At 71.7% G+C, this 52,647-nt stretch carries 46 protein-coding genes and 1 pseudogene; 22 read left to right on the top strand and 25 right to left on the bottom strand.

The window, feature by feature from the left end:
- Positions 1–181: 181 nt before the first annotated feature.
- From era to ACIQFU_RS00420, 10 genes and pseudogenes are all read right to left on the bottom strand, one after another.
- On the bottom strand, positions 182–1,135 hold the full coding sequence (gene era / locus ACIQFU_RS00465) for a GTPase Era (protein WP_402547867.1): 954 nt from the start codon (positions 1,133–1,135) through the stop codon (positions 182–184).
- A gap of 65 nt (positions 1,136–1,200) precedes the next feature.
- Complete coding sequence (locus ACIQFU_RS00460) at positions 1,201–1,557, bottom strand: cytidine deaminase (RefSeq protein WP_402547866.1); 357 nt, start codon at positions 1,555–1,557, stop codon at positions 1,201–1,203.
- A 59-nt stretch (positions 1,558–1,616) separates the two neighbouring features.
- A pseudogene (locus ACIQFU_RS00455) lies at positions 1,617–1,987 on the bottom strand (XRE family transcriptional regulator); the annotation flags it as partial.
- Between the two features lie 66 nt (positions 1,988–2,053).
- Positions 2,054–2,425, bottom strand: a complete 372-nt coding sequence (locus tag ACIQFU_RS00450) for an MmcQ/YjbR family DNA-binding protein (protein WP_402547865.1) — start codon at positions 2,423–2,425, stop codon at positions 2,054–2,056.
- On the bottom strand, positions 2,422–3,726 hold the full coding sequence (locus tag ACIQFU_RS00445) for a hemolysin family protein (protein ID WP_402547863.1): 1,305 nt from the start codon (positions 3,724–3,726) through the stop codon (positions 2,422–2,424). The genes ACIQFU_RS00450 and ACIQFU_RS00445 overlap by 4 nt, the downstream gene beginning before the upstream one ends.
- On the bottom strand, positions 3,723–4,220 hold the full coding sequence (ybeY, locus tag ACIQFU_RS00440) for an rRNA maturation RNase YbeY (protein ID WP_402547862.1): 498 nt from the start codon (positions 4,218–4,220) through the stop codon (positions 3,723–3,725). The genes ACIQFU_RS00445 and ybeY overlap by 4 nt, the downstream gene beginning before the upstream one ends.
- Positions 4,221–4,232: 12 nt before the next feature.
- The gene (locus ACIQFU_RS00435) at positions 4,233–5,312 is read right to left on the bottom strand and encodes a PhoH family protein (RefSeq protein ID WP_402547861.1); all 1,080 of its coding nucleotides are present in this window, start codon (positions 5,310–5,312) and stop codon (positions 4,233–4,235) included.
- A gap of 166 nt (positions 5,313–5,478) precedes the next feature.
- Positions 5,479–6,807 carry a GH1 family beta-glucosidase gene (locus ACIQFU_RS00430; RefSeq protein ID WP_402547859.1) on the bottom strand — a complete coding sequence of 443 codons (1,329 nt, stop codon included), beginning with the start codon at positions 6,805–6,807 and terminating at the stop codon, positions 5,479–5,481.
- 57 nt (positions 6,808–6,864) lie between these two features.
- Positions 6,865–7,131: a protealysin inhibitor emfourin gene (locus ACIQFU_RS00425; protein WP_402547858.1), complete on the bottom strand. Its 267-nt coding sequence runs from the start codon at positions 7,129–7,131 to the stop codon at positions 6,865–6,867.
- 21 nt (positions 7,132–7,152) lie between these two features.
- Positions 7,153–8,223, bottom strand: a complete 1,071-nt coding sequence (locus ACIQFU_RS00420; RefSeq protein WP_402547856.1) for a M4 family metallopeptidase — start codon at positions 8,221–8,223, stop codon at positions 7,153–7,155.
- A 361-nt stretch (positions 8,224–8,584) separates the two neighbouring features.
- Here ACIQFU_RS00420 and leuA point away from each other — a divergent pair, with 361 nt between their 5' ends.
- Together leuA and ACIQFU_RS00410 are read left to right on the top strand one after the other, a co-directional pair.
- Entirely contained in the window at positions 8,585–10,306 is a 1,722-nt protein-coding gene (gene leuA, locus ACIQFU_RS00415) for a 2-isopropylmalate synthase (RefSeq protein WP_402547855.1), read from the top strand.
- Positions 10,307–10,490: 184 nt separating this feature from the next.
- Positions 10,491–11,186: a TerB family tellurite resistance protein gene (locus ACIQFU_RS00410; RefSeq protein WP_402547853.1), complete on the top strand. Its 696-nt coding sequence runs from the start codon at positions 10,491–10,493 to the stop codon at positions 11,184–11,186.
- Between the two features lie 43 nt (positions 11,187–11,229).
- On the opposite strand, the gene ACIQFU_RS00405 is transcribed toward ACIQFU_RS00410, so the two are convergent.
- Positions 11,230–11,718, bottom strand: a complete 489-nt coding sequence (locus ACIQFU_RS00405) for a GNAT family N-acetyltransferase (RefSeq protein WP_402547852.1) — start codon at positions 11,716–11,718, stop codon at positions 11,230–11,232.
- 127 nt (positions 11,719–11,845) lie between these two features.
- Here ACIQFU_RS00405 and ACIQFU_RS00400 point away from each other — a divergent pair, with 127 nt between their 5' ends.
- The 9 genes from ACIQFU_RS00400 to ACIQFU_RS00360 all read left to right on the top strand — a co-directional run bounded on the left by ACIQFU_RS00400 (position 11,846) and on the right by ACIQFU_RS00360 (position 22,709).
- A complete protein-coding gene (locus ACIQFU_RS00400) occupies positions 11,846–12,634 on the top strand; it encodes an SCO2525 family SAM-dependent methyltransferase (RefSeq protein ID WP_402547850.1) in 789 nt (262 codons plus the stop codon).
- Between the two features lie 55 nt (positions 12,635–12,689).
- Complete coding sequence (locus ACIQFU_RS00395) at positions 12,690–14,546, top strand: SCO2524 family protein (RefSeq protein ID WP_402547849.1); 1,857 nt, start codon at positions 12,690–12,692, stop codon at positions 14,544–14,546.
- Positions 14,547–14,548: 2 nt separating this feature from the next.
- Positions 14,549–15,469 (top strand): SCO2523 family variant P-loop protein, encoded by a 921-nt coding sequence (locus tag ACIQFU_RS00390; RefSeq protein WP_402547847.1) that lies wholly within the window; start codon positions 14,549–14,551, stop codon positions 15,467–15,469.
- Positions 15,466–16,452 carry an SCO2522 family protein gene (locus ACIQFU_RS00385; protein ID WP_402547846.1) on the top strand — a complete coding sequence of 329 codons (987 nt, stop codon included), beginning with the start codon at positions 15,466–15,468 and terminating at the stop codon, positions 16,450–16,452. The genes ACIQFU_RS00390 and ACIQFU_RS00385 overlap by 4 nt, the downstream gene beginning before the upstream one ends.
- Before the next feature lies 1 nt (position 16,453).
- Positions 16,454–17,422 (top strand): SCO2521 family protein, encoded by a 969-nt coding sequence (locus ACIQFU_RS00380; RefSeq protein WP_402547845.1) that lies wholly within the window; start codon positions 16,454–16,456, stop codon positions 17,420–17,422.
- 101 nt (positions 17,423–17,523) lie between these two features.
- Positions 17,524–18,447, top strand: coding sequence for a DUF6879 family protein (locus tag ACIQFU_RS00375; protein WP_402547844.1), 924 nt, complete (start codon positions 17,524–17,526; stop codon positions 18,445–18,447).
- A gap of 174 nt (positions 18,448–18,621) precedes the next feature.
- Positions 18,622–20,700 carry an MMPL family transporter gene (locus ACIQFU_RS00370; protein WP_402547843.1) on the top strand — a complete coding sequence of 693 codons (2,079 nt, stop codon included), beginning with the start codon at positions 18,622–18,624 and terminating at the stop codon, positions 20,698–20,700.
- Between the two features lie 67 nt (positions 20,701–20,767).
- Positions 20,768–22,012 (top strand): sensor histidine kinase, encoded by a 1,245-nt coding sequence (locus tag ACIQFU_RS00365; RefSeq protein WP_402547842.1) that lies wholly within the window; start codon positions 20,768–20,770, stop codon positions 22,010–22,012.
- A gap of 16 nt (positions 22,013–22,028) precedes the next feature.
- A complete protein-coding gene (locus ACIQFU_RS00360) occupies positions 22,029–22,709 on the top strand; it encodes a response regulator (protein WP_402547841.1) in 681 nt (226 codons plus the stop codon).
- Here the strand turns inward: ACIQFU_RS00360 and ACIQFU_RS00355 are convergent.
- From ACIQFU_RS00355 to ACIQFU_RS00335, 5 genes are all read right to left on the bottom strand, one after another.
- Positions 22,697–24,202: an alpha/beta hydrolase gene (locus ACIQFU_RS00355; RefSeq protein ID WP_402547840.1), complete on the bottom strand. Its 1,506-nt coding sequence runs from the start codon at positions 24,200–24,202 to the stop codon at positions 22,697–22,699. The two genes, ACIQFU_RS00360 and ACIQFU_RS00355, sit on opposite strands and share 13 nt — an antisense overlap.
- Before the next feature lie 65 nt (positions 24,203–24,267).
- On the bottom strand, positions 24,268–24,867 hold the full coding sequence (locus tag ACIQFU_RS00350) for an HAD family hydrolase (protein WP_402547839.1): 600 nt from the start codon (positions 24,865–24,867) through the stop codon (positions 24,268–24,270).
- A 13-nt stretch (positions 24,868–24,880) separates the two neighbouring features.
- Entirely contained in the window at positions 24,881–25,516 is a 636-nt protein-coding gene (locus tag ACIQFU_RS00345; protein ID WP_402547838.1) for an HAD family hydrolase, read from the bottom strand.
- Positions 25,513–25,701: a DUF397 domain-containing protein gene (locus tag ACIQFU_RS00340; RefSeq protein WP_402547837.1), complete on the bottom strand. Its 189-nt coding sequence runs from the start codon at positions 25,699–25,701 to the stop codon at positions 25,513–25,515. Before ACIQFU_RS00340 ends, ACIQFU_RS00345 begins: the two co-directional genes overlap by 4 nt.
- Positions 25,683–26,516 (bottom strand): Scr1 family TA system antitoxin-like transcriptional regulator, encoded by an 834-nt coding sequence (locus ACIQFU_RS00335; protein ID WP_402548467.1) that lies wholly within the window; start codon positions 26,514–26,516, stop codon positions 25,683–25,685. The genes ACIQFU_RS00340 and ACIQFU_RS00335 overlap by 19 nt, the downstream gene beginning before the upstream one ends.
- A 114-nt stretch (positions 26,517–26,630) precedes the next feature.
- On the opposite strand from ACIQFU_RS00335, the gene ACIQFU_RS00330 reads away from it, so the two are divergent.
- From ACIQFU_RS00330 to ACIQFU_RS00315, 4 genes are read left to right on the top strand one after another with little or no spacing between them, the layout of a single operon-like run.
- The gene (locus tag ACIQFU_RS00330; RefSeq protein ID WP_229892006.1) at positions 26,631–26,837 is read left to right on the top strand and encodes a hypothetical protein; all 207 of its coding nucleotides are present in this window, start codon (positions 26,631–26,633) and stop codon (positions 26,835–26,837) included.
- Positions 26,834–27,055, top strand: a complete 222-nt coding sequence (locus tag ACIQFU_RS00325; RefSeq protein ID WP_402547836.1) for a hypothetical protein — start codon at positions 26,834–26,836, stop codon at positions 27,053–27,055. The genes ACIQFU_RS00330 and ACIQFU_RS00325 overlap by 4 nt, the downstream gene beginning before the upstream one ends.
- A 22-nt stretch (positions 27,056–27,077) precedes the next feature.
- On the top strand, positions 27,078–27,827 hold the full coding sequence (recO, locus tag ACIQFU_RS00320) for a DNA repair protein RecO (RefSeq protein ID WP_402547835.1): 750 nt from the start codon (positions 27,078–27,080) through the stop codon (positions 27,825–27,827).
- 57 nt (positions 27,828–27,884) lie between these two features.
- A complete protein-coding gene (locus ACIQFU_RS00315) occupies positions 27,885–28,727 on the top strand; it encodes an isoprenyl transferase (RefSeq protein ID WP_402547833.1) in 843 nt (280 codons plus the stop codon).
- 58 nt (positions 28,728–28,785) lie between these two features.
- On the opposite strand, the gene ACIQFU_RS00310 is transcribed toward ACIQFU_RS00315, so the two are convergent.
- The 4 genes from ACIQFU_RS00310 to ACIQFU_RS00295 all read right to left on the bottom strand — a co-directional run bounded on the left by ACIQFU_RS00310 (position 28,786) and on the right by ACIQFU_RS00295 (position 31,989).
- Positions 28,786–29,205 (bottom strand): Fur family transcriptional regulator, encoded by a 420-nt coding sequence (locus tag ACIQFU_RS00310; RefSeq protein ID WP_402547832.1) that lies wholly within the window; start codon positions 29,203–29,205, stop codon positions 28,786–28,788.
- A gap of 62 nt (positions 29,206–29,267) precedes the next feature.
- Positions 29,268–30,170, bottom strand: a complete 903-nt coding sequence (locus ACIQFU_RS00305; protein ID WP_402547831.1) for a metal ABC transporter permease — start codon at positions 30,168–30,170, stop codon at positions 29,268–29,270.
- Between the two features lie 13 nt (positions 30,171–30,183).
- Positions 30,184–30,954: a metal ABC transporter ATP-binding protein gene (locus ACIQFU_RS00300; RefSeq protein ID WP_402547829.1), complete on the bottom strand. Its 771-nt coding sequence runs from the start codon at positions 30,952–30,954 to the stop codon at positions 30,184–30,186.
- Between the two features lie 48 nt (positions 30,955–31,002).
- Positions 31,003–31,989 carry a zinc ABC transporter substrate-binding protein gene (locus ACIQFU_RS00295; RefSeq protein ID WP_402547828.1) on the bottom strand — a complete coding sequence of 329 codons (987 nt, stop codon included), beginning with the start codon at positions 31,987–31,989 and terminating at the stop codon, positions 31,003–31,005.
- A gap of 176 nt (positions 31,990–32,165) precedes the next feature.
- Between ACIQFU_RS00295 and ACIQFU_RS00290 the strand changes: the two genes are divergently transcribed.
- Complete coding sequence (locus ACIQFU_RS00290; protein WP_007449582.1) at positions 32,166–33,548, top strand: glycine--tRNA ligase; 1,383 nt, start codon at positions 32,166–32,168, stop codon at positions 33,546–33,548.
- Positions 33,549–33,715: 167 nt separating this feature from the next.
- Here ACIQFU_RS00290 and ACIQFU_RS00285 read toward each other — a convergent pair whose 3' ends face one another.
- Positions 33,716–34,789: a chitinase gene (locus ACIQFU_RS00285; RefSeq protein ID WP_402547826.1), complete on the bottom strand. Its 1,074-nt coding sequence runs from the start codon at positions 34,787–34,789 to the stop codon at positions 33,716–33,718.
- A gap of 121 nt (positions 34,790–34,910) precedes the next feature.
- Positions 34,911–36,341 (bottom strand): MFS transporter, encoded by a 1,431-nt coding sequence (locus tag ACIQFU_RS00280; RefSeq protein ID WP_402547824.1) that lies wholly within the window; start codon positions 36,339–36,341, stop codon positions 34,911–34,913.
- 111 nt (positions 36,342–36,452) lie between these two features.
- Here ACIQFU_RS00280 and ACIQFU_RS00275 point away from each other — a divergent pair, with 111 nt between their 5' ends.
- From ACIQFU_RS00275 to ACIQFU_RS00265, 3 genes are all read left to right on the top strand, one after another.
- On the top strand, positions 36,453–37,400 hold the full coding sequence (locus ACIQFU_RS00275; RefSeq protein ID WP_402547822.1) for a helix-turn-helix domain-containing protein: 948 nt from the start codon (positions 36,453–36,455) through the stop codon (positions 37,398–37,400).
- A 112-nt stretch (positions 37,401–37,512) separates the two neighbouring features.
- Positions 37,513–38,229 carry a hypothetical protein gene (locus tag ACIQFU_RS00270; RefSeq protein WP_402547821.1) on the top strand — a complete coding sequence of 239 codons (717 nt, stop codon included), beginning with the start codon at positions 37,513–37,515 and terminating at the stop codon, positions 38,227–38,229.
- Between the two features lie 9 nt (positions 38,230–38,238).
- Complete coding sequence (locus tag ACIQFU_RS00265) at positions 38,239–42,666, top strand: HAD-IC family P-type ATPase (protein WP_402547819.1); 4,428 nt, start codon at positions 38,239–38,241, stop codon at positions 42,664–42,666.
- Between the two features lie 187 nt (positions 42,667–42,853).
- On the opposite strand, the gene ACIQFU_RS00260 is transcribed toward ACIQFU_RS00265, so the two are convergent.
- Positions 42,854–44,299 (bottom strand): MFS transporter, encoded by a 1,446-nt coding sequence (locus ACIQFU_RS00260; protein ID WP_402547817.1) that lies wholly within the window; start codon positions 44,297–44,299, stop codon positions 42,854–42,856.
- A gap of 108 nt (positions 44,300–44,407) precedes the next feature.
- On the opposite strand from ACIQFU_RS00260, the gene dusB reads away from it, so the two are divergent.
- Complete coding sequence (gene dusB, locus ACIQFU_RS00255; protein WP_402547815.1) at positions 44,408–45,574, top strand: tRNA dihydrouridine synthase DusB; 1,167 nt, start codon at positions 44,408–44,410, stop codon at positions 45,572–45,574.
- On the opposite strand, the gene ACIQFU_RS00250 is transcribed toward dusB, so the two are convergent.
- On the bottom strand, positions 45,575–47,356 hold the full coding sequence (locus ACIQFU_RS00250) for a CDP-alcohol phosphatidyltransferase (RefSeq protein ID WP_402547814.1): 1,782 nt from the start codon (positions 47,354–47,356) through the stop codon (positions 45,575–45,577). It abuts the gene before it with no gap.
- 483 nt (positions 47,357–47,839) lie between these two features.
- Here ACIQFU_RS00250 and ppdK point away from each other — a divergent pair, with 483 nt between their 5' ends.
- On the top strand, positions 47,840–50,569 hold the full coding sequence (gene ppdK / locus ACIQFU_RS00245) for a pyruvate, phosphate dikinase (RefSeq protein ID WP_402547812.1): 2,730 nt from the start codon (positions 47,840–47,842) through the stop codon (positions 50,567–50,569).
- Between the two features lie 275 nt (positions 50,570–50,844).
- Positions 50,845–52,092, top strand: coding sequence for an acyltransferase family protein (locus ACIQFU_RS00240; protein WP_402547810.1), 1,248 nt, complete (start codon positions 50,845–50,847; stop codon positions 52,090–52,092).
- A gap of 45 nt (positions 52,093–52,137) precedes the next feature.
- Here the strand turns inward: ACIQFU_RS00240 and ACIQFU_RS00235 are convergent, their stop codons facing one another.
- Complete coding sequence (locus ACIQFU_RS00235) at positions 52,138–52,599, bottom strand: LAETG motif-containing sortase-dependent surface protein (protein ID WP_402547808.1); 462 nt, start codon at positions 52,597–52,599, stop codon at positions 52,138–52,140.
- Positions 52,600–52,647: the final 48 nt, after the last annotated feature.

Raw genomic sequence — 52,647 nt, 5'->3', positions numbered from 1 at the left:
CATGCAGGTCCAGGCTGTATCGATGTGCGGCTGCCGCCGCGTGGCGGCGTCCCGGGCGGGGTCAGAACCCGAGCCGTCGGAGCTGCTTGGGGTCGCGTTGCCAGTCCTTCGCCACCTTCACATGCAGGTCCAGGCTGTATCGATGTGCGGCTGCCGCCGCGTGGCGGCGTCCCGGGCGGGGTCAGAACCCGAGCCGTCGGAGCTGCTTGGGGTCGCGCTGCCAGTCCTTCGCCACCTTCACATGCAGATCCAGGAAGACCGGCGTGCCGAGCAGCGCCTCGATCTGCTTGCGGGACTTGATGCCGACGTCCTTCAGGCGCTTGCCCTTGGGGCCGATGATGATGCCCTTCTGGCTGGGGCGCTCGATGTAGACGTTGGCGTGGATGTCCAGCAGGGGCTTGTCCGCGGGGCGGTCCTCGCGCGGGAGCATCTCCTCCACGACCACCGCGATGGAGTGCGGCAGCTCGTCCCGTACGCCCTCCAGTGCCGCCTCGCGGATCAGCTCCGCGACCATGACCTGCTCCGGCTCGTCGGTCAGGTCGCCCTCGGGATACAGCGCGGGACCCTCGGGCAGCAGCGGGGCGAGCAGGTCGGCGAGCAGGTCCACCTGCTGGTTCGCCGTGGCGGACACCGGGACGATCTCCGCCCAGGTGATCCCCAGCTCCTTGCCCAGCTGGTCGACGGCGATCAGCTGCTCGGCCAGGGCCTTGGAGTCCACCAGGTCGGTCTTGGTGACGATCGCGACCTTCGGCGTCTTCTTGATCCCCGCCAGTTCCTTCGCGATGAACCGGTCGCCGGGGCCCAGCTTCTCGTTGGCCGGCAGGCAGAAGCCGATGACGTCCACCTCGGCCCACGTGGTGCGCACCACGTCGTTCAGCCGCTCGCCCAGCAGCGTGCGCGGCTTGTGCAGCCCCGGGGTGTCCACCAGGATCAGCTGGGCGTCCTCGCGGTGCACGATGCCCCGCACGGTGTGCCGCGTGGTCTGCGGACGGTTGGACGTGATCGCCACCTTCTGCCCGACCAGAGCGTTCGTGAGGGTGGACTTGCCCGCGTTGGGACGGCCCACGAAGCAGGCGAAGCCGGCCCGGTGAACAGCCTCGGCCGGTTCTTCGGATGACTGGGTACGAACGCTCATGGCGCCCATTGTCCCTGATCCCCGAAGCCCCGCCGTACCACGGTCGCCCGCCGGGCCCGCGACCGTCAGCCCGCGCTCACCGCGGCCCGCACCGTCCCGTCGGGCGCGGCCACCAGGACCGGCGTCTGCGGGCCGCCCAGATCGCGTACCGCCGCCCGGTCCTCCTCCGACGCCGACTCCGACTCGGTCACCACCGCCGCCGCCTCCAGCGACTTCGCGCCGGACGCCACCGCCATCGCCACCGCCGTGCGCAGGGCGCTGAGCTCCAGGGAGTCCAGGGCGACCGTGCCGGCGACGTAGGTGCGGCCGGTCTCGTCGCGTACGGCCGCGCCCTCGGGCACACCGTTGCGGGCGCGGGCGGAGCGGGCCAGGGTGACGATCTTGCGGTCCTCGGGGTCGAGGTCGGGAGTCTCGGTGGTCATGGGGTGAGCATACGTAGCCCCGCCGGGCCCCGGCCCGCTCGCCCCGTCACCGGCCGCTCTCACCCCGCCACCGGGTACATCGCCCCGCACCGCCCCTCAGGCGAGGCTGGCCACTCCGGCTTCGCCGCGGTGTTCGCCCCGTCCAGCGGCGTGTGCAGCGGCGTGTGCAGCACGATGGTCAGGTCGGGACGTGCGGGGACCTGGAGCGCCGTCGACTCCGGGCTGAGCAGGCCGGCCGGCGGACGGTCCAGCTCCTTGCGGATCTGCCCCGCGTCCTCGATGTCCCGCTCCTCCCACAGCGCCGCGAACGCGGTACCGGCCGCCTTCAGGTCCGCCGGCACCTGCAGTTCCACGCCGTCTCGGGCCGCATGCCCGGCACCATCGCCGCCGCGTCGTTGTACATCACGTCCACACGGTGCCGGTCCGGGACGCGGTGATCGTGCCGGCGGCGGCGGTGCTCGTCGCGGCCGGACTGCGGACCGGCCGGACCACGGGCTCAGGGACGGTCGAGGCGGAGACGGTCGGCACGCGGTAGACCGGCGACCACCAGGTCGTACGAGTCCTCGACGAGCTCCCGGACGACACGGTCCGGGAGCCGGCCATCGGGTCCGCCGGCCACCGTCACCGTGTTCCAGTGCCGCTTGTTCATGTGCCACCCGGGGACGATCAGCCCCGGGTGTTCGCCGCGCAGCCGGATCGCGTCGTCCGGGTCGCACTTGAGGTTGACGGTGAGCGGGCGCCCGTCCAGCGAGGTGAGCGCGAACATCTTCCCCAGCACCTTGAAGACCGAGGTCTCCGGATTGAAGGGGAAGTCCTCCACCACGGCGTTGAAGGACAGGCAGAAGTCGCGCAGTTCCCCGGGGGTCATTCGGACACGGCCTCCTCGGCCGGTTTCGCCGCGGCCACCGGCTCCACCAGCACCGTCACGATCTTGTTCCGGCGGCCCGCGGCGGCCTCCGCCGTCAGCCGCAGCTCACGGCCGTCGGGCAGCTCGACGACGGACGAGGCACCGGCGATCGGGACCCGGCCCAGCGCCTTCGCCAGCAGCCCGCCGACCGTCTCCACGTCCTCGTCGTCGTACTCGTCCAGGCCGTACAGGTCACCCAGGTCGGTGATGTCCAGGCGGGCGGTCACCCGGAAACGGTCCCCGCCCAGCTCCTCCACCGGCGGCAGCTCCCGGTCGTACTCGTCGGTGATCTCGCCGACGATCTCCTCCAGGATGTCCTCGATGGTGACGATGCCGGCCGTACCGCCGTACTCGTCGATGACGACGGCGACGTGGTTGCGTTCCTTCTGCATCTCGCGCAGCAGGTCACCGGCGTTCTTGGTGTCCGGCACGAACGACGCCGGGCGCATCGCGGTGGAGACCAGGTCGCTCTCCGCGTCCCGGCTGATGTGCGTCCGGCGGACCAGGTCCTTCAGGTACACGATGCCGACGATGTCGTCCTCGCTGTCGCCGGTCACCGGTATCCGGGAGAAACCGGAGCGCAGGGCGAGGGTGAGGGCCTGCCGGATGGTCTTGTAGCGCTCGATGACGACGAGGTCGGTGCGCGGCACCATGACCTCCCGCACGAGGGTGTCGCCCAGCTCGAACACCGAGTGCACCATGCGGCGCTCCTCGGCCTCGATCAGCGACTCAGCCTCGGCGTAGTCCACCAGCGCCCGCAGCTCCGCCTCCGAGGCGAAGGGGCCGCGGCGGAAGCCCTTGCCGGGGGTGAGCGCGTTGCCGATGAGGATCAGCAGCGACGGGATCGGGCCCATGATCCGGGCCAGCGGCAGCAGCACGTACGCCGCCGCGGTCGCCGTGTTCAGCGGGTGCTGACGCCCGATGGTGCGCGGGGAGACCCCGACGGCGACGTAGGAGAGCAGCACCATCACCGCGATGGCGATGATCAGCGCCTCGCCGGTGCCGTCGAACTGTCTCAGGCAGGCGTACGTGACCAGCGCGGCGGCCGCCATCTCGCAGGCGACGCGGACCAGCAGCGCCACGTTGAGGTAGCGCGTCGGGTCGGCGGCGACCTGGGCGAGCTTCTCGCCGCCCCGGCGCCCGGACCGTACCGCCTCCTCGGCGCGGAAGCTGGAGACCCTCGCGAGTCCCGCCTCCGCGCACGCGGCCAGCCAGGCGACCACCACCAGGGCGACGGCGCCGGCGACGAGCGGGAGGCTCATGAGACCGTCGGGGCCGGGGACGGGCCGGTCAGGCCCCGCTCCGCACGCCAGCCGTCCACGATGGCGGCCTGCAGACCGAACATCTCGGCCTTCTCGTCCGGCTCCTCGTGGTCGTACCCGAGCAGGTGCAGCACCCCGTGGACGGTAAGGAGCTGGAGCTCCTCGTCCATGGAGTGCTGCGTCGGCGCCTCGGTGCCCTGCCTGGCGGCGACCTCCGGGCAGAGCACGATGTCGCCGAGCAGCCCCTGCGGGGCCTCCTCCTCGTCCTTGGACGGCGGACGCAGCTCGTCCATCGGGAAGGACATCACGTCGGTGGGCCCCGGCAGGTCCATCCACTGGATGTGCAGCTGCTCCATGGCGCCGGCGTCCACGACGATCACCGAGAGCTCGGAGAGCGGGTGGATGCGCATCCGCGCGAGGGCGTAGCGGGCGATGTCGAGGATCGCCTGCTCGTCGACCTCGGTTCCGGACTCGTTGTTGACGTCGATCGACATGGTCGTGCTGGTCTACTTCCCCTTGGTCTTGGCACCGTGTCTCGGTGTCCGGCCGCCGTTGTGGCCGCCGTTCTCGGTGCCGTTCCTGCTGTCGTACTGCTCGTAGGCGTCGACGATACGGCCCACCAGCTTGTGCCGGACCACGTCCTGGGACGTGAGCCGGGAGAAGTGCACGTCCTCGACGCCCTCCAGGATCTCCTGCACCTGCCGCAGACCCGACTTCGTGCCGCCGGGCAGGTCGACCTGGGTGACGTCACCCGTGATCACGATCTTCGAGTCGAAGCCGAGGCGGGTGAGGAACATCTTCATCTGCTCGGGGCTGGTGTTCTGGGCCTCGTCCAGGATGATGAACGCGTCGTTCAGCGTCCGGCCGCGCATGTACGCCAGCGGCGCGACCTCGATCGTCCCCGCCGCCATCAGGCGCGGGATCGAGTCCGGGTCGAGCATGTCGTGCAGCGCGTCGTACAGCGGGCGCAGATACGGGTCGATCTTCTCGTACAGCGTGCCCGGCAGGAAGCCGAGGCGCTCGCCGGCCTCGACCGCCGGACGGGTCAGGATGATGCGGTTGACCTGCTTGGACTGCAGGGCCTGCACCGCCTTGGCCATCGCCAGGTAGGTCTTGCCGGTGCCCGCGGGGCCGATGCCGAAGACGATGGTGTGCTTGTCGATCGCGTCGACGTACCGCTTCTGGTTCAGCGTCTTGGGCCGGATCGTGCGGCCGCGCGAGGACAGGATGTTCTGCGTGAGCACCTCGGCCGGGGTCTCCTGGCCGTCGCTCTCCCCGTTCTCGCTCGCCTTGAGCATGGCGATCGAGCGTTCCACTGCGTCCTCCGTCATCGGCTGCCCCGTGCGCAGCACCAGCATCATCTCGTCGAACACGCGCTGCACGAGGGCGACCTCATGGGTGTCGCCGACCGCGCTGATCTCGTTGCCCCGGACATGGATGTCGGCCGCCGGGAAGGCCTTCTCGATCACGCGCAGGAGGGAATCCCCGGAGCCCAGTACGGTCACCATCGGGTGCTGGGCGGGGACGGTGATCTGTGCTCTCGCCTGCCCCTGCGCGGGGCTCTGGGCTGAGGGTGTCTGAGTCATGGGCCGGCGCTCTAGGCCTGCTCGTCCTCCTCTGCGGCGTGCGCCGCGTGACGGGTGTGTCTGCTGTCTCCAGCGTACGACTCCCCGCCGACAGCACCGAGTCGTTTATCCGACCGGTACCCGCGCCGTCGCCCGTCGCTCACCGTCCGTGGCGCACCTCCGTCGCTCACCGTCCGTGGCGCACCAGGTCCCGGTACCAGCCGTACGACGCCTTGGGCGTGCGTTCGAGCGTCGTGAAGTCCACGTGGACCAGCCCGAAGCGGCGGGCGTACCCCTCGGCCCACTCGAAGTTGTCGAGGAGCGACCACACGAAGTAGCCGCGCACGTCGACGCCCGCTTCCATCGCCCGGTGCAGGGCGCGCACGTGGCCGTCGAGGTAGGCGATGCGGTCCCGGTCGTCGAGACCCTCGTAGGAGCAGCCGTTCTCCGTGATCACGACCGGCGGGAGCCGTTCGCCGTAGCGGTCGCGGAAGCCGGTGAGCAGCTCCGTCAGCCCCTCCGGGACCACGGGCCAGCCGAAGTCGGTCAGCGGCCGGCCCTCGATCTCGCGCACCGAGAAGGGCAGTTCGGCCGGGAGCGTCACTCCGCCGAACTCGATCTCCGCGCCCTGCGGGGCGCCCACCCGCGTCGGCGCGTAGTAGTTCACGCCGTACCAGTCCAGCGGCTCCCCGATGATCTTCAGATCGGCGTCGACCCGTTCGGCGGAGCCGGGCATCAGCTCACCGATGCCCTCCGGGTACCGCCCGGTCAGGACGGGGTCGGCGAACATGCGGTTCAGCAGGAGGTCGTAGAACCGGGCCGCCTCCCGGTCGGCGGCGTCGTCCGAGGCGGGCCAGGTCGGGCCGTGCGAGTTGGCGATGCCGATGTCTTCCGCGCCGGCCGCCCGCAGGGCCCGTACCGCGAGCCCGTGCGCGAGGAGCTGGTGGTGAGCCACCGGCAGCGCGTCGAACAGCAGCTCCCGGCCGGGGGCGTGGACGCCCAGGGCGTGGCCGAGCAGGGTGTGCTCGGCGGGCTCGTTGAGGGTGATCCACTTGCCGACCCGGTCGCCGAGGCGCCCCGCGACGACCGACACGTACTCGGCGAACCGGGCCGCCGTGTCCCGCTCCAGCCAGTCCAGGCCCGCCGGCAGGTCCCAGTGGAAGAGGGTCGGCACCGGCCGCACGCCCGCCGCGCACAGCTCGTCCACCAGGCGGTCGTAGAAGTCGAGGCCGCCGGGGGAGTCCACCCGGGGCCAGGAGACCGAGAAGCGGTACGCGTCCACGCCCAGGCCGGCGAGCAGCGCCACGTCCTCGCGGTAGCGGTGGTAGTGGTCGCAGGCCACCGCCGCCGTCGAGCCGTCCTTCACCCGCCCGGGTCCGGCCGTGAAGGCGTCCCACACGGACGGCCCCCGCAGCCCGGCCGCGCCCTCGATCTGGTGCGCGGACGTGGACACGCCCCACAGGAAGCCCTCCGGGAACCGCGGCATCGGGTGCGCCGGCATCGCGTCAGTCGCCATGCGCGGATCATCCGTACCGGTGGTAAGGGAAGTCAACGCCCGTGCGCATGACCGCTGTTACGCGCCCTCCTTCAGCACCCGCGAGATCAGCGCGCGCTGCTCGTCCGTCAGCCGGGGATCGGCGGCGTACACCGTGTTCCCGTCCACGGTGAGCTGGTAGCTGAACCCGTCCGGCACACCGACCGGCGGGGTGGTCCGGCCGTCGGCGACCGCCCGCTCGGCCAGGGCGTGCCACTCGTCCGCGTCGGGGCGTCCCGCCGTGTCGACCTCCGCGTGGCGTTCGATGCCCGCGAAGCCTCCTGTGCGCCTCACCTGAATCCGCATGGACCCGTGTCTAGTACGGAACTACAGCGTCCGCACCCCGACCTGCTCCCAGGCCTTGCGCACCGCCTCCAGCTCGTCCCCGTCGCCGTACCGCTCCCGGGCGGCCTTCACCGTCAGCGTCGCGAAGTCCGCGAACAGCGCGTCCGCGGCCAGCTCGCCGCCGGTCAGCACGTCGTACCAGATCTGCCCGGCCCGCTCCCAGGCGTGCCCGCCGAGCTCGGTGGCGAGGAGGTAGAAGGCGTGGTTGGGGATGCCGGAGTTGATGTGCACGCCGCCGTTGTCGCGGCCGGTGCGCACGAAGTCGTCCATCGTCGCCGGCTGCGGGTCCTTGCCCAGCACGTCGTCGTCGTACGCCGTGCCCGGCGCCTTCATGGAGCGCAGCGCCTCGCCCGTCACGCGCGGGGCGAGCAGCCCGGCGCCGATCAGCCAGTCGGCCTCGGCGGCGGTCTGGCCCTGCGAGTACTGCTTGATGAGGGAGCCGAAGACGTCGGAGACCGACTCGTTGAGGGCGCCGGGCTGGCCGTAGTAGGTCAGGTTGGCGGTGTGCTGGGTGACGCCGTGGGTCAGCTCGTGGCCGATCACGTCCAGGGCCACGGTGAAGTCGAGGAAGATCTCCCCGTCCCCGTCGCCGAAGACCATCTGCTCGCCGTTCCAGAACGCGTTGTTGTACTCGCGGTCGTAGTGGACGGTGGCGTTCAGGGGCAGTCCCGCGCCGTCGATGGAGTTGCGCCGGTAGACCTTCAGGTAGTGCTCGAAGGTGGCGCCCAGCCCCGCGTAGGCCCGGTTCACCGTGGCGTCCTGGCCGGGTTCGTCGCCCTCGCCGCGCACCTCGCGGCCCGGCAGGTCGGTGCCGTGCCGGGCGTCGTAGATCGTGCGCTGCGGCTGCTCGGGCGCGGCGCCCGCGCGGGGGGCCACGGCGGGGGCGCCGATGACCGTGGTCAGACCGCGGCGGGTGCGCTCCAGGGCGTCGCGCTGGAGGGTGCGCCGGGCGGGGCCGGCGAGCACGGGGTCCGCGTTCTGGGAGAGCCGGTCGAGGACGTGGGGCGGCACGATGGTGCAGAAGACGGGCTGGAAGCCCCCGTATGCAGTCATGTCCGGCACTTTCGCACTGTGTGACCACGCTGTCACTACCTGCAACCACGATCGGTGCACAGGGGTGCGAAGGTGCCGCCGCGGTCCGGCCGGGAGTGGTATACGGCACTCTTTGTCCGCTTTCCCGCCCCGGTCCCGCATACTGATACGGACCCGCGTGACCCGCGTGACTCGGCTAAGGTGCTGGGCATCATGCGATTCGGGCTGCTTCTCCTTAGCTGCCGCGGCGAGGGCCTGTAGAGGCCGACTCCCTCCCCGCGGAGCTTGGTGGTGCCGTCGGCCGTCCTTCCGGACACGCGGACGTCGCCGACACCGCCGTCACCCGCTGACACCGCGGACATCACGAGGAGCCCACGCCATCATGGCCAACCGCCAGCAGCCCAGCCCCATGCCGACCACCAAGTACCGCGGCTACGACCAGGTCGACATCGCCGACCGCACCTGGCCGAACCGGCGGATCACCACCGCCCCCCGCTGGCTCTCCACCGACCTGCGCGACGGCAACCAGGCCCTGATCGACCCCATGTCGCCGGTCCGCAAGCGCGCCATGTTCGATCTGCTGGTCAAGATGGGCTACAAGGAGATCGAGGTCGGCTTCCCGGCCTCCGGCCAGACCGACTTCGACTTCGTACGCTCCATCGTCGAGGACCCGGACGCCATCCCGGACGACGTCACCATCTCCGTGCTGACCCAGGCCCGCGAGGACCTGATCGAGCGCACGGTGGAGTCCCTGAAGGGCGCCAGGCGGGCCACCGTCCACCTGTACAACGCGACCGCACCGGTCTTCCGCCGGGTCGTCTTCCGCGGCTCCAGGGACGACATCAAGCAGATCGCCGTCGACGGCACCCGCCTGGTCATGGAGTACGCCGAGAAACTGCTGGGCCCCGAAACGGAGTTCGGGTACCAGTACAGCCCCGAGATCTTCACCGACACCGAGCTGGACTTCGCCCTGGAGGTCTGCGAGGCGGTGATGGACACCTACCAGCCCGGTCCCGGCCGCGAGATCATCCTCAACCTGCCCGCCACGGTGGAGCGTTCCACGCCGTCCACACACGCCGACCGCTTCGAGTGGATGGGCCGCAACCTGTCCCGCCGCGAGCACGTCGTGCTCTCCGTCCACCCGCACAACGACCGCGGTACGGCGGTGGCGGCGGCCGAGCTGGCGCTGATGGCCGGCGCCGACCGCATCGAGGGCTGCCTGTTCGGTCAGGGCGAGCGCACCGGCAACGTCGACCTGGTCACCCTGGGCATGAACCTGTTCTCCCAGGGGGTCGACCCGCAGATCGACTTCTCCAACATCGACGAGATCCGTCGCACGTGGGAGTACTGCAACCAGATGGAGGTCCACCCGCGCCACCCGTACGTGGGCGACCTGGTCTACACGTCCTTCTCCGGCTCCCACCAGGACGCCATCAAGAAGGGCTTCGACGCGATGGAGGCCGACGCGGCCGCTCGCGGGGTCACCGTCGACGACATCGAGTGGGCCGTCCCGTACCTGCCGATCGACCCCAAGGACGTCGGCCGCTCCTACGAGGCGGTCATCCGCGTCAACTCGCAGTCCGGCAAGGGCGGCATCGCCTACGTCCTGAAGAACGACCACAGCCTGGACCTGCCGCGCCGGATGCAGATCGAGTTCTCGAAGCTCATCCAGGCCAAGACGGACGCCGAGGGTGGCGAGATCACGCCGACCGCGATCTGGGACGTCTTCCAGGACGAGTACCTGCCCAACCCGGACAACCCCTGGGGCCGCATCCAGGTGGCCAACGGGCAGACCACGACCGACCGCGACGGCGTCGACACCCTCACCGTGGACGCCACGGTCGACGGCGCGGAGACCACCCTGGTCGGCACCGGCAACGGCCCGATCTCGGCGTTCTTCCACGCGCTGCAGGGCGTCGGCATCGACGTACGGCTGCTGGACTACCAGGAGCACACGATGAGCGAGGGCGCCTCCGCGCAGGCCGCCTCCTACATCGAGTGCGCCATCGGCGACAAGGTGCTGTGGGGCATCGGAATCGACGCGAACACCACGCGCGCCTCGCTGAAGGCCGTCGTCTCCGCCGTCAACCGCGCGGCTCGCTGACCAGCCGAATCGGTGGTTTGGGGCCCCGCTCGCCGGAAATCGGCGGGCGGGGCCCCGTCATATACCGGCCATATATCTGTGATGGTCACGGAAAGGTCTCGTCCTGGGTACTGACTCCACGTCGCTGATGTGGCTAACATCACGCCAGCGCGACGATGCTGTCGCGCCGTTATGGAGGTGCGACGTGCTGCCTGGACGGGGACGAACCAGCCGAGCTGCCCGGCTGCCACGCATCCTGGGCACCCGCACCGCGTGGACACCCGCCGGCGACGGCGAGTTCTTCTGCCCCGGCTGCGGCGGCGACCGCAACTACACCCGGCTCACCGGCCACCGCCGCTTCACCGTGCTCGGCGTGCCCTTGCTGCCGCGCGGCGAATCCGCGCCGGCCGTCGAGTGCGCGGCCTGCCGCCGCCACTACGGCACCGACGTCCTCGACCACCCGACCACCACCCGCTTCTCCGCGATGCTCCGCGACGCCGTCCACACCGTCGCCCTCGCCGTCCTGACCGCGGGCGGCACCTGCTCCCGCACCTCGCTGGAGACCGCCGCCGTCGCGGTGCGCGCGGCCGGCTTCGAGGACTGCACCGAGGACCAGCTGAACGCGCTCGTCGAGGCGCTGGAGGCGGACACCGGCCGGGTCCACGGCGAACCCTGCGTGCCGGGCCTGGCGATAGAACTGCACGAGGCCCTGGACCCGCTGGCCCCGCACCTCGCCGCCGTCGGCCGAGAGTCGATCCTCCTCCAGGGCGCCCGCATCGCCCTGGCCGACGGCCCCTACACCCCCGCGGAACGCGACGCCCTGGCCACCGTGGGCGCGGCCCTGACCATCTGCTCGGAGGACGTGACGCGCCTGCTGGACTCGGCGGGGACGCCGTCCTGACCGAGGGCCGCTCGATGGCCCGGGCCCCTCAAGACGGGTGCGTCTACGGGGTCGTCGGGAGACGCAGGCGAAGAGTCATGCGGATCCGGTCGGCACCGGGACCGAAGTGGTCCTGGCGAGGCCCATGAGGGTCGGGCACGAAACCGAAGGATTCGTAGAGTGCCGCGGCCGGCTTGTTGTTCGGCTCCACCCAGAGCAGGACAGTGGCAGCGCCCTCGGCATGCAGGTTCTTCAGTGATGCCCGCATCAGCTCGCGGGCCAGCCCGTGTCTGCGCATGCCGGGTGCCACCCCCAGACTGAAGATCCAGCTCTGCCCCCGGTTCGGCGGTGTGGCCAGCAGATAGGCGCACAGCTGGCCGTCGCCGTCTTCAGCCACCAGCAGATGTTCTGCGAACATGTCCACGAACTGGCGCAGGACCGAGTACGGCATCGGGTCGTCGGGAAAGGCCTCCCGGTCCACGCGGAGCAGGTCGGGCATGTCGTGCCCGACGACTGGGCGTACCCGGACGGACGGAGGGTGCGGTGCTGACATCGAACCAGAATTGCCCGGTGCCTGCCACCGTTCAAGTCCCTGGATCGGGTGTCCGGCAACGACGTGCCGCCGTGCGCCCCTCATACGTCCTTTCGCCGAAGCGAATCGGGCGAGAAGAAGTTGGGGAGTGACCGTATTGGTACCGTGGGGCATGCCTTTGGGATCACCTGATGAGCAGCCACAGTTGAACGCGGACGCGCAGTGGGACGACTTCAACCCGGCGCTGTACGTCGAGAAGAACTACAGCAGAGTGCTGTCCGTCGACGAGGCGATCATGTCGCTCGTGCGTACGCACTTCGGTGATCATTTCCGTGAGCTGCCCGGCCAGTCGGTGCATGGGATCGATGTGGGTGCCGGAGCCAATCTCTACCCGGCCCTGTCGATGCTCCCCTGGTGCGACCGGATAACGCTGCTGGACCGCTCGAAGTCCAATCTGGAGTACCTGCGCCAGCAGATCGCCGGCCACGACGACGGGTGGGAGAATTTCTGGCGGAAGCTGTGCCTGGACGACGCCTACGCCGCGATTCCCGGTGGGCCCTGGGCGCGGTTGAGCGAGGTCGCGCAGGTCGCGCAGGGCGACATACTGCAGCCCGGCGACCGGCGGGGCAGGTGGCGGACCGGAACGATGTTCTTCGTCGCCGAGTCCTTCTCCACCTCCACCGACGAGTTCCACCGTGCGGTCAAGAACTTCCTGGAGATGCTCACCCCAGGGGCGCCTTTCGCAGCCGCCTTCATGGAGCACAGCCACGGCTACTGGGTGGGAGACACGTGGTTTCCCGCCTGCAATGTCAGCCAGGCCGATATCAGCGCCAGCATCAAGCGGACCACCGACTCCGTGCGCACCTACCGGATCGGTGAGCCGGGGGAAGTGCGTCCTGGCTACACCTCCATCATCCTCGCTTGCGGTTTCCGGTAAGCGGGTAGGTCTCGAAAGGCTGTTCCAGAAGGCGTGGCCGACAAGGGGGAGACGGGTGCGGATCAAGCCGCGGCAGCATTTGCTGAGCATGTGGCAGGCGCTGGCCCGCCATTCCTTCCACGAGGGGGTGTGGTCCTGGGACGAACCCGGTGGGCACAGCAGCGTGTCGGACGCCGAGCGACTGCTCTGCCTTCTCTACCCCGCCACGGAGATAGCGGCGTTCCGCCTCGATGCTCCGGACACCACGCAACCGGATGTGACAGCGGCGCTGCGCGATGTGGGGGATGCCACTGACATTCCCGTCAAACTCATCGAGGTGCTGAGCGAGTTCATGGAGCGGCATCGCTGCGGGTCGGCTCCCGCCTTCGGCGGAGGCCATCTGTTCGCGTCGGTCGACCCGGCGCGGGAACTCACGGAGAAGCAATGGGAGGTCGACATCGTCGACTCCTACTCCATGTCGGTCAGTTTATGTCTGGCCACCCTCGGCTTTCTCAAGGTGTACCGGGGAAAGGCCGGTCGCCAGGGCGTCCTTGACCGCATCGACGACCTACAGTGCGCCACCGGCGCACGGCTCACCGCCGCCTTGGTGGGCCTCCTGCGCTCCTTCACCGTCCATGTGGTCGACATCTCCTCCGACGAGGGCCGTGCCCTCGGCCGACTGCTGGGCCGGAACCGCTACTCCGACCGGCAGGTAGTCGAGCGCTTCCAACGCCGGTTCAAGTCCCTGCGCGCTCAGATCACCGAGAGTGTCGCCCTTGGTCTCGACGCCGGCGTCCGCGACGAACTGCGCAACACGAACCGCATGTTCGAGTGTGGATGGGCATGGGGTGTGGTGCAGGGCGCCCCGCAGGTCCCGTTGGATCCGGAGTCCGCGCATGCCGTCGGTGTCCAGCCCCCGGGGATCGCCCACCCCGTGCCCTGCCTCCACTCCACGGTCGTCGCCCTCGACGGCATCATCGACCTGTTGTCCGACCACACCCTTGTCCTCGGCCTGCTCAACCCCGAACAACAGAAGTTGGCTGACGGCATCCGGCTGCGCTGGGAGATAACCCAGCAGTACTGGTCGACCGTCGCCCGTTTCGAAGACGAGGCCTGGCCGTTGGAGGACATCCCCTGGCGCACTACCGTTCCGCAGTCGGAGTCCGAGTACTTCTCCCTCACGGTCGTCTCCATCGTCGTCCACGACATGATGCGTCGGCGAACCACCGATCACGACCTGTCACGCCTGGTCAGAGTCATGGAGCGCCTGGCCGAGCGCGGTCGGATCACAGGTGGCATCGGCCGCGACGACCCGGCGATCGGCCTGCACAACCCGGGGGTGACCTTGCGACTGCTGGGCAGTGAGGCGCTCGGGCCCGCCATGGCGTGGGTGATGAGTGACTTCTCGACACAGTTGCTGAAGCGTGCCGTTCAACTGTGTTCCCTGTCTCCGAACACCGCGTCCGAGGAACGACTGCTCAAGCTCGCCGAGAGCGTCCTCGACCACGTGTGGAACCGCCGCATCGAACAGGGCGAAGGCGCCGGCCTCTGGGACGATGTGCAAGCCGTCCACCCCGAGTCGCCGGCTCGAACCAGGAAGCTGTCCTGGAGCATCACGGAACGTGTCGCCGAGTGCATGGTTGCCGCACACGGCCTGTACGCGCAGCCACCGATCCGCAGTGTTCAGCTTTCCGTCCCGGCGAGGGAGGCGATCAGTGAGGCCGCCCACCTGCTGGGCAAGGAGCAGGAGGATCACCCGGCACCCGGCCCCCGGACCTCGCAGGGGCAATGGATCAGTGGCGTCGAGGCGGATCTGCGCCGCGCCCGTGCGCTGGTCGACCGGCAACCCGGCACGGCCCTCGCACTGGCGCTGGACGTCCTGGCCCGGTTGGACACTCTTGCCCGGGCCAGGAGCGCGGACTGGGAGGGTTGAGGATGCTTGTCTTCGCCGCCTCGGACAAGGGCGGGACCGGCCGGTCCGTCACCGGCGCCAATCTCGCCTACCACCATGCCCTGGACGGAGCGAACGTCTGCTTCCTGGACTTCGACTTCGGATCGCCGACCGCCGCGACCGTGTTCGACCTGCCCGATGTCCGGTCCGTGGCGGAAGGGATCGGTCTGCACGCGTATCTGGCAGGCGCGGTCAGTGAGCCGCTGCGCGTCGACGTCTGGTCCCGCACCGAACACCTCGACCTGCGCCACCAGTCCGCCGGCTCCGGCCGTCTCGTCCTCGTGCCCGGTGACCGCTCCGGTGGCGAATTCGTCATCGGCGAGGAGCACCTGCACCGGTGCGTGGACCTCATTCTGCGGTTGAACCGTGAGTTCGACGTCATCGTCGTGGACCTGAGTGCCGGACGCAGTTACGCCGTGGAACTGGCGCTGGCGGCCACCTCACCCCGTGGCGGGCTCGCCGGGCTGAAGCAGCGTTGGCTTGTCTTCCATCGCTGGACGCGTCAGCACGTGTCGGCGGCCGCGGAACTCGCCTTCGGGCCACGCGGCATCGTGCGGGCCGGAGCGGACCGAGGGCATGACCCGGACGTGCTGCGGGCCGCCATCCGATTCGTCCGCGCCGCGGTGCCCGACCTGGAGTCGCCCCCGTGGTCGCACGTGACACCGTCGCAATACGCGTGGATGCGACAGTGTGACCGCGCGCTCGAGACGCTCGCCTCGGACCAGGGCGTCGGCAAGAGCCGGGTGCTGGCGTCGATCCCGCTGGAACCGGTCCTTCAATGGCAGGAGCGCCTCATCACCGTCGAGGACGTGCTCGTCCGCCGCATCGCCCACCAAGCCACCCTGGACGCCTTGATCGGCCTCGTGCAACGGCTGACCGACGACACCCTTTGGGGAGAGTGGTGAAGAAGTCCGTCCCGGTCTTCCGGGAGACCAGTGCCGAGCCGCGTACCGAGTCCCTGCCGTTCTCCCATCTCTCCCTGGAGATCGGCCATTTGTACATGGAGGACTTCCTCGAGGGACCCGATCGCCTCCGACGACACTTCGACACCGTACGACCATGGGTGGACGCGGTCCGGAACGACGTGGGCGCGCATCTCACGGGCGCGCGTCCGCGCATCAGCACCTGCTTCCTGATCGACGACTACTTCTCCCGGCTGTCCACCCCCGACGAGCTCCTGCCGCCGCTCATCGACGCGGCCGCCGAGGCCGGACTTGCCATCGACTACCTGGCACGCGAGTCCGGCTGTGCGACCGCTCCCAACGCCGCCGGTACGGTCATCCGGCCCGCGGAGTCCGTCGTGCGGCGTCTTGTGGAGTCGCCCCCGCCCGGCAGCAGCGGCTTCCGGCCACCCGTCAGCCGCACCGGCTGGCTCAGCAACGGCAGACGTACTCCCGCGCAGCGCTCCTCCGCGGCTCTGGACACCGCCGGAGCGGCCTGGCAGCCGCCGAGTGAGACCGGTGCACGCGGTCACTCCGTCTTCCTGGACATCGAGCTGTGGAGTGAGGCCGAGGACGAACGCACCTGGTCCTGCGCCTTCCTCGCCTCCGTCTGGCAACTGGTCCGGCTCGGTCTGCTCCGTGACGCCGGCCGTGCCGTGCTGTCCCCGGTTCCCTGGAACGACGGGGGGTTCCCCGCGGACTGGGACATGCTGCCGCCCGTGCTGCGCCTGAACCCCCGAGCCGCGCCCTTCACCGCGTACGTCACCTGCAGCGTGCTCCCGCGCCGGTTCCTGCCCGTCGAACACGCCGTACGTGTGGTCCTCGACCAGGTTCATGTCGAGGACGAGCCGCTCCGGCAGGTGGCCGAACGGGCCGAGGCGGAGGGTTTCGCCGTGCCAGCGGGGGTCGCCGACCGCACCTCGTACGTCTTTCCGCTCGGGTTGTGACATGAGCCGGGCCGCCGATGACCTGGATGCATTCGTCGCCTGCGGCGAAGTTCGCACATGTCTGCTGCCCACCCGCGACGCGCTGGACGAGCGGGCCGCCGTGGAGCTGCTACGTCTGCGCCCGGACGAACGGGTCCGGATCTCCCGGCACCCGAACCGCCACGTGGTCTCCCCGGACGTGCTGACCGGTGTCGACTGCCGGCTTCCCACCGACACGGGTGCGCGTGTCCGAGTGGTGGGCACCGTGAGGAGCCGTGCCTCGCTCGTCGAAGGCCGCGTGATCCAGTCCACTGCCTCCTTCGCGCTCCCCGCCGTCGGAGCCGATCGGCGGCAGGCCTGGGGGTACTACCTGGTCCGGCCCGGCCTTCTCGTGCCTCTCGGGCGATTGCCCGAGAGGGCGGTCGTCCGAGGCTTTCTTCAGGGGCATCGCCCGGGCCGGCTGGACGTCGGTTCGATCGCCGAGGGCGTGCTGGCCCACATCTCCCGGCAGAACCGGATCCTGGACCACGACCCCCCGCTCACCGCTGCCGACACCCGCCTGCGCTGGACCGCCGTGCAGGCCACCGCCGACGAGGAGCCGTTCTCCCTGTTGACCAAGGACGAGGACGGACTCCGCACTCTCGAACTGCGGCTGCCGTCCGGTCTGTCCCCCAGCGAGGCGGTCGGGCTGTGTGAGGACCTTGCGTTGCACGACTGGCTCCTGACCACGGTCGCGGACAAGCTCGACGGGCTGCCGACCGCGGCCGCGGACGACCGGGCCGTGCTGAGGGTGCTGCGGCCGCTGGTCGACCACGTGCTGCACCTGTGGATGCCCCGGGCACGCGTCGACCGCGCTCTGCAGACGGTCTGGAACCAGTTGGAGGAGACACCGGGCTTCAGCAGGCAGTGGAACGCCCTTGCGCAGCGTATTCGCGACCAACTCACCCTCCGGGCAGCCCACTTGCCGAACGAGGTGCCGGGCCGGCGCTGACCGGGCACCATCCTGTGGACACCTGACGGGGGGAGAGACAGATGCATGGAGCACCGGGCACACCGGGGACGGGCACGGGAGGGGTGCGGATCGCACCCATCGTGCTCAAGATTCTTGTCACGGTCGTCGTGAGCACGGGCGCCTATTTGTTCACCAACCTGCTGAACCAGTCCGGCGACGAGCTGTGGCAGATCGCCGTCTCCGTCGTCATAGGCGGGTGCGCGCTCATCGTGCAGTACATGATCGACTTCGAGCAGCGGCTGGGCACGGTCGAAACCGGGCACCGCGAGCGCAGCCGGGAGCTCGGGGTCCAGTTCACCCAGCTCAGTGAGGCCGCCGGACTGCTGAGCGAACTGGATGAGGCCGGCATGAGCACCAGCGACGCGAGACGTCTGATCAAGAGCCTGAGCCGGGTGGGGCAGCAGGGCCCGGAGATCGTCAAGGCTTTCGCCCGGTCCGAGGTGGAGAGTCTCGCCTCCGTTGTCACCGACCTGACCGGCATGACCGCCCACTGGCCACGGGACAACAACGAGTGGCTCATCAGGCTCACCGAATGCGCGCGGCGCACCATCGACGCCACGAGCAGCTCCGTGGACCAGCCCTTCTGGAACACCGACTCGGCGGGACCGTACCTGGACGCCCAGGCGGAGGCCATGCGGGCTCGTGGGGTGACGATCCGGAGGCTCTTCATGATCAAAGAGGAGGAGAGAACCAACCCGGACTTCATGCGACGGTTCACGAGACTCTGCCAGGCCCAGCGTGACGTGGGGATCAGCGTGCGGTTCCTTTCCCTGCCGCTTCCGGAGGGGTCGAGTCCGAGGTCGGTGGTGGCCCGCGACGTCGTGATCTTCGACAGCGAACTGTATCTGGAGTTCGAGCCGGACCGGCAGGAGGGAAACGTTCAGACCAGGCTCGATGCGGATGGCCGCCGGGTCGACGGGCAGGTGAGGACGTTCAACGCACTGTGGGCGACCGCCACTGAGCTGACCTCTCGCCCCGCCCCTTCACCGGGGGCCTCCGAGTGAAGACACCCCTTCCCGGCCGGGACCGGCCGTCCGTCGTACTCCCGGGGGAGTAGCGAACCCCCCACGTCACCCCGGGCAGTAGCCGCGGGGTCGGTCTCACGGCCGACGTGGGGGTGTGCGGGTGGCGGGAGGCTGGAGGTCTGTTCGGACGTCCAGGGGAGGGAGGCCCGTCGGATGGGGGCCACAACGACAGGTGGGGGGCGGCGGCGGGCCGTGCCGTGGCTGGTGCTCGGGCTGTGGGTCGCCGTGCTGGCGATCGCCTCGCCGTTCGCGGCGAAGCTCGGGGACGTGCAGCGGGACCGGGCCGTCGACTACCTGCCGGCGAGCGCCGACTCGACCCGGGTCGCCGAGATCCAGGAACGGCTGCCGGGCGGCGCGGCCACCGAGTTGGTCCTCGTCTACCACCGCGACGGCGGGCTGACCGCCGCCGACCGGGCCACCGCCGCCGAGCAGGTCGCCGGGATCGCCGGCGCGCACGAACTCACCGGCCGTCCGGCGGGCATCCCGTCCAAGGACGGCACCACCCTCATGTACCCGGTCGCCTCCACCGAGCCCGGCACGGACGAAAAGGCCCGCGACGCGCTCGTCAACGACGTGCGGGACGTCGCCCGCGGCGGCGACGGGCTCCGTGTCGAGGTCGGCGGCGCGGGTGCGCTCGCCACCGACTCCGCCGAGGTCTACAACTCCCTCGACGGCCCCCTGCTCTACACCACCGCGTCCGTGGTCGCCCTGCTGCTGATCCTCATCTACCGCAGCCCCTTCCTGTGGCTCGTCCCGCTCGCCGTCGCCGGCACGGCCGACTATCTGTCCATGGGCGTCGCCTACGGCCTCAGCCAGGTCTTCGGCACCTCCGTATCCGGCCAGAGCAGCGGCATCATGACGATCCTCGTCTTCGGCGTCGGCACCGACTACGCGCTGCTGCTGGTCTCCCGCTACCGCGAGGAACTGCGCCGCATCGAGCGCCCGTACGACGCCATGCTCGCCGCCCTGCGCGGCTGCGGCCCCGCAGTGCTCGCCTCCTCCGGCACCGTCGCCGCCGGGCTCCTGTGCCTGCTCGCCGCCGACCTCAACTCCAGCCGGGGCATGGGCCCGCTGGGCACCGTCGGCGTGCTGTGCGCGCTGGCCGCCATGCTGACCCTGCTGCCCGCACTGCTCGTCCTGCTCGGCCGCCGCGTCTTCTGGCCGCTCGTGCCCCGCTACGGCACCACGCCCAAGGCCCGCAGGTCGCTGCTGGCCGCGATGGGCAGCTCCGCCGAACGCCGGCCCCGCACCGTCCTGGTGGGCGGCGCCGTCCTGCTCGGCGCGCTCGCGCTCGGCACGTACGCCCTGCCCGGCGGCATCAAGCAGGAGGACTCCTTCACCACCCGCCCCGACGCGATCGCCGCCATGGAGACCCTCGCCGACGCCTTCCCGGAGTCCGGCACCCAGCCGATCACCGTCATCAGCCCCACCGACCGCGCCGGCGCCGCGCTCGCCGGGATCCGCGCCACGAAGGGCGTCGAGAGCGCCGGGACCGGCCGTAGCGGCGGCGGCTGGACCGAGCTGACCGTACTGGCCTCCGCCCCGCCCCAGTCGGCCGCCGAGACCGCCGTCATCGAGGAGCTGCGCGACAAGCTCGACGGCTCCCACGTCGGCGGCCCCAGCGCCCAGCAGACCGACCTGGAGGACACCAACGCGCGGGACACCGTCGTCGTCGTTCCGCTCGTGCTGCTGTCCGTGCTGCTGATCCTCACCGTGCTGCTGCGCTCGCTGGTCGCGCCGCTGATCCTGGTCGCCGCCGTCGTCGCCGTGTGGGGCGCCGCCCTCGGCATCGGCGGCCTGGTCTTCGAGCCCCTCTTCGGCTTCGAGGGCACCGACCCCGGGCTCGGCCTGCTCTCCTTCGTCTTCCTCGTCGCCCTCGGCGTGGACTACGGCATCTTCCTGATGCACCGGATGCGCGAGGAGGCCCTGCACGGCGCCGAACCCACCCGGGCGGCGCTGTCCGCGCTGCGCACCACCGGCGGCGTCATCGCCTCGGCCGGGCTGGTCCTCGCGGCCACCTTCGCCGTGCTCACCAGCATGCCCATGGTGCAGCTGGTCGAGCTGGGCTTCGTCATCGCGGTCGGCGTCCTGCTCGACACCTTCCTCGTCCGCACCTACCTGGTCACCAGCGCGAGCGTCGCCCTGCGCCGCCGGGTGTGGTGGCCGGGCCGGCTGTCCCGGGACCCCGGACCGTCCTCGCCGGACGGTGTGCGGGAGACCGTCGGTGTCTGAGGTGTCCGACGACCGGAGCGCGCCCCTCCCCTCCCGGTGGGGCGCGCGCGTCGCGGAGTATGGGCGCGTGCAGGCATCCACCGAGGCAGCGTCCCGCCCCCGCGTCGGCGAGCGGATCATCGCCGCCGTCAACCGCGACCCGCGCACCGCCCCCCACGGCACCCGCAACGACAGCGTGCTCGCCGCGGTCCTCCTCGTCGCCGCCGTCTGCCTGGCGCTGTTCACCGACGAGGACCGCCGCCCGGACGCCCTCGGCTGGACGCTGCTGGCCGCCGCGCACGTCCCGGTCGTGTGGCGGCGGCGCCACCCGCTGCTGGTGCTCGCGGCGGTGGTGGCCGCGGTCGCGCCGTACCACGCCATGGACAACAACCACACCGCGGCGGGCCCCGCCTCCTACGTGGCCCTGTACACCCTCGCCGTCACCGGCCGCCCCCTGCGCACCATCGTGACCGGCGTCGCGGTCCTCACCGTGTCCGTGAGCATCATGCTCACCGTCGACACCCACCAGGCACTCGAACTGCTCCGCATCTCCGGCTGGGTGATCGCCATCCTCTTCTGCGGCATCGACATGCGCTACTACCGCCAGTACGTCGCCGCCATAGTGGAGCGCGCCGAACGCGCCGAGCGCACCCGCGAGGAGGAGGCCCGGCGCCGCGTCGCCGAGGAACGTTTGCGCGTCGCCCGCGACCTGCACGACCTGCTCGCGCACAGCATCACCCTCATCGGCGTGCAGACCTCGGTCGCCGCGCACGTCCTGACCGCCGACCCCGACCGCCTGGACCGGACGGCCGTCGCCAGGGCCCTCGACGACATCGCCGAGACCTGCCGCACCGCACGCGGCGAACTGCGCACCACCCTCGAAGTGCTCAGGGCGCAGGACACCGCCGGGGTCCCCGACGCCCGCGGCCCGCTGCCCGGCCTGGGCGGGCTGCCCGACCTGGCGGAGAGCGCCCGGCTCGCCGGAGCACACGTGGACCTGTCGGTGCGCGCCGGCGAGGTCCCGCCCGCGGTCGGCGCCGCCGCGTACCGCATCACGCAGGAGGCGCTGACCAACGTCGTGCGCCACGCGGGGCCGAAGCCCTCCGTCCGCGTCGAGGTGCACGCCGAGCCGGGCGCCCTGCGGCTGTCCGTCACCGACGACGGCACCGGCCCCGGCCCCGACCCGGCGGGCACCCCCGGCTTCGGCCTCGTCGGCATGCGGGAGCGGGCCCGCAGCGTGGGTGGCACACTCGACGCCGGACCGCGGGAGCGCGCCGACGGCTTCGCGGTGACGGCCGTACTGCCGACCCCCGCCATGCCCCGACCACTCTGACCCCGGAGAGAACCGGATGACGATACGCGTACTGCTCGCGGACGACCAGAACCTCGTCCGCGCGGCGTTCGCCCTGCTCGTGGCGTCGGCCCCCGACATGGAGGTGGTCGGCGAGGCCGCCACCGGCCGCGAGGCCGTGCACCTGGCCCGCGCCTCGCGCGCCGACCTCGTCGTCATGGACGTGCGCATGCCCGACCTGGACGGCATCGAGGCGACCCGGCTGATCGCCGCCGACGAGGACCTGGCGGGCGTGAGGGTGCTGGTCCTCACCACCTACGACACCGACGAGAACATCGTGGACGCGCTGCGCGCGGGCGCCTCCGGCTTCCTGGTCAAGGACACCAGGCCGGCCGAACTCCTGGACGCCATCCGCACGGTGACGGCGGGCGACGCCCTGCTGTCGCCCGGCCCGACCGCCCGCCTCATCGAGCGCTTCCTGCGCAGCCCCGCGACGCCCTCCCCGGGCGAGAGCGGCCCGGACCGCCTCTCGGACCGGGAACGCCAGGTCCTCACTCTGGTCGCCCGGGGCCTGAACAACACGGAGATCGCCGACGCCCTGGGCCTGAGTCCCCTCACCGCGAAGACCCACGTCAGCCGCATCATGGGCAAGCTGGGCGCACGCGACCGGGCGCAACTGGTCGTCGTGGCCTACGAGTCGGGCCTGGTGACGCCGGGCACGGGCGGTCAGCGGCAGTAGAGGTCCGCGGCGGGGCGCTGCCCGGTCGCGAGGAACCGGGAGACCGCTGCGTCCCCGCACGCGTTGCCGTTGGCCAGGTAGGCGTCGTGCCCGGTGGAGTCCACCGTCACCATGACCGCGCGCCTGCCGAACGCCTCCCGCAGCTTGCGCGCCCCGACGAGCGGGGTGGCGACGTCCCGCTCGTTCTGGACGAGCAGGACGTTGGAGGGCCCGCGTCCGGTGATCCGCACCGGCGCCTCGCGGGGCGGGTACGGCCACGCGGCGCACAGCATCGCGTTGCGCGGCATGCCCGCCGTGAGCGGGTACTCGGCGCGGCTGGCGGCGACGTCCTTCTCGTACCGGGCCGCCGAGCGGGGCCAGGCGACGTCGTTGCAGAGGACCCCGGCCCCGACGGCGGCGACGTTCTGCAGCACGGCCTCGGGCGGCGCCTGGGGCGCGGGCGGCACGGTCCCCCGCCCGGCCGCCACCATCAGCTTGGCGAGGGTGGGGAACCTGTCGGGCGAGTACAGGCTGTCCAGCATCGTCTGGCGCAGCACGTTGCCGTTCAGCTCCGACGGATTGGCACCGGGCCACGGGATCGGCTTCCGGTCCAGCCGGGCGGCCAGCCGCAGGAACAGCGGCCGTACGTCGGAGGTCCGGCGGGCGACGCGGTCGGGATTGCCGGGCCGGGCGGCCCAGGCGGCGAACTCGGGGAAGGTGTCCTCGACCCCCTGCTCGTGCCCGGCGAGCCAGCCGCGCGCCACGCGGGCGGGGTCGGGGTCGTCGTTGCTGTCCAGCACGATCCGGTCGGTGCGCTGCGGGAACAACTGCGCGTACACGGCACCGACGTATGTCCCGTACGACACTCCCCACGCGGAGATCCTCCGCTCGCCCAGCGCGGCCCGGAGACGGTCGATGTCCCGGGCCTCGTTGGCGGTGCTCAGGTGCCGGATCAGCTCACCGCCGTTGCGTACGCAGGCGTCGGCCGTCCGCCGGGCGGTGTCGAGGTTCGCGTCGATCGAACCGTCCGGGGCGGGCCAGGGGCGGAGTCTGGAGGTGGCGAGGTCGCCGTACTCAAGGCCGCAGTCGACGGACGTGGACGGCGCGAGGCCGCGCGGCGCGAATCCGACGAGGTCGTAGGCGTCCCGGACGTCCTGGGGGAGTTTCCGTCCCTTCCCCGAGGGGTCGTTGAGGCTGGAGCCGCCCGGCCCGCCCGGGACGAGGAGCAGGGCGCCGCGCCGGGCGTCCGGATTCTCGCTCCGGATCCGCGAGACGGCCATCTCGATACTTGGGCCGTCCGGATCGGCGTAGTCCATCGGCACGTCGAGGACGGCGCACTCCTGCCGGGGGTCGAGACCGGTGCTCTCGCAGGCGGACCAGGTGAGGGGCTCGGGCCTGCTCGCGCCCGTCGCGGAGGCGGTCATCGGTGCGGTGATGCCGAGCAGGGCGGTGGACACGCCGACGACGGCGGCGTTGCGGATGCTTCTGCTTCTGCTGAGCTTGCGCTGCGTCATGCGACGAGCCTCGTGGAACGGCGGGCCCCGCCCCATCCGGCCAACGGCCGGGTCCGCAGGGGGGTTTACCCCAGGGCGTGATCGATCGCCGTGTCGACCTCCCCGGCGACGTGGGTGGGGCGGAAGGCGTCCTCGGACCACGACCGGCCGTTCGACACCCACACGCTGCGCAGGCCGAGAGCGTCGGCGCCGGCGAGGGGCGTCCCGGCGGCCTCCGCGGCGGCCCGGAAGATCACCGGGTCGGGCTTACTATGGCCGACCGCCTCGGAGACCACCCAGCCCCGGACGTGCCGGTCGAGTCCGGTGCGGCGGATCTTCGCCTCCTGCTGGGCGGTGCGCCCGTTGGTCACGATCACGCAGGTCCAGCCGCCGGACCGGGCACGCTCCAGGGCTTCCCGCGCGGAGTCCGTCAGTACGGCGCGGCCGGCCGCGCCGTGGTCGGGCAGGGACCGGACGGCTGCGGCGGGCACCGCGCCGCCGTACCGGTCGATCACGGCCGCGGCGACCTCGTGGCGGGGCGTGGACCCGCCGGCGTCGAGAGCCGTCAGCCAGGTGAGATCACCGGCGGGCAGACCGTGCCCGGCGAGGAAGGCGGCGACGGCGTCGCGGAAGGCCGCGTCGCGGTCGATCCGGGTGTTGCCGAGGTCCAGCAACAGCAGTGGCATGGCGGGCAGTAGATCAAGCGTCGACCAACAGCCCTCGTGCCACGAGCAGTTCGCGCACCTCGCCGAGGGACGACGCGCACAGGTGGGCCTCGCCCAGTGCCGCCGCCGGGTGCGTCGTCGTCAGGCCGATCACGGTGCACCCGGCCGCCACCGCGGCGCGTATGCCCGCCGGTGCGTCCTCCACGACCACGCACGCCGACGGGTCCACGCCGAGCCGGGACGCGGCCAGCGCGAAGCAGTCCGGGGCGGGCTTCGCGCGCTCGACGTCGCCGCCGTAGACCCGCACGGCCGGCAGGGGCAGCCCGGTCGCCGCGAAACGGGCCTCGACGAAGGCCCGGTCGCCGGAGGTCACGATCGCCCAGGGGCTCCCGGACAGGGCCCGCAGCAGCTCCGCGGCGCCGTCGACCGGCGGGATGCCGTCCCTCTCCTTCGCCAGCAGCCCGTCGAGGGCCCGGCGTTCGAGCGCCGGGTCCAGGTGGGCGGCGGCATCCGTCACGGTGTCCTCCGGGCGCCGCCCGAAGGTGAGCCGCCACACCGTCTCCGCGTCCAGCCCGCGCGACAGCGACCAGGCGTCCCACACCCTGCGGTGGGCCGCCGCCGAGTCCAGCAGGACGCCGTCGACGTCGAAGAGCACGGCGGAGACGGTCATACGGCGCGGACGAACGCCGCCCAGGCCGCCGACCCGACGACGATCACCGGTCCGCCGGCCACCTTGCTGTCCCGGACGGGCAGGACGCCGGGGACTCCGTCGGCGACCTCGACGCAGTCGCCGCCGTTGCCGTCGCTGAAGCTGCTCTTGCGCCAGCGTGCGTGGTTCAGCTCGTACTCGCGCATCGTCTGTGGTCCTCCACCGCCGACTTGATCCTGGCCAGGGACGCCGCAGGAGACAGCGCGGCGGCCCTGATCAGATCGTATGCCGAGCGGATACGCCGCACCACGGGCGGATCGTCCAGCAGGGTGCCCGAATACACGGCTTCTGTATAGGCCGTTGGGGGAGCGTCCTCGAACTCCATGAGCTTCAGGGAGCCCGTCATGGCCGGGTGCGCCCCGGCCGCCAGCGGCAGCACCTGCACCAACGCCGTACGTGCTCCGGCCAGCGCGATGACGTGCTCCAGCTGCGCGGCCATGACTGACGGGCCGCCGACGGGAATCTGCAGGACGCTCTCGTGCAGGACCACCCAATACACGGGCCGTGCAGCGTCCGCGAGGATCCTCGCCCGATCGATGCGGCCGGACACCTTCTCCTCGATGTACTCGTCCGGCGCGAAGGGGTTCATGGCGAGCGTGACGGCTCGGGCGTAGTCCGCAGTCTGCAGCAACCCCGGCACCAGGGCTGGAGCGAACTCACAGATCGTTGTCGCCAGCCCCTCCAGATCCGCCACCCCCGCGAAATAATCCGCATACCGCGGATCATCGATCAGCTTCCGGCACAGGCGATCGAAAATACCGTCGGTTTGTAGGGCCTCGTCAATCCGCTGGGCCACATCCAGTTGCGGTTTCCGAATTGCCTGTTCGAACTGGCCGATGTAGCCGCCGGATACGAATACCCGTGCCCCCAGCTCGACTTGGGTGATTCCGGCATCCTCCCGCCGTCGTTTCAGTTCCGTTCCGAAGAACTCCCACGCGGCTTGCCGTGAACCATTGGCCATAACCAACCCCCATACGCTGACCAGCACTTGTAGTGCACATACTCCTGCCGAGTGTAGGTACGTCGCGGCATTCTGGGGACACGAAGAGTGAAAACGTAAAGGGAAGGGAACACGGTGGAGGCACGACACTCGGCGCTCTGCGTCGAAGGAGCGGAGGACACGGTGAAAGAATTGCGCGCGGCGCTCGCCGAGGCGGGAATTACTCTTCCCTCACTCGGGCTCGACCCGGTGAGTCTCGCGCGGGAGGCGCCCTGCCCGCTCGTCGAATTGGGGCGGTGTTCCGTCGAGACCGCGCAGCGCCTCGCGGCGGCACTGCGATGACGACGACGCCGCCCGTCGGGGTCTGTGCCGTGGACACCCGCAGCGGGCGGGTCGGGTTCGTCATGGGGTACGAGGGACCGTACGTGCAGATGCGGCCGTACGGCGGGGGACGAGAGTGGGACGCGGAGCCGGGTGACGTACGCCACGCCACCGTGTCCGAGCGGCTCAGCGCGGCGACGGCGTACACCAACGCCCGAAGCCGTGGCGAGGTGCCTTGAAGCATGCGCGAGAATGGGCGGCATGAGTCTGTTCCGCGACGACGGCATCGTGCTGCGCACCCAGAAGCTGGGTGAGGCGGACCGGATCATCACCATGCTCACGCGCGGTCATGGCCGTGTACGCGCCGTGGCGCGCGGGGTGCGGCGCACGAAGTCGAAGTTCGGGGCGCGGCTGGAGCCGTTCTCGCACGTGGACGTGCAGTTCTTCTCGAAGGGCAGCGAGCTGGTCGGGCGCGGGCTGCCGCTGTGCACGCAGAGCGAGACGATCGCCCCGTACGGCGGCGGCATCGTCACCGACTACGCGCGGTACACCGCGGGGACCGCCATGCTGGAGACGGCCGAGCGGTTCACCGACCACGAGGGCGAGCCGGCGGTGCAGCAGTACCTGCTGCTCGTCGGCGCGCTCAGGACCCTCGCCCGGGGCGAGCACGCGCCGAACCTGGTGCTCGACGCGTTCCTGCTGCGCTCGCTGGCCGTGAACGGGTACGCCCCGACCTTCGGGGACTGCGCGAAGTGCGGCATGCCCGGTCCGAACCGGTTCTTCTCGGTCGGCTCGGGCGGCTCCGTCTGCGTCGACTGCCGGGTGCCCGGCAGCGTCGTACCCTCGCCGCAGGCCCTGGAGCTGCTCGGGGCGCTGCTCACGGGGGACTGGGGCACGGCGGACGCGTGCGAGCCGCGCTACGTCCGGGAGGGGAGCGGGCTGGTGTCCGCGTACCTGCACTGGCACCTGGAGCGCGGCCTGCGCTCCCTGCGGTACGTCGAGAAGTCCTAGAAGAACCAGCAGGACCAGCAGGATCTGGAAAGAACAGTTCGAGGAGACGAGAGACACATGGCGGTACGCGGGATTCTGGGGCGGCAGCGCCGGGAGTACAGGACGCCGGAGCCGCACCCGTCCGGCGCGCGGCCGCCGAAGCTCGGCGAGCTGGTTCCGGGGCATGTGGCGATCGTCATGGACGGCAACGGCCGCTGGGCCAAGGAGCGAGGGCTGCCGCGCACCGAGGGGCACAAGGTCGGTGCCGAACAGGTCATGGACGTCCTCCAGGGCGCGATCGAGATGGGCGTCGGGAACATCTCGCTGTACGCCTTCTCCACCGAGAACTGGAAGCGCTCGCCGGACGAGGTGCGCTTCCTGATGAACTTCAACCGCGACTTCATCCGCAAGTCCCGCGACACCCTCGACGGGCTGGGAGTGCGGGTGCGCTGGGCGGGGCGGATGCCCAGGCTGTGGAAGTCGGTGGCCAAGGAGCTGCAGGTCGCGCAGGAGCAGACCAAGGACAACGACCGGCTCACGCTGTACTTCTGCATGAACTACGGCGGGCGGGCCGAGATCGCCGACGCGGCGCAGGCCCTGGCGGAGGACGTGCGGGCCGGGAGGCTCGACCCGTCGAAGGTGAACGAGAAGACGCTCGCGAAGTACCTGTACTACCCGGACATGCCGGACGTGGACGTGTTCCTGCGCCCGAGCGGGGAGCAGCGGACGTCCAATTTCCTGCTCTGGCAGAGCGCGTACGCCGAGATGGTCTTCCAGGACGTCCTGTGGCCGGACTTCGACCGGCGCGACCTGTGGCGGGCCTGCCTGGAGTTCGCCTCCCGGGACCGGCGGTTCGGCGGCGCCATCCCCAACGAGGAACTGCTCGCCATGGAGGGCAAGACCGGCTCGTCCGGAGCTTGAGGACGAGGCCGTTCAGGCCGATACGGGGCCCAGGGCGCAGCCCGGGGGCCCCACCCGCTCAGCCGCCGGAGGCACCCGCGCAGTCGGCGCAGGTGCCGAAGATCTCCACCGTGTGTGCCACGTTGACGTAGCCGTGTTCGGCGGCGATGGCCTCGGCCCACTTCTCCACCGCGGGGCCCTCCACCTCGACCGCCTTGCCGCAGGAGCGGCAGACCAGGTGGTGGTGATGGTCGCCGGTGGAGCAGCGGCGGTAGACGGACTCGCCCTCGGCGGTGCGCAGGACGTCGACCTCACCGGCGTCGGCGAGGGACTGCAGGGTGCGGTAGACCGTGGTGAGTCCGACCGAGTCGCCCTTGTGCTTGAGCATGTCGTGGAGCTCCTGCGCGCTGCGGAACTCCTCGACCTCCTGGAGAGCCGCCGATACGGCAGCCCGCTGCCGGGTGGCGCGGCCCTTCACGGGCGGTCCAGCGGTCGTCACTGGATTCCTCCTCACGTCTTCGCGGCTTGCCGGGCCATTGTGCCAGCCCGGTTCGCCCGCGGTCAGACGCCGACCTCGTCGGCGGCCCCCCGGGTGGCCGGAATCTTGCACTCCGCCGGATCCGCGGCGGGCCGCGCGGCGGCGAGTGCCCGCGCGCGTCGCCTGGCCAGCGGGGCGGCCAGCACGCTCAGCGCGATGAACGCGCCGATGGTGAGCAGCACGATCGTCGCGCCGGGCGGCACGTCCTGGTAGTACGAGGTGACCGTGCCGCCGATGGTCACGCTCACGCCGAGCGCGACGGCGATCGCGAAGGTGGCGGCGAAGCTGCGGGTGAGCTGCTGCGCAGCGGCCACCGGGACCACCATCAGCGCCGAGACCAGCAGCAGCCCGACGACGCGCATCGCGACGGTCACCGTGACCGCCGCGGTGACGGCCGTCAGCAGGTTCAGCGCGCGCACCGGCAGGCCGGTGACCCGGGCGAACTCCTCGTCCTGGCTGACGGCGAACAGCTGGCGGCGCAGACCGACCGTGACGAGGACCACGAAGGCGGCGAGCAGGCAGATCGCGGTGACGTCGGACTCGGAGACCGTCGACAGGGAGCCGAAGAGGTACGAGGTGAGGTTGGCGTTGGAGCCGCCCGGCGCGAGGTTGATGAACATCACGCCGCCCGCCATGCCGCCGTAGAAGAGCATGGCGAGGGCGATGTCGCCGCGGGTCTTGCCGTACCAGCGGATCAGCTCCATGAGGACCGCGCCGAGGACGGAGACCAGGGTCGCCATCCACACCGGGGACCAGGAGAGCAGGAAGCCGAGGCCGACGCCGGTCATCGCCACGTGGCCGATGCCGTCGCCCATGAGGGCCTGGCGGCGCTGGACCAGGTAGATGCCGATGGCGGGGGCGGTGATGCCCACCAGGACGGCGGCGAGCAGCGCCCGCTGCATGAAGGCGTAGTTCAGGATTTCCATGGTCGTCGCCTTCTCAGCTCAGCAGGCCGGTGCGGATCGGTTCAACGCCCGCGGGTGCGTGCGGGTGTACGTGGTCGTGGCCGGGCAGCGCGTGCTGGCCGACGGCCTCGGGCGGCGGGCCGTCGTGCAGGACGCAGCCGTCGCGCAGCACCACGGCCCGGTCGATCAGCGGCTCCAGGGGGCCCAGCTCGTGCAGGACGAGGAGGACGGTGGTGCCGGCGGCGACCTGCGCGCGCAGCGTCTCGGCCAGCACCTCCTGGCTGGCCAGGTCGACGCCCGCCATCGGCTCGTCCATGATCAGCAGTTCGGGTTCGGCGGCGAGCGCGCGGGCGATCAGCACGCGCTGGTGCTGGCCGCCGGAGAGGGCGTTGACCGAGTCCTTGGCGCGGTCCGCCATGCCGACCAGGTCGAGGGCGCGGCGTACGGCCTCGTGGTCGGCCTTGCGCAGGACGCCGAAGCGGGCCCGGGAGAGCCGGCCCGAGGAGACCACCTCGGTCACGGTGGCGGGGACGCCGCCCGCGGCCGTGGTGCGCTGCGGGACGTAGCCCACGCGCGCCCAGTCGCGGAAACGGCGCCTGGGGGTGCCGAACAGCTCGATCTCCCCGTCCGTCACCGGCACCTGGCCGATGACCGAGCGCACGGCGGTGGACTTGCCCGAGCCGTTGGCGCCGAGCAGCGCGACCACCTGGCCGCGCCGCACGGTGAGGTCGATGCCGCGCAGGACGGGGCGTGAGCCCAGCTCGGCGCGGACGCCGCGCATGGATATGACGGACTCGTCGCTCACGATGTCCTCCGTAACGATCGAACGGGCCGGGCTGCCCGGCCGGGCTGCTTACTTGGCGCCGAGGGCGGTTTCCAGCGCCTTGAGGTTGGCCTCCATGACCCCGACGTAGTCCTCGCCCTTGGACTTGTCGGTGATGCCCTCCAGCGGATCGAGGACGTCCGTCTTCAGGCCCGCGTCCCTGGCGAGGGTCTTCGCGGTCTTGTCCGACACCAGTGTCTCGTAGAAGACGGTGGTGACGCCGTCGGCCTTGGCCTCCTCCTGGAGTTCCTTGATCCGGGCGGGGCTGGGCTCGCTCTCCGGGTCGAGGCCGTTGATGGCCTCCTGGGTGAGGCCGTAGCGCTCGGCGAGGTAGCCGAAGGCGGCGTGGTTGGTGAAGAACACCTTGGTGCCGGTGTTCTTCAGGCCGTCCTTGTACGCCGTGTCCAGGCCGCCCAGCTTCTTCGCCAGGGCCTCGGCGTTCTCGCGGTAGTCGGCGGCGTGGTCCGGGTCGGCCTTCTCGAAGGCCTGGGCGACGCCCTCGGCGATCTCCGCGTACTTCACCGGGTCCAGCCAGACGTGCGGGTCGAGGCCGCTCCCGCCCTCCTCGGAGTGCTCCTCCCCGGCGTGCTCGTCCGCGTGCTCCCCGTCGCCGTGGTCGTGGTCGTGCTCCACGTCGCCGTGGTCCTCGAGCTTCGTCAGCGAGGCCGCGTCGATCCTGGTCTTCACGTCGGACTGGGCGATCGCCTCGTCCACGGCCGGCTGGAGGGACTTCAGGTAGAGCACCGCGTCCGCCTCGCCCATCTGCGCGGTCTGCTTGGCGCTCAGTTCCAGGTCGTGCGGCTCCTGGCCGGGCTCGGTGAGCGTGGTGACGTTCACGTGCTCCCCGCCGATCTGCTCGGCGAGGTACTCCATCGGGTAGAACGACGCGACGACGTCGAACTTGTCCGTGTTGCCCGCCGCCGAGCCGTCGCCGGAGCAGGCGGAGAGGGTGCCGAGGCCGATCGCGGTGGCCGCGGTGACTGCTATGCCGGAGATACGGCGTCGTCGTACGTTCATGACACTCATTTTCAACAAATGTGGAAACCGTTGTCAACAAGCGGGTGATTTCGCAGCTGGGAGGCCCCGATTTGGCCGAGGGGCGGCCCACGCCGGTAACCTGAAGCATTCTCTGGAAGCACCTCGCTTCGCCCACCGCACCAGTCAGTCACCGTCGTCGTAATGAAGAGAGCACCGTGGCCGCCGACAAGATCGACACCATCGTCAGCCTGAGCAAGCGCCGTGGCTTCGTATTCCCCTGCAGTGAGATCTACGGCGGTCAGCGCGCCGCCTGGGACTACGGTCCGCTGGGTGTCGAGCTCAAGGAGAACCTCAAGCGCCAGTGGTGGCGCTACATGGTCACCTCGCGCGAGGACGTCGTCGGTCTCGACTCCTCCGTGATCCTGGCCCCCGAGGTCTGGGTGGCCTCCGGCCACGTCGCCACCTTCACGGACCCGCTGACCGAGTGCACCTCCTGCCACAAGCGGTTCCGCGCGGACCACCTGGAGGAGGCGTACGAGGAGAAGAAGGGCAAGGCTCCGGAGAACGGCCTCGCCGACCTCAACTGCCCCAACTGCGGCAACAAGGGCACCTTCACCGAGCCCAAGCAGTTCTCCGGCCTGCTCTCCACCCATCTGGGCCCGACCCAGGACAGCGGCTCCGTCGCCTACCTGCGGCCCGAGACCGCCCAGGGCATCTTCACCAACTTCGCCCAGGTGCAGACCACTTCGCGCCGCAAGCCGCCGTTCGGCATCGCCCAGATGGGCAAGTCCTTCCGCAACGAGATCACGCCCGGCAACTTCATCTTCCGCACCCGCGAGTTCGAGCAGATGGAGATGGAGTTCTTCGTCAAGCCGGGCGAGGACGAGAAGTGGCAGGAGTACTGGATGGAGCAGCGCTGGAACTGGTACACGGGCCTCGGTCTCCGCGAGGAGAACATGCGGTGGTACGAGCACCCGGCCGAGAAGCTCTCCCACTACTCCAAGCGCACCGCCGACATCGAGTACCGCTTCTCGTTCGGCGGCAGCGAATGGGGTGAGCTGGAGGGCGTCGCCAACCGGACCGACTACGACCTCTCCTCGCACGCCAAGGCCTCCGGCCAGGACCTCTCCTACTACGACCAGGAGGCCCAGGAGCGCTGGACGCCGTACGTCATCGAGCCGGCGGCCGGTGTCGGGCGGGCGATGCTCGCGTTCCTGCTCGACGCGTACATCGAGGACGAGGCGCCGAACGCCAAGGGCAAGCTGGAGAAGCGCACCGTGCTGCGGCTGGACCCGCGGCTGTCCCCGGTGAAGGTCGCCGTGCTGCCGCTGTCCCGCAACCCGGAGCTGTCGCCGAAGGCGAAGGGGCTCGCGCAGGCGCTGCGGCAGAACTGGAACATCGAGTTCGACGACGCGGGCGCGATCGGGCGGCGGTACCGGCGTCAGGACGAGATCGGGACGCCGTTCTGTGTGACCGTCGACTTCGACACGCTTGACGACAACGCGGTGACTGTCCGGGAGCGGGACACGATGAAGCAGGAGCGTGTGTCGCTGGACCAGATCGAGGGGTACCTCGCTTCGAGGCTCGTCGGCTGCTGAACGCCGGTTGGTGTTGCCGTACCAGGGGGCTCCGCCCCCTGGACCCCCGGCCTGTGCCCACCCCCCTCCCGACTCGGTCGGGAGGGGGGTGGGCGTTTCGGGTCTCGGGGGCCTGGGGTCTCGGTCGGGGCTTCCCGGCTCGCCCTTCCCGGCTCAGGCTTACCGGCTCAGCGGCCCTGCAGGGACTTCACGTTGTTGCCGAAGGTCCAGTTCTTCGAGCCGTCCCAGTTGAGGGACCAGGTCATCAGGCCCTTGAGGGAGCCGTTGTAGTGGTTCCAGGCCTGGGAGACCAGGGACGGTGACATGTGGCCGCCGCCCGCGCCGGGCTGGGCGGGCAGGCCCGGGACCTGCTTGTCGTAGGGCACCCGGATCGTCGTGCCCTGGATGACCAGGCCCTTGTCCAGGCAGTCGGTCTGGGCGGTGAAGCCCTGCACGGTGCCGGCCGGGTAGGAGTCGCCGGAACAGCCGTACATGCTGCCGTTGTAGTACTGCATGTTCAGCCACCACAGGCGGCCGTTGTCCGCGTACTTCTTGACGATCGGCAGGTACGCGCCCCAGATCGAGCCGTAGACGACGCTGCCGCCGGTGACGTACGCCGTCTCCGGGGCCATCGTGAGGCCGAAGTTGGAGGGCATGCGGGCCAGTACGCCGTCGATGATGCGGATCAGGTTGGTCTGGGACGTGGAGAGCTGGCTGATGCTGCCGCTGCCGGTCAGGCCGGTCTCGATGTCGATGTCGATGCCGTCGAAGTTGTACTCCTTGAGGATCGGCACGATCGTGTCGACGAAACGGTCGGCGACCGCGGTCGAGTTGAGGTCGATGCCGGCCGTCGCGCCGCCGATGGAGAGCAGGAGCGTCTGTCCGGACGCCTTGGCCGCGCACATCTCGGCGGGCGTCGCCACCTTCACGCCCGCGTCCATGCCGTCCTCCCACAGCGCCGTGCCGTCGGAGCGGATCACCGGGAAGGCCGCGTTGAGCACGTTGTAGCCGTGGGCGGCGATCTGGGGATCGGTGATCGGGGTCCAGCCGAAGGGCGGGTGGACGCCGTTGGCGGCGCCGTCCCAGTTCTCCCAGTAGCCCTGGAGGACCTTGCCGGCGGGCTTGGACTTCACGGCGCAGGTGTCGGCGGCCGGGGCGGGGGCGGCGCCGGTGGGGGCGGCGGACGCGGTCGCGACGCCCAGAGGGGTGAGGACGGTGGCCGCCAGTGCGGCGGCCAGTAGACGGATCTTGCGGCGGATCATGCCGGGCCTCCCGGTGGGGGTTCGGTGAGGGAGTCTCTTGTGTCGCAGGCATGACAGTGCTGTGGTCCAGACCTTTCGTCAAGAGGTCTGGACCAAGAAGCGGGTGCGGTTCGGCCGGCCGTCAGGCGATCGTCCGGGGCAGGCGCAGGCTCAGCAGGCCGGTCAGCGCCACCGCCGCCAACTGGACCAGCAGCGCCGTCACCAGGGCGTCCCGCATGCCCATGCCCGGGATCAGCGACAGGAACAGGGTGCCCAGGGTGGCCACCCCCAGGGCCAGGGAGGACTGCTGGGTGGTGATCATGACGCCGCTGCCCACGCCCGCGCGCTCGGGCGGCACCTCCGACAGGACGACCCGGAAGACGACGGGCAGTTGGAGCGCCTGGCCCGCACCGGCGACCGCCGCGCCCGGCAGGAGTTCCACCAGGCCGAGACCGGGCCAGGAGCGCCACGCGGCCAGCGTCATCAGGGCCAGGCCCAGCCCCTGGAGGGCGGCGCCGACGGGTACGACACGGGTGCCGTGGCGGGCGACCAGCCGGGGGCCGGCGACGGAGAAGAGGAAGAACACCACCGCGAGCGGGGCCAGGGCCAGACCCGCGGCCACCGGGCTCAGGCCCGCGCCCTGCTGGAGCGCCACCGCGATGACGAACATGAAGCCGCTGAAGCCGATCGAGAACGGCACGATGAGCAGGAGGCCGCGGCGCAGCGAGACGATCGCGAACAGGCTCGGCGGGACCAGTGGCGTGCGGCCGGCGCGGTCCGCCCGGCGCTCCACCGCGTAGAACGCCGCCGCCGCCAACGGGAACGCCGCCAGCGACAGCCACGTCCACAGCGGCCAGCCCGCGGCCCGGCCCTCGGTGAGCGGGACCAGCAGGGTCAGGATCGAGGCGGCCAGCAGGAAGGTGCCGGGGACGTCCACCGGTTCGGGGCGCGCGGAGCGGGTCTCCGGGACCGCACGGGCGGCCAGGAAGAGGCCCACGAGGACGACCGGGACGTTCACCAGGAACACGGAGCGCCAGCCGGTGCCCGCTATGTCGGCGGCCACGAGGACGCCGCCCAGGATCTGGCCGGCCACCATGGACAGGCCGGCCGTCGCCCCGTACAGGCCCATGGCCCTGGCGCGCCGGGGGCCGGTCGTGGTCGCCTGGATGGTCGCCAGCACCTGCGGCAGCATCGCGGCCGCCGAGGCGCCCTGCGCCGCCCGCGCCGCCACCAGTGACCAGGCGTCCGGCGCGAGACCGCAGGCCAGCGAGGTCAGCCCGAAGGCCGCCATACCGCCCAGGAACAGGCGGCGCCGGCCGAAGAGGTCGCCGAGCCGGCCGCCGAGGACCAGCAGGACGGCGTACGCCACCCCGTACCCGGCGACGACGAGTTCCAGGACCGCCTCGCTCGCGGAGAGGTCCGTGCCGATGGTGGGCAGCGCGACGTTGACGATGAAGAAGTCGACGAGGGGGAGTGCCGCGGCCAGCAGCACCGTGAAGAGTCCGAGGCCGCCGAGCGCGGGCGGCGCCTGGGGGCCGGTGCGGACGGGACGAGAAGTGATGGTTTCGGTCACGTGGTCGAGCCTGCGACGACCTTCAAGGTGGTACCAGAGTGTCTTTATCCTGGTAGCGGGAGTACCCGGAAACAGGGTCCGTGCGGTGCGCGGGCGCGGCATGCTGGAGGCATGACCACGATGACGGCTCAGGCACAGGCCCAGGAGACGGTCGCGCAGTCCCAGTCCCAGTTCCCGGCCACGTCTCCGTCCCCGTCCAGGGACGCCGGCTCGGAGATCCGGCGGCACGAACTCGCCGCCTTCCTGCGCAGCCGCCGCGAACGCATCGCCCCCGAGCAGGTGGGGCTGTCCCGCGGACGCCGCCGCAGGACGCCGGGGCTGCGGCGCGAGGAGGTCGCCCAGCTCTCGGCGGTCGGCGTCACCTGGTACACCTGGCTGGAGCAGGCCCGGGACATCCAGGTCTCCGTGCAGGTCCTGGACGCCCTCGCCCGCGCCCTCCTGCTCGACCCCACCGAGCGCGCCCACCTCTTCCAGCTGGCGGGGGCCGTCGACCCGACGCCGGCGACGGTCTGCCCGGCCATCACACCGGCGGTGCGGGCGCTGCTGGAGCAGTTCGAGCCGTACCCGGCCTGTGTGCAGAACAGCCGGTACGACATCCTCGCCCACAACCGGACGTACGGGCTGCTGCTGTGCGACCTGGAGGCGGTGCCGCCCGAGGACCGCAACTGCATGATCCTCTCCTTCACCCACCAGGACTGGCGGTCCTCGATCGTCCATCTGGAGGAGACCCAGCGGCTGATGGCGGCCCGGTTCCGTGCCACGATGGCCGGCCATCTCGCCGAGCCCGCCTGGAAGATGCTGCTGAAGCGGCTGCGCACCCAGTCGCCCGACTTCCGCGAGGCCTGGGAGCGGCACGAGGTCGTCGCGCACCGCGGCAAGCGCAAGGAGTTCCTCAACCGGCACGTCGGCCGCATCCGCGTCGACCACACCGACCTGTGGCTCGGTCCCGAGCCCGGGCCCCGGATGGTGACGTACGCACCGGCCGACGAGGTCTCCCGGGAGCGGCTGGAGCGGCTGCACGCGATCGCCCTGGAGCGGAAGCCGACTCCGTCGGGGTGAGCGCCCGAAGTGCGGGAACCCGGGGAAATGCGGAAGGTGATGTTCCCGGGGTTTTCCAGGGTTTCCACGGCCCGGGGTTCCCACAGCACGGACAGGGCGAGGACGAACAGTCATGGCTGAGCAGAAGTCGGCGCGGACACTTCCGCGGCCGTTGCACGCGGCCGCTTCGGCGGTGCGTAAGGTGCCGGGTGCCCAGACGGTGGGCAGGGCCGCCGAGGGCGCGCTGGACAGGATCGGAGCGGTGTCGCCGCGCGGGCGGCGCGTGCTCGTCTACACGGGCGCCGGGGTGCTGGGCGTCGCCGGACTCGTGGAGTGGCCGGTGGCGGCCACCGGGGCGGCGGTGGCCTGGCTGACGCAGCCGCGCGGGCGCAACGGGCAGGACGGGCAGGGCGGACGGAGCGGGAACGGGAGCGCCGCGAAGGGCGGCGGGGCCGCCGGGGCAGCGGGCGCCGCCGGTACGAAGGCCGCCCGGACGCCGGCGCGGAAGACCACCGCCAGGGCGGCCGCGACGAAGACGGCCGGGGCGGGCGGCACCGGCGGCACCGGCGGCACGGGTGGTGGCAAGGCGAAGACGGCCGCGGCGAAGCGGACCACCGGCGCCAAGAAGACCGCCGCCAAGTCCACGGCCGCCAAGTCCACGGCCGCCAAGACCACCGCGGCGAAGAAGTCCGCCGCCAAGAAGTCGCCCGCGAAGAAGACCGCGTCCCCCACTCGGAGCAAGAGCCAGTCGGGAAACAAGGCGTCTTCGAGCCGGCCCTCCACCACGGGCGGGAGCCGCGGCCGCAGCCGCAAGACGGCCGCCGCCTCGCGCACCCGCAAGGCCGGCTGAGTCAGAGCGATGGCCGGTGGACTGCTGACGCGCTCCCAGGACGCCGTCACGGGGTTCGTGCTGGCCGGGCCCCGGCTGCTCGCGCGCGGCACCGCGCCCGCCGTGGGCGCCGCGGCCGGGGCGGCGGTGGGCACCGCGCGGGCCGGTGTGCGCGGCGCCGACTTCGCCGCGCGGGCGGCACGGGTGGCCCGCTCGGCGCTGCCCGGCGGGTCGCGGGACTGGCGGGCCGGGCACCGGGCGCACCTCGCGCTCCGTCCGGCCGCGCCGGACGAGGTGCGCCGGGCGGGCGGTACCGAGCGCGTGGCGCGGCGGGTGGCGGCGGCCCTGGCCGAGCATCCGGACGTGCTGCTCGCCTACTGGGACACCGGTCTCGCCAGACTGGTGGTGACCGCGACCGAGGACACGCTCACCGACCGCGTCGTGGACCGCGCCGCCGAACTCGCCGCACGCCACGGACTCACCCGGGCGGACCAGCCCGCCGCCACCGGCCCGGACTCCCCGGACTCCCCGGACGCCCGGGACGACCTCGTGGACGAGACGGAGCACCCCGGCGACCCGGCCCCGGTGCGGGTCGCGGCGGTCGCGCTCGGGGCGGACGTGCTGGGCATCGCCGCCGCCGTGACCGGCGCGCGCCTGCGGCTGCCGGCCTCGCCCCGCCTGGTCACCGCCGTCGCGACGCTGCTGCGCGAGAACCCGGCCTTCCGCGCCTGGCTGCGCGAGCGGCTCGGCGACCACCGCATGGACGTGGCGCTCGCCGCCGCCAACGCCGCCGTCCACGGCGCCGGGCAGAGCCCCACCTCGCTGGTGCTCGACGGGGCGCTGCGCGTCTGCCAGTTGACGGACGCGGTGGCGCGGGGGGCCGCCTTCGAGACCGTGCACGACCAGTTGTGCGTCCCCGGCCGGGGCAGCCTGCCCGCCGGGCCCGCCCTGCGCCCGCCGCCGCGCACCTCCCCGGCACAGGACTACGCCGCCCACGCCTCGGCGGGCAGCGTGGCGGGCGCCGCCGCGACGCTGCTGGTCAAGCACGACCTGGCGGAGGCGGCGGAGGCCGTGCTCGCCGGGTCGCCCAAGGCCGCGCGCTACGGGCCCGCCGCCTTCCACGCCGTACTGAGCGCCGCGCTGTCCCGCACCGGTGTGCTCGTGCGCGACCCCGGGCGGCTGCGGCAACTGGAGATGGCCCGCACGGTCGTGCTGCACCCCAGCGCGTTGCGGGCGCCGGACGCGGGCGCGGACCCGTGGACCGAGGACGTGCTGGACGCGGCGCGGCGCGCGGGACTGCGCGTGGTCATGGTCGAGGACCCCGCGCTGGCCGACTTCACCGGCCTCGCCGACCAGGTCGTCGGCGCCGGCCGCCCGCTCGCGGACGTCGTGGCCGGACTGCGCGCCGAGGGGGCCGGGGGAGGTGTCATCACCGTCGTACGGCCGCTGCCCGGCGACGACGGGTCGGTCTCGGACGGGCTGCTCGCCGGGGACGTGGCCGTCGCGCTGGCCGACGCGGACTGCCCGGTGGCCTGGGGCGCGGACGTGCTCGCGCCCCAGGGCCTCGCCGACGTGTGGCGGGTGCTGCGGGCGGTGCCGGTGGCGCGTGCGGTCGGGCGCCGGTCGCAGACGCTGGCCCGGTCCGGGGCCGCGCTGTCCGGGCTGCTGGTCGCGGTCGGCGAGGCGCGCGGCAGGAGCCGGGGCGGCGTGTCGTCGCTGCTGGGGATGCGGCACGCGCCGGTGGACGCGAGTGCGGCGGTGGCCCTGCTGTCCGGGACGCGGGCCGCGCTGGGCGTGGCGATGGCCCGCGCCCCGCACCCGCGGCCACGGGTGGCGTGGCACGCGCTGGACCCGGACGGCGTACGGGAGCGGCTGGAGCGGGAACGCGAACCCGAGCCCACCGCCGTGGAGCAGGCCGCTGCCCGGCTGCGGGCGGCCGCCGACCGTGCGGGCCGGGTGCCCGTGCTGGCCCCGGTCCGCTGGTCGTGGCAGCTGGCCCGGGCCGTACGCGGGGAGCTGGACGACCCGCTCACCCCGGTCCTCGCGGTCGGCTCGGCCGCCTCCGCGATCCTCGGGTCGGTCGTGGACGCGCTGCTCGTGGTCGGCGCCCTGGACCTCAACGCGCTGGTCGGCGGCTTCCAGCGGCTGCGCGCCGAACGGGCGCTGTCCGGGCTGCTGGCCGAGCAGAAGCAGAAGGCCCGGGTCACCGAGGAACCCCTGACGGAGGAACGCGCCGCCGACGGCGAGGAGTTCGCCCCGCAGGGCGAGCCGCGGATCGTGGACGCGGCGAAGCTGCACCCCGGCGACGTGATCGAGCTGAAGGCGGACGACGTCGTGCCAGCCGACGCGCGGCTGCTGTGGGAGGACGGCCTGGAGGTGGACGAGTCCGCGCTGACCGGTGAGTCGCTGCCGGTGGACAAGTGCGTGGACCCGGCCCCCCGCGCGCCCGTGGCCGAGCGGTACTGCATGGTCTTCGAGGGCACGACCGTGGTCGCCGGGCGGGCCCGCGCCGTCGTCGTCGACACCGGCGAGCACACCGAGGCGGCCCGTGCGGTGGCGCTGGCGGCGCGTACGCCGTCGGCGGCCGGAGTGCAGGCCAGGCTCCAGGAACTGACCCGCAAGGCGCTGCCGCTCACCCTGGCGGGCGGGGCCGCGGTGACCGGGCTCTCGCTGCTGCGCGGGGCGCCGATCCGGCAGGCCGTCGCCGGGGGCGTGTCGGTGGCGGTGGCCGCCGTGCCCGAGGGGCTGCCGCTGGTGGCGACCGTGGCCCAGCTCGCGGCGGCCCGCCGGCTCAGCCGCCGGGGCGTCCTGGTGCGCACCCCGCGCACGCTGGAGGCGCTCGGCCGCATGGACACCGTCTGCTTCGACAAGACCGGCACCCTCACCGAGAACAAGCTGCGGCTGTCGCGCGTGGCGGGCACCGACGGCACGGTCCGCCGCGCGGGCGACCCGGACGCCGCCGACGCCGTACGCACCGCCGCCCGCGCCTGCCCCCGGCTCAACGGCGACGGTGCCCGCCCCACCCACGCCACCGACGAGGCGGTCCTCGACGCGGCCGGGGACGACCCCGACTGGACGCAGGAGGAGGGCCTGCCCTTCGAGACCTCCCGCGGCTACGCGGCCGCCGTCGGACGCGAACGGGGGACCGGCCCCGCGGTACTGGTGGTCAAGGGCGCCCCCGAGACGGTGCTGCCCGCCTGTGCCGGTCTGCCCGCGCACACCGCCGAGGTGGCCAAGCGCCTGGCCGGTGACGGGCTGCGCATCATCGCGGTGGCCCGGCGGACCCTGGCGAAGGGCGAGAAGGCCGCCGACGTCCTCGAACGGCAGCCGTCGAAGCTGGAGTTCACCGGGCTGCTGGCGCTCGCCGACGTGGCCCGCGAGACCTCCCCGGCGCTGGTGCGCGGGCTGCGCGAGGCGGGCGTACGGCCCGTGGTGCTGACCGGCGACCATCCGCAGACCGCCCACGCCATCGCCGTGGACCTGGGCTGGCCCGAGGACGCGGTCGTGGTCACCGGCGACGAACTCGCCGCCGCCGACCGCACCGCGCGGTCCCGGATGCTGCGCGACGCGGACGTCGTGGCCCGGGTGGCGCCCGAGCAGAAGCTCCAAGTCGTCGAGTCGCTGCGGGACGCCGGGCGGGTCGTCGGCATGGTCGGAGACGGGGCCAACGACGCCGCCGCGATCCGGGCCGCCGACATCGGCGTGGGCATCAGCGCCCGCGGCTCGGCCGCCGCCCGCAACGCCGCCGACCTGGTGGTCACGGGCGACGACCTGCTCGTGCTGGTGGAGGCGGTCCGGGAGGGCCGTGCCCTGTGGCACAGCGTCGCCGACGCCATCGCCATCCTGATCGGCGGCAACGCGGGGGAGGTCGGCTTCGGCATCCTCGGCACGGTGCTGGGCGGCGCGGCCCCGCTGTCCACCCGTCAGATGCTGCTGGTCAACCTCTTCACCGACCTGTTCCCAGCGATGGCCGTCGCGGTGACGAAGACGGGGGACCCGGAACAGGAGGAGGCCGACGCGGGCGCGCCGCTCGGTACGGCGGTGCTCGGCGAGCCGCTGATCCGGCAGATCCGGCACCGGGCCCTGACCACGGCGCTCGGGGCGACCGCGGCCTGGCTGTTCGGTCGCTTCACGCCGGGCACGGAGCGGCGCTCGACGACCATGGCGCTGTGCGCGGTCGTGGGCACCCAGCTGGCCCAGACCCTCGCCGACCGCCGCGACAGCCGCCTGGTCCAGGTGACGTCCCTCGGCTCCGCCGCCGCCCTGGTCGCCCTCGTCATGACCCCGGGCGCCAGCCGCCTCTTCGGCTGCACCCCGCTCGGTCCGGTCGCGTGGACGGGCGTGGCCGCCGCGATCACGCTGGCCCTCGCCGGGCAGCGGGCGCTGCCGGGGGTGGAGGACGCGATCGTGAAGTACTGGCCGAAGGTGGCGGAGCGGCTGCCGGAGGCGGTGCGCTGAGCCGGGGTGCCGGGGTGCCGGGGTGCCGGGGTGCCGGGGTGCCGGGTGGCGGCCGGAGGCGGTGTGCTGGTGCAGGGGTGCAGGGGTGCAGGGGTGCAGGGGTGCAGGGGGTGCGGTGCGGTGTGGCGGCCGGAGGCGGTGCGGTGGTGCCGGGGTGCCGGGTGCGGTGCGTCCAGGCGGGGTGCCGTCAGCTCCCGGTCCGCGCCGCCTCCCGCACCTCCGGCGACTGAAGGCGCTCGGCCGTCCGCTCCGCCGTGCGGTGGGCCCAGCGGCCGCTCGTGACGGCGCCGAGGACGAGGACCGCGAGCCCGCAGGCGGCCAGTATCCACCAGCCGGGACGCGCGGCGGAGACGAAGGTGTCGCGGTACGACGAGGCGCCCACGCCCGCCGCCAGCACCGCGCCGACCACCGCCACGCCGAGCGTCTGGCCCAGCTGGCGGCTGGTCGAGGCGACGGCGGCCGCGACCCCGGCCTGGGCGCGGGGCATGCCGGAGACCGCGGTGTTGGTGATGGGCGCGTTGACGAAGCCGAAGCCGACGCCGAACAGGACGTAGCCGAGGAAGAGCGTGAGGTCGGAGGTCTCGGCCTCGAAGGCGGCGAACAGCGTCCCGCTCACGGTCAGCGCGCCGCCCGCGATCAGCAGGGGCAGGCGCGGACCCCGGCTGCCGACCAGCCGCCCGGACAGCGGGGCGCACAGGAAGGTCGGCACGGCCATCGGCAGCATCCACAGACCGGCCTGAAGGGCGCTCAGTCCGCGCACGTTCTGCAGGTACAGCGTGGACAGGAACAGGAAGCCGCCCAGCGCGGCGAACGCGCTGATCGCGACGACGGTGGCCCCGCTGAACGGCGCCGACCGGAAGAAGCGCAGCTCGATGAGGGGATCGGCGCGGCGCGGCTCGTGGACGAGCAGGCCGGTCAGCGCGGCGAGCGCCAGGACGGCGAAGGGCAGCACATGCGTGAACCCGGCGTTCGGCGCCTCGATGATCGCGTACGTCAGGGAGCCGAACAGCACGATCACCATGAGCTGGCCCAGCGGGTCGGGGCGGCGGGCCTTGGGCGCGCGGGACTCGGGGACGAAGCGGAGGGTGAGAAGCAGGGCGGCCAGGCCCACCGGAAGGTTGACCCAGAAGATCGAGCGCCAGCCGACCGACTCCACCAGCACTCCGCCCACCAGGGGGCCCGCGGCCATGGATATGCCGACCACCGCGCCCCAGACGCCGATGGCACGGGCGCGTTCGCGCGGGTCGGTGAAGGTGTTGGTGATGATCGACATGGCGACCGGGTTGAGCATCGAACCGCCCACCGCCTGCATCATCCGGAAGACGATCAGCGAGGACAGGTCGGGGGCCAGCGAGCACAGCAGTGAGCCGAGGGTGAAGATCACCAGGCCGGTCATGAAGACCCGCTTGCGCCCGATCCGGTCGGCGGTGGAGCCGGAGAGCATCAGCAGCGCGGCCAGCACCAGGGTGTACGCGTCGATCGCCCACTGCAGGCCCGACGTGCTCGCGTGCAGGTCGCGCTGCATGGAGGGGAGGGCGACGTTGAGGATCGTGTTGTCGATGCTCACGATCAGCAGACTCATGCAGCAGATGGCGAGCACGAGCATGCGGCGGCGACGGTTGAGCTCGGGCATGGCCTCCAGCCTACGCCCATTTCAATAGTGCGTCTAACTAATGACTGATACATGATCTCCGTCCACAGGGCGCGGCGGGCACCGTCCCGCGTGCGTGACAATGGGGAAATGCCCACGCTCACCACGCCCGCCCCCGACACCACCGCCGCACCCCTGCGGATCGGCCCGCACACCGTCGCGCCGCCCGTGGTGCTGGCACCGATGGCCGGTATCACCAACGCGCCGTTCCGCACCCTGTGCAGGGAGTTCAGCGGGGGCAAGGGCCTGTTCGTGAGCGAGATGATCACCACGCGGGCGCTGGTCGAGCGCAACGAGAAGACCATGCAGCTGATCCACTTCGACGCGACCGAGACCCCGCGCTCGATCCAGCTGTACGGCGTCGACCCGGTGACCGTCGGCAAGGCCGTCCGCATGATCGCGGAGGAGGACCTCGCCGACCACATCGACCTGAACTTCGGCTGCCCGGTGCCGAAGGTGACCCGCAAGGGCGGCGGCTCGGCACTGCCGTACAAGCGGAACCTGCTGCGCGCCATCGTCCGCGAGGCCGTCACCGGCGCCGGTGACCTGCCGGTCACCATGAAGATGCGCAAGGGCATCGACGACGACCATCTCACCTGCCTCGACGCGGGCCGTATCGCCGTCGAGGAGGGCGTCACCGCCATCGCCCTGCACGGCCGCACCACCGCCCAGCACTACGGCGGCACCGCCGACTGGGACGCCATCGCCCGCCTCAAGGAGCACGTCCCGGAGATCCCCGTCCTCGGCAACGGCGACATCTGGTGCGCCGAGGACGCGCTCAGGATGGTCCGGGAGACCGGCTGCGACGGCGTCGTGGTCGGGCGCGGGTGCCTCGGGCGGCCGTGGCTCTTCGCCGACCTCGTCGCCGCCTTCGAGGGCCGCACCGACGCCTTCGTACGGCCCACCCTGCGCGAGGTCGCCGACGTGATGGTCCGGCACGCCACGCTGCTGGGGGAGTGGATCGGAGACGAAGCACGCGGCGTCATCGACTTCCGCAAGCACGTCGCCTGGTACCTCAAGGGCTTCTCCGTCGGCTCCGAGATGCGCAAGCGGCTCGCGATCACGTCGTCCCTGGACGCCCTGCGCGCCGGACTCGACGAACTCGACCTCGACCAGCCCTGGCCCACCGGCGCCGACGGCCCCCGCGGCCGCACCTCCGGCAACAACCGGGTGGTCCTGCCCGACGGCTGGCTGAGGGACCCGTACGACTGCGCGGGCGTCGGCGAGGACGCCGAGCTGGACACCTCCGGCGGCTGATCAGCCCTTCGTGGGGTGCGGCGTCGAGCCGTAGGCCGTCAGGAAGCGGTCGCGGAAGGAGCTCATCCTCCACACCGGGGCGTCCTTCGCCGGTTTGAGCCCCTCCGTCCAGTTCCAGTCGTCGAGCGCGTCCAGCACCTTCGGGTCCTTGGCGACGATCGACACCGGGACGTCCCGGCTGGCGTGGTCGCCGCTGACGCGGGCCAGCGGCTGGTGGTCGCCGAGGAAGACCAGGACGGTGTCGTCGGTGCCGTAGCGCTCCAGCCACTGGGTGAGGCTGGTGACCGAGTACTGGATGGACTTGCCGTACTCCTCCTTCGAGCGGGCGGAGTCGGTGATGACGTCGGACGCCTTCACGCCCGACGCCTCGATGCCGTCGTACACCGACCCGTCGCCGATCTCGTCCCAGCCGACCGTCCTCGGGATCGGCGCCCAGGGCTGGTGGCTGGAGGTGAGGATGACCTCGGCCATCAGCGGCCTGTCGCGCTTCCTGCCGTGCTCCAGCCGCTGGAAGGCCTCCAGCGCGTACTGGTCCGGCATCGTCGACCAGCTGAACTTCGGGCCGCGGTAGCCCATGTCGAACGCGTCGTAGACCTTGTCGAGTCCGTGCCAGTCCGCCTCCGGCCAGGCCTTCTGCACGCCCGGCATGATCCCGACGGTGTCCCAGTCGCCGGTCTTCTGGAAGGCCTTGGTGAGGGTGAGGTGGTCGCCGGCCGTCACGGTGCGGTAGCGCTGCTGGTTGTCCACCCACAGGCCGGACAGGAAGGTGGAGTGGCCGAGCCAGCTGCTGCCGCCGTACGTCGCCGAGGTCAGCCAGCCGCTGCGGGCGTGGAAGCCGGCCTTCGCCAGCGCCCCGGTGCTCGCGTCCAGCGTCCGGCCGACACCCGGTGCCATCACCGGGTCCTCGATCGCGCTGCGGCCGTAGCTCTCGATGAACGTGAAGACCATGTCCTTGCCGCGCAGATCGGGCACCAGCTGCGCGCCGGGCGTGGCGCCGAAGCGGTCCGCCTTCGCCTCCTTCGCGAAGGCCGCCTCGTCCCGCAGCGTGTCCACCACCCGGTGCGCCTGTGCCTCGGCGGCCTTGGAGGCGCTCGTGGTGGCGACCGGCACGCCGAAGGTCTGCATGCCCAGCGCCGCGCTGGTCATCCACACGGTGGCCGCCATCAGCGCGCCCCGCGCCGCCCGCTCCCGGTGCGCGGCGAACAGCTCGCCGAGCCGGACCGCCGCCAGCGCCATGAGCACCAGCAGCAGCACGGCCAGCGCGACCGCGCCCACGGCGGCCCAGGTCGCCGCCGCCGGGCCCATCGAGTCCGCCACGAACGACTGGGCGTCGTCGAGCAGGCCCCAGTCCAGGACGAGGTTGAAGCTCCGGCCCAGGTACTCGGTGAAGCCCATGTCGAGCAGGTTCAGCACGGTCAGCGCCCCGAGGCCGGTCCCGAACAGCGCCGCCGCCACCCGGCGCGGCACCCGGGGCAGACAGAGCAGCAGCACCGTCGCGACGACCGCCTCCCCGGGGATCCGCGCGAAACGGTTGGGCTCCAGGGCGACGAGGGTGTTCGGCAGCAGCAGCGCCCCGAGCACCAGAATGGCCGAAAACGCCGTCATGACCCGGCGGACGACGCGGGTGGCGCGCGGGTGCCGGGTGCGCCACGCCCGCCAGTGCGCGAGCCGGGCCCGGAGGGCCCGCAGCCGGGCGGACCCGGGTGGGCCGGGAGTGTCGGGGGCGTCGGGAGCGTCGTCGGGGGGCCGCGGCGGGCGGCGGAAAGGCGTGATGACGGGCACCCGAAGGTCCTTCCGTGCGAATCCCGGTGGACGGCGGGCCCCGGCGAGGGGGCCGGGGGCCCGCCGCACTCTCGTACGTCCCGTGGAGGCGGTCCGTTCACCGGTCCGCATGGTGAAATCCCGCTGTCTGTGGCAGCGTGATTCTCGCCACCTCTGATAAGGGTGGCGCTCAGATGAGCGGATCTTGAGCGACTCCACTTCTCCAAGGTGTGGCACTGAGTGCCATACCTTGATCGTTCATCGATCGAACTCAAACGTGGAGAATGGCGCTCAGGTGAGCGCTCGGTCCGGGGTTCGGGAATCCGTTCGTTCAAGAAGTGAAAACACAAGCGGTCGGTCGCTTGCCAAGCCTTGACTTTCGATCCGGTGGCGGACGAGTGGTTACGGGCGTGCGACGCGCAAGTGGACGTACCCAGGGGCCTTTGATCTGGGTACATTCCTCGCCGTCAGGGCAGCCACCGCGTCCTCGAGGAGTCGAGACCCGTGTCGGAAAACAAAGATCCCCAGGTAGCGAACGCGCCGAAGTTCGTTTACGACTTCACCGAGGGCAACAAGGACCTCAAGGACCTCCTCGGCGGCAAGGGCGCCAACCTCGCCGAGATGACCAACCTGGGTCTCCCGGTCCCTCCCGGCTTCACCATCACCACCGAGGCCTGCAAGACCTACCTCGACAGCGGCGAGGAACCGGCGGCACTGCGTGACGAGGTGAGTGCGCACCTCGACGCCCTCGAAGCGAAGATGGGCAAGAAGCTCGGCCAGGCCGACGACCCGCTCCTCGTGTCGGTGCGCTCCGGGGCCAAGTTCTCCATGCCCGGCATGATGGACACCGTCCTCAACATCGGCCTGTCCGACAAGTCGGTGCAGGGCCTGGCCAAGCAGGCCGGCGACGACCGCTTCGCGTGGGACTCCTACCGCCGCCTGATCCAGATGTTCGGCAAGACCGTCCTCGGCGTCGACGGCGACCTCTTCGAGGAGGCGCTGGAGGCGGCGAAGGCGGCCAAGAAGGTCGCGGTCGACACCGAGCTGGAGGCCGCCGACCTCAAGAAGCTCGTCACCAAGTTCAAGAAGATCGTCAAGACCGAGGCCGGCCGGGACTTCCCGCAGGACCCGCGCGAGCAGATGGACCTCGCCATCAAGGCGGTCTTCGAGTCCTGGAACGGCGAGCGCGCGAAGCTCTACCGCCGCCAGGAGCGCATCCCGCACGACCTCGGCACCGCCGTCAACGTGTGCTCCATGGTCTTCGGCAACCTCGGCCCCGACTCCGGCACCGGCGTCGCCTTCACCCGCGACCCCGCCTCCGGCCACCAGGGCGTCTACGGCGACTACCTCCAGAACGCCCAGGGCGAGGACGTCGTCGCCGGCATCCGCAACACCGTCGCGCTGGCGGATCTGGAGCAGATCGACAAGAAGTCGTACGACCAGCTGCTGCAGATCATGGAGACGCTGGAGAACCACTACCTGGACCTGTGCGACATCGAGTTCACCATCGAGCGCGGCCAGCTGTGGATGCTCCAGACCCGCGTCGGCAAGCGCACGGCGGGCGCCGCCTTCCGCATCGCCACCCAGCTCGTCGACCAGGGCCTGATCGACGAGGCCGAGGCACTCCAGCGGGTCAACGGCGCCCAGCTCGCCCAGCTGATGTTCCCCCGCTTCGACGACGAGGCGAAGGTCGAGAAGGTCGGCCGGGGCATCGCCGCCTCGCCGGGTGCGGCGGTCGGCAAGGCCGTCTTCGACTCGTACACCGCCGTCAAGTGGTCGCGCTCCGGCGAGAAGGTCATCCTGGTCCGCCGCGAGACCAACCCCGACGACCTGGACGGCATGATCGCCGCCGAGGGCATCCTGACCTCGCGCGGCGGCAAGACCTCCCACGCGGCCGTCGTCGCGCGCGGCATGGGCAAGACCTGTGTCTGCGGCGCCGAGGACCTGGAGGTCGACACCAAGCGCCGCCGGATGACCGTGCCCGGCGGGCACGTCGTCGAGGAGGGCGACGTGATCTCCATCGACGGCTCCTCCGGCAAGGTCTACCTCGGGGAGGTGCCGGTCGTGCCCTCCCCGGTCGTCGAGTACTTCGAGGGCCGCATGCACGCGGGCGCAGAGGACGCCGACGAGCTGGTCGAGGCCGTGCACCGGATCATGGCCTTCGCCGACCGCAAGCGCCGGCTGCGGGTGCGCGCCAACGCCGACAACGCCGAGGACGCGCTGCGCGCCCGCCGGTTCGGCGCCCAGGGCATCGGCCTGTGCCGCACCGAGCACATGTTCCTCGGCGACCGGCGCGGGCTGGTGGAGCGGCTGATCCTGGCCGACACCGAGGCCGTGCGCCAGGAGTCCCTCAAGGAGCTGCTGCCGCTGCAGAAGCAGGACTTCGTCCAGCTCTTCGAGTCGATGGACGGACTGCCCGTCACCGTCCGCCTCCTCGACCCGCCGCTGCACGAGTTCCTGCCCGACATCACCGAACTGTCGGTGCGCGTGGCGCTCGCCGAGTCCCGGCAGGAGCCGCACGAGAACGAGCTGCGCCTGCTCCAGGCCGTGCACCGGCTGCACGAGCAGAACCCGATGCTCGGCCTGCGCGGCGTCCGGCTCGGCCTGGTCATCCCCGGCCTGTTCACCATGCAGGTCCGCGCCATCGCCGAGGCGGCCGCCGAGCGCAAGGCCGCCAAGGGCGACCCCCGCGCCGAGATCATGATTCCGCTGGTCGGCACCGTCCAGGAGCTGGAGATCGTCCGCGAGGAGGCCGACCAGGTCATCGCCGAGGTCGAGGCCGCCACCGGGACCAGGCTCAAGCTGTCGATCGGCACGATGATCGAGCTGCCGCGCGCCGCGCTCACCGCCGGACAGATCGCCGAGGCCGCGGAGTTCTTCTCCTTCGGCACCAACGACCTGACCCAGACCGTGTGGGGCTTCAGCCGCGACGACGTGGAGGCCAGCTTCTTCACGGCCTACCTGGAGAAGGGCATCTTCGGCGTCTCCCCGTTCGAGACCATCGACAAGGACGGCGTCGGCTCCCTGGTCGCCGCCGCCGCGAAGGCCGGCCGCGCCACGCGACCCGACCTGAAGCTCGGCGTCTGCGGCGAACACGGCGGCGACCCGGAGTCGGTCCACTTCTTCCACGAGGTGGGTCTGGACTACGTCTCCTGCTCCCCGTTCCGGATCCCGGTGGCCCGCCTGGAGGCCGGCCGGGCGGCGTCGCGGTCGCAGGGCAGCGACCACCGGTAACCCCCGAAGGGGACCCGAACCCCGGAGCCGCCGTCTGTCACCCGACCACCCTCACCGATCGGCGGCGGCTCCGGACCACGGGAAAAGGCGGCACCCGTGCGGGGGTGCCGCCTTTCGCGTGCCGTCCGGCGCCCTCCCGCGGCGCGTTCACATCCCGGCGGCCTTTGTGACACGTTCAACGGTGTGAATTCCCGTCGGCTGAGCAGCAGCAAGCTGTCAGCAGAGTTGGAGGGCCCTGGCAGCGGACAGCGGCCGACACCCGGAACGGTGGTTGGATGACGCAGACGGAGCACAGGGAACCGGCCGGACCGACCGACCGGGGCGGCGGGGACAGAACCGCCGACGCGGTGCCCGGCACCCGGACCGGCGTGCGGGAGCGGGTCCCCGAGGCCGGGCCCCCGGTCCGCAGGAACCGGCTCGCGGCCCTGGACGGACTGCGGTTCCTGGCGGCCCTGTCCGTGGTCTTCTTCCACTTCGTCGGTCAGGTGCCCTCCACGATGGAGACCATCTGGGGCCGCCCCGTCGACACCGTCTTCCCCGAGGCGCACGGCTACTTCGCCTACGGTCGGCTCGGTGTCGAACTCTTCTTCCTGATCAGCGGCTTCGTCATCTGCATGAGCGCGTGGGGCCGCACCCCGCGCGACTTCTTCATCTCCCGCGTCACCCGGCTGTACCCGATGTACTGGGCGGCCATCGCCATCACGGCCTGCGTGATCTACTTCGCCGACAACCCGTTCGGCCACCCGCATCCGCGCGTGCTGTTCGCCAACCTGACGATGCTCCAGACCCCGCTGGGCGTGGAACACCTGGACTCCGTCTACTGGACGCTCTGGCCCGAGCTGTGCTTCTACCTGACCTTCGCCGTCGTGGTGTGGAAGGGCCTGACCTACCAGCGTGTGGTGATCTACTGCGGGCTGTGGACCGTCGCCGCCGTGCTCGCGCCCGGTGCCGACATCCACCTGCTGACGCTGCTGGTGAACCCGCCGTCCGCCCCGTACTTCATCGCGGGCATGGCCTTCTACCTCATGTACCGCTACCGGCCGACACCGCTGCTGTGGGGCATCGTCGCCATGTCCTGGCTGGTGGCCCTGCACTACCTGCTGACGCCCGACGGAGGCCGCCTCAACTGGGACTCCTGGCAGCCGGGCCGCGCCTGGCTGGTCCTGGTGATCACGGTGTTCTTCCTGCTGATCGCCGCCGTCGCCCTCGGCTGGACCAGCCGCATCCGCTGGGGCGGACTGACCGTGGCGGGCACGCTGACCTTCCCGCTGTACCTGCTGCACGACGCCATCGGCGTGAACGTCCTGCACCGCTTCGGCGACCGGGTCGACCCGTGGACCCTGGTCTGCGTCACCGTCGCCGCCCTGGTCGCGCTGTCGTACGTCGTGCAGCGGTTCGTCGAGCGCCCGGTGGCCAGGGCCGCACGGCGCTGGCTGAGCAGCGCCGCCTTCAGCCTCAAGACGCCGGAGCCCCGGACCGGGGCACCGGAGCCCCGCCACCGGACGCCCGAGCCCCGTCGCTGAACGGACGGGGCCGCGGGAGCGCGTGACGCCGGGCCGGGCCGGGGGTCAGGCCGCGCCGGCTCCGTCGCGGCGACGGCGCACGGCCAGCAGCAGGCCACCGCCGGCGAGCACGACGACCGCGCCGCCCGCCGCGATGTACGGCGTGCTGTCGTCCCCGCCGGTCTCCGCCAGGTCGGTGCCCTGCTGCCCGGCGGCCTCCTCCCCGCCGCTCTCCTTGCTCCCGGAGTCCTTCCCGCTCCCGGCGCCCGCGCCGTCGCCGGTGTCCTTGTCGCTCGCGGGCACGAAGCCGGCCGGCGGCTTGTCGCAGCCGACGCCGTCCTTGTCGCGGTCCAGGTGCGCGCCGTAGTGCTCGTCACCCTTCGGGATGTTGGAGTAGCCGGCGTCGTACGCCTCGGTGCAGTTCTTGAACGGGTGGGTGCCGTCGTGCGCCTGGGCGGCGGCGGCCGGCAGGGCGGCCAGGGCCAGGGCGGCGACGGTCACGGCGGCGGGCTTGCGGAGCAGCTTCATCGAGAGTCCCGGAAGTGGTGTCGTTGGTGTGCATGAGCGGATATGAAG

The organism is Streptomyces sp. NPDC093065 (genome assembly GCF_044754585.1).
Lineage (GTDB): Bacteria > Actinomycetota > Actinomycetes > Streptomycetales > Streptomycetaceae > Streptomyces.
Note: the sequence above shows the minus strand (reverse complement) of the source record. Positions and strands in the feature narration are given on the sequence as shown.

What these genes read in the sequence shown, in the direction of transcription:
- ACIQFU_RS00405 (WP_402547852.1), bottom strand. Translation starts at nt 11,718, where the DNA reads ATGTCAGCACCGCACCCTCCGTCCGTCCGGGTACGCCCAGTCGTCGGG.
- ACIQFU_RS00355 (WP_402547840.1), bottom strand. Translation starts at nt 24,202, where the DNA reads ATGACGCAGCGCAAGCTCAGCAGAAGCAGAAGCATCCGCAACGCCGCC.
- ACIQFU_RS00435 (WP_402547861.1), bottom strand. Translation starts at nt 5,312, where the DNA reads ATGACTCAGACACCCTCAGCCCAGAGCCCCGCGCAGGGGCAGGCGAGA.
- ACIQFU_RS00430 (WP_402547859.1), bottom strand. Translation starts at nt 6,807, where the DNA reads ATGGCGACTGACGCGATGCCGGCGCACCCGATGCCGCGGTTCCCGGAG.
- ACIQFU_RS00295 (WP_402547828.1), bottom strand. Translation starts at nt 31,989, where the DNA reads ATGAACGTACGACGACGCCGTATCTCCGGCATAGCAGTCACCGCGGCC.
- ybeY (WP_402547862.1), bottom strand. Translation starts at nt 4,220, where the DNA reads ATGTCGATCGACGTCAACAACGAGTCCGGAACCGAGGTCGACGAGCAG.
- ACIQFU_RS00275 (WP_402547822.1), top strand. Translation starts at nt 36,453, where the DNA reads ATGACCACGATGACGGCTCAGGCACAGGCCCAGGAGACGGTCGCGCAG.
- ACIQFU_RS00380 (WP_402547845.1), top strand. Translation starts at nt 16,454, where the DNA reads ATGAGCCGGGCCGCCGATGACCTGGATGCATTCGTCGCCTGCGGCGAA.
- ACIQFU_RS00390 (WP_402547847.1), top strand. Translation starts at nt 14,549, where the DNA reads ATGCTTGTCTTCGCCGCCTCGGACAAGGGCGGGACCGGCCGGTCCGTC.
- ACIQFU_RS00460 (WP_402547866.1), bottom strand. Translation starts at nt 1,557, where the DNA reads ATGACCACCGAGACTCCCGACCTCGACCCCGAGGACCGCAAGATCGTC.
- ACIQFU_RS00265 (WP_402547819.1), top strand. Translation starts at nt 38,239, where the DNA reads ATGGCCGGTGGACTGCTGACGCGCTCCCAGGACGCCGTCACGGGGTTC.
- ACIQFU_RS00325 (WP_402547836.1), top strand. Translation starts at nt 26,834, where the DNA reads ATGACGACGACGCCGCCCGTCGGGGTCTGTGCCGTGGACACCCGCAGC.
- ACIQFU_RS00285 (WP_402547826.1), bottom strand. Translation starts at nt 34,789, where the DNA reads ATGATCCGCCGCAAGATCCGTCTACTGGCCGCCGCACTGGCGGCCACC.
- ACIQFU_RS00340 (WP_402547837.1), bottom strand. Translation starts at nt 25,701, where the DNA reads ATGCGCGAGTACGAGCTGAACCACGCACGCTGGCGCAAGAGCAGCTTC.
- ACIQFU_RS00420 (WP_402547856.1), bottom strand. Translation starts at nt 8,223, where the DNA reads ATGACTGCATACGGGGGCTTCCAGCCCGTCTTCTGCACCATCGTGCCG.
- ACIQFU_RS00370 (WP_402547843.1), top strand. Translation starts at nt 18,622, where the DNA reads ATGGGGGCCACAACGACAGGTGGGGGGCGGCGGCGGGCCGTGCCGTGG.
- ACIQFU_RS00270 (WP_402547821.1), top strand. Translation starts at nt 37,513, where the DNA reads ATGGCTGAGCAGAAGTCGGCGCGGACACTTCCGCGGCCGTTGCACGCG.
- era (WP_402547867.1), bottom strand. Translation starts at nt 1,135, where the DNA reads ATGAGCGTTCGTACCCAGTCATCCGAAGAACCGGCCGAGGCTGTTCAC.
- ACIQFU_RS00240 (WP_402547810.1), top strand. Translation starts at nt 50,845, where the DNA reads ATGACGCAGACGGAGCACAGGGAACCGGCCGGACCGACCGACCGGGGC.
- ACIQFU_RS00335 (WP_402548467.1), bottom strand. Translation starts at nt 26,516, where the DNA reads ATGGCCAATGGTTCACGGCAAGCCGCGTGGGAGTTCTTCGGAACGGAA.
- recO (WP_402547835.1), top strand. Translation starts at nt 27,078, where the DNA reads ATGAGTCTGTTCCGCGACGACGGCATCGTGCTGCGCACCCAGAAGCTG.
- ACIQFU_RS00425 (WP_402547858.1), bottom strand. Translation starts at nt 7,131, where the DNA reads ATGCGGATTCAGGTGAGGCGCACAGGAGGCTTCGCGGGCATCGAACGC.
- ACIQFU_RS00360 (WP_402547841.1), top strand. Translation starts at nt 22,029, where the DNA reads ATGACGATACGCGTACTGCTCGCGGACGACCAGAACCTCGTCCGCGCG.
- ACIQFU_RS00350 (WP_402547839.1), bottom strand. Translation starts at nt 24,867, where the DNA reads ATGCCACTGCTGTTGCTGGACCTCGGCAACACCCGGATCGACCGCGAC.
- ACIQFU_RS00345 (WP_402547838.1), bottom strand. Translation starts at nt 25,516, where the DNA reads ATGACCGTCTCCGCCGTGCTCTTCGACGTCGACGGCGTCCTGCTGGAC.
- dusB (WP_402547815.1), top strand. Translation starts at nt 44,408, where the DNA reads ATGCCCACGCTCACCACGCCCGCCCCCGACACCACCGCCGCACCCCTG.
- leuA (WP_402547855.1), top strand. Translation starts at nt 8,585, where the DNA reads ATGGCCAACCGCCAGCAGCCCAGCCCCATGCCGACCACCAAGTACCGC.
- ACIQFU_RS00305 (WP_402547831.1), bottom strand. Translation starts at nt 30,170, where the DNA reads ATGGAAATCCTGAACTACGCCTTCATGCAGCGGGCGCTGCTCGCCGCC.
- ACIQFU_RS00450 (WP_402547865.1), bottom strand. Translation starts at nt 2,425, where the DNA reads ATGACCCCCGGGGAACTGCGCGACTTCTGCCTGTCCTTCAACGCCGTG.
- ACIQFU_RS00445 (WP_402547863.1), bottom strand. Translation starts at nt 3,726, where the DNA reads ATGAGCCTCCCGCTCGTCGCCGGCGCCGTCGCCCTGGTGGTGGTCGCC.
- ACIQFU_RS00315 (WP_402547833.1), top strand. Translation starts at nt 27,885, where the DNA reads ATGGCGGTACGCGGGATTCTGGGGCGGCAGCGCCGGGAGTACAGGACG.
- ACIQFU_RS00235 (WP_402547808.1), bottom strand. Translation starts at nt 52,599, where the DNA reads ATGAAGCTGCTCCGCAAGCCCGCCGCCGTGACCGTCGCCGCCCTGGCC.
- ACIQFU_RS00260 (WP_402547817.1), bottom strand. Translation starts at nt 44,299, where the DNA reads ATGCCCGAGCTCAACCGTCGCCGCCGCATGCTCGTGCTCGCCATCTGC.